Source organism: Halomonas sp. LMYGS-3 (assembly GCF_059509875.1).
On record NZ_JCAKFQ010000012.1, the window covers coordinates 57,148 to 114,818 of the forward strand.

A 57,671-nucleotide genomic window follows, 5' to 3' on the forward strand; every position below is an offset into this window, starting at 1 on the left:
CCATCGACCAGGCCGAGGCCGACGCCCTCGCCGAGCAGCAGGCCACCGAGCAGGCCGAAGCCGACGCCCTCGCCGAGCAGCAGGCCATCGACCAGGCCGAGGCCGACGCCCTCGCCGAGCAGCAGGCCATCGAGCAGGCCGAGGCTGATGCCCTGGCCGAGCAGCAGGCCATCGACCAGGCCGAGGCCGACGCCCTCGCCGAGCAGCAGGCCATCGAGCAGGCCGAAGTCGACGCCCTCGCCGAGCAGCAGGCCACCGAGCAGGCCGAGGCAGACGCCCTCGCCGAGCAGCAGGCCACCGAGCTGGCCGAAGCCGACGCCCTCGCCGAGCAGGAAGCCGCTGAGCAGGCCGAGGCCGACGCCCTCGCCGAGCAGCAGGCCACCGAGCAGGCCGAAGCTGACGCCCTGGCTGAGCAGGAAGCCGCTGAGCAGGCCGAGGCAAACACCGTCGCCGAGCAGGAAGCCATCGATCAGGCCGAGGCAGACGCCCTCGCCGAGCAGGAGGCCAGCGACAAGGCTGACGCGGAGGCCCTGGCCGAGGCCGAAGCAGACGCCCTGGCCGCTGTCGCCGCCCTTGAGACCCAGGAAGCCAGCACGACATCCGAAACGGTCGTGACCTCGGATACCACGCGTACCAGCGACCAGGAAGCCAAGGCCACGACGGCGTCAGAAGCAGATGATGACGACAACCAGATATGGAAATACTTGGGAGCCGCCGCGGTAGGTGCCGTCGCCGGCGCCTTGATCCCCCAACTCGGTGGACGGGTCGTCGAGAATCAAGGCGACCGTATGATCGTTGAGCGCGACGGCGAGTTGCATGTGCGCAAGGACGAGAATCTCCTGTTGCGTCGTCCTGGGGTAACCGAGACGACCGAATCCTTTGCCGATGGCATCACCCGCTCCACCGTCACTCGCGAGGATGGCAGCCGTATCGTGACCATTCGTGATTCCGGTGGCTTCGTTCTCAAGCGCACTCGCTATCTGCCCGATGACACCGCTATCGTGCTGATCGATGAAACGCGCAAGGTCGATAGCTGGGTGTCTTCCGTCGACCTTGAGGAATCCCTGCCTCCCCTGCGCCACGACCTGCCGGAAAATCGCTACGTGGTCGATTACCGCCGTGCAGATGAGGACATCCTGCGCCAGGCACTGCTAGCACCACCGGTACAGGAGTTCGATCGAGTCTTCACGCTCCGCCAGGTACGCGAAAGCTCTCGAGTCCGAGCCATCATGCCGCGTATCGATCTCGACGTTATCCAGTTCGCTACCGGCTCGTCGGCCATTCAGCCCTCCGAGGCCGAAGCGCTGCGTCTGATCGGGAACACCATGGCCGACATCATCGAGCAGCACCCGAATGAGATTTTCCTGGTCGAAGGCCATACCGATGCCGTTGGATCGGACTTGATGAACCTCGGGCTGTCCGACCGGCGAGCGGAAGCCGTCGCCCTGGCACTGACCGAATACTTCGCCATTCCCCCGGAAAACCTGATCGTACAGGGCTATGGTGAGCGCTATCTGAAACTGGATACGCAGGGACCCAGCCAGGAAAACCGACGCGCCAGCGTCCGGCGAATCACCCCGTTGATTGATGCAAGGCTGGCCAGTCTCTGAGAAGCCAGGCCTGTAGCCAAGGCACCGGAAAGGCCGACAGGCAATGTGTCTGTCGGCTTTTTCGATAGGAGTTCTTGGAAGCCATCGGGCCGTCGGATAGAGGCTGAGCTCAAGGGACGTTCCCACCGGGAGCACCTCGCTCGTTCAGTAACCACGCCCCCAGTCCGGCGACAGCGAGGCCCGGTCACTGATGGCTGCTGATCTGGGGCTGCTTGATGACAAGCTGCTCAGCCACTTCGCCATCACTCGCCTCGACGAGATGCGCGATATCGAGTGGGAGCATCGCGGGGCATGAACCTCGGATCGGATCTTCGGCGTGGTGGTGGCCTGCTTAATGCAGTTTGATGTCCATGACCATGGCGGCCTGGCGCTTGGCGGTCCAGCGTTTGACGGTGGATTCATTGTTCATTTCGTCCTGTTGATCGCTGCACTATAGCCTGTGCCGCTGTGGAGGGGGCACGGCAGACGCCCCCAGATGGGGGCATCGTAGGTTGGCGCAAGGCTTAGTATCAGGCCGCGCCCGCAAGCCCCAGGGCGCGATGTTCCTGGCGCAGGCTCTTGACCAGGCCCACGCACATCACCACCAGGACCAGGGAGAAAGGCAGGCCGGTGGCCACGGCGCCGGCCTGGAGGGCGCCGAGTGCGGCGTCGCCGCCGCCGTAGAGCAGGATCCCGGCGATTACCCCCTCCAGTGTGGCCCAGAAGACCCGTTGGCCGCGCGGGGCATCGGTCTTGCCACCGGCCGTGATGCTGTCGATCACCAGCGAGCCGGAATCCGAGGAGGTGACGAAGAAGATCAGCACCAGCAGGATCGCCAGGCTGGAGGTCAGGGTCGTCAGCGGCAGTTGCTCGAGCATCTGGAACATGGCCAGGGAGACGTCGCTGATGCCATTGGCGAGTTCGCCGACCCCGGCCGCGGACTGGGCGAGGGCGGTGCCGCCGAAGGCGCTCATCCAGACGATGGTGACCAGGGTTGGTACCAGCAGCACGGCGGTCAGGAACTCGCGAACCGTGCGACCTCGCGAGACCCGGGCGATGAACATGCCGACGAAGGGCGACCAGGAGATCCACCAGGCCCAGTAGAACACCGTCCAGCCGTGGTACCAGGTGGTGTCGTCGCGGCCGACCCAGCTGGAGAGCGGCACGAGCCCCTTCCGGGGTGCCGGCGGCGGCGTTGAGCGGTGTGCCGTACCAGTCGGTGTAGTAGGCCACGGGCTCGGCCACGCTCCAGAACATCAGGCCGATGCCCATGCCGGCGGCAAACAGCATGCTGAACCAGGAGACCAGCGAGTGCTCCGGCCGGGCGTTCTGGCCGCCCAGCCGGATGCGCCCCAGTGGCAGCACGATCAGCACCAGGCACAGCACCACGAAGAGGTTGCCGACGATCATGAACAGCCAGTCGAAGTGCTCGATGGACCAGCCCCGGGCAGCCGTCAACTGGGTATTGGCGGCATCAGGGTAGACCAGGGCATAGAGGATGAAGGCGATTATCGCCAGGGCGGAGAGGGGAAAGACGGGGTTGTGGAAGTCCAGGCCCAGCACCTGGGTGTTGCCATGGCCCGGGGCCATGGTGGGGTCGTCGTTGTGGTTCATGCGAGGTCCTCTGTTGTTGTTGTTGTCGCGTCGCCTTTGGGGCGATGCCGGACATTCCTGGCGTGTGTGGGGGAGAGCTGAAGGTCAGGCAAGCTGACGCCTTGCGGCACGTGTCGTATTCAACAGCAGGCAGGCGATCGTCATTGGACCCACGCCACCGGGTACCGGCGTGATTGCGCCAGCGACGCGGGCAACCGATTCGAAATCCACGTCACCCACGAGCTTTCGCTTGCCATCGACATCAATGGCGTTGATGCCGACATCGATGACCGTTGCACCCGGCTTGATCCAGTCAGCGTTGATGAATGCCGCCCGGCCGACCGCCGCTACCACGATATCGGCATCGCGGCACAGTGCTTCGATGTTCCTCGTTCGTGAATGGGCAATGGTGACCGTACAGTTTGCCTGCAAGAGCAGTGCCGCCATCGGCTTTCCCACGATATTGGAGCGCCCCACCACCACGACTCTCTTGCCACTAAGGTCCGGATGGATCTGGCGCAGCATGATCATGCAGCCTTGTGGCGTGCACGGCACAAGTGATGGACGCCCGGAAGCAAGTGCCCCGACGTTCAGTGGGTGAAAGCCATCAACATCCTTGGCCGGATGGATGGACGCTATCACCACATCCTCGTCGAGATGTGACGGTAGTGGCAGTTGCACCAGAATGCCGTGCACCTCAGGATCATTGTTCAGTTGATCGATCAGCTCATCCAGGGTGTCCTGGGAGGTTTCGGCATCGAGGCGGTGCTCGATAGAACCCATTCCCGCCTCTGTCGCCCGCTTCACCTTGTTTCTCACATACACCTGGCTAGCGGGATCCTCCCCCACAAGCACGACAGCCAGTGTCGGCACCATGTCATGTTCGCCCTTGAGTAGCGCGACTTCAGAGGCGACTTCCTGCAAGACCTGGTCCGAGAGCTGTTTTCCGTCTATTAAATGAGTCATCATGCCCTCTGCTTCTATTTGAAAATGACGGTCTTGTTGCCCGAAAGGAACACACGGCTCTCGGTATGCAGCTTGACGGCGCTTGCCAGTGCCTTCGTTTCGGTATCGCGGCCAAGGGCAACGAGTTCTTCCGGGTAGTAGGCATGATTGACGGGGAGCACGGACTGTTCGATGATCGGGCCTTCATCCAGATCTGCGGTCACGTAGTGCGCAGTGGCACCGATCAGCTTGACGCCACGCTCGAATGCCTGGTGATAGGGCTTGGCACCCTTGAATCCGGGCAGGAAGGAGTGGTGGATATTGATGGCCCGTCCGTGCAGCTGCTTGCATAGGCTATCAGACAGGACTTGCATGTAACGCGCCAGTACCACCAGCTCGGTTCCTGTTGCGTTGATGATATTGAGTAGCTCTGCTTCCTGTTCCAGTTTGGTTTCTGCTGTCACTGGCAGGTGGACAAAGCGAAAGCCTTCACGCTCGACAAGCGGTTGAAGATCCAGGTGGTTGGATACGACCGCGGTAATATCGATGTTCAGTTCGCCCTTGTGATAGCGATAAAGAAGGTCGACCAGGCAATGGTCAAACTTGGATACCATGATCATGACTTTGGTCGGGTGGCTGACCTCATGCATCGCCCAGGCTATGCCGTGCTTGTCTGCCAGGGCATTGAATCCAGTGCGGATGTCTTCGAAGGTGTAGCGGGAATCCGGGGTGATGTTGAATAGCGTCCGCAAGAAGAACTGACCGCTGATCTTGTCATCGAATTGGGATAGTTCTGCGATATAGCCGCCGCGCTCTGTGATATAGGATGCGATTCCGGCAACGATTCCAGGCGCAGTCCTGCAGCTGACAGTGAGGATGTATTGGTTGGAGTAGTCCGTGACGTGTCTCATGGCAGAAAACCTTTATATATTGATGTTTGTTGGTTGATTCGCTGACAGCAACTTGATGTCTTTGAAATTCTTTATTCAGGCATCAGGATGGATTGCCTGGCGGGTTGTTCATTATTGCGATCAAGGTTCATGTCATTAAAAGCTCACTTCGAAGCCTTGTTAGGGTCTTCTGCCAGGTTCGACGCGTTACGTGCGACACGCAGCCAGGATGAGCTTCCCTTCTGACGATGATCAACTGGCAGTTGCACCACCTGGATCTTGTCACCGCCTTTCATCTTCTGACTTCCATCCCAGGCTTCGACCCAGACACATCGCATCTCCGGACTGACCTCACAGTTGCCGTTGGCGCGTACCCCGCCACAAGGACCGTTGCGCAAGGACTTAGGGCAGTTCATGGGGCAGGACATTCCGGTAGAGCTGAGGATGCACTGACCACACATCTTGCAGTCGAACAGTAATCCCTTGCTGATCTTTTCCAGCTTGCTTACCGGCTTTTCTGCGCGCTGGTAGCCAACTGAATTCCAAAGCGGCTGCAACTTGACGACTACCGGTTCGAATATTCGGTATACACCCTCAAGGAATCTTGCGTGCCGCACGGCCCAAAGACGAATGGAATACATGTGTCTCTCCTTTAACGGCAACGCCACTGTGAAGCTGATCAAGGATCCCTGGATCCCTGGATCCCTGGATCCGTGAGACGCCTGCTTGATCCTTTATAACCAACAAGAAACTTCTCGCCTTGCCAGGTAAATACTTTCCTGGCGAAGAGGTTGGTATTACAAGGTTTCATGGCACTCACGGATGCAGGGGCTTTTCAAGTCAACCGCTAGACCGGCTTTTCAAGCGGATGTGGCGATCTTCTTCTTGGGGTCGAAGAAGGGCTTTTCGACCACAACGGCCTGCACGGGTCCGGAGGCGGTTGGAATTTCCAGTTCAGTCCCGAGGGCGGCATGTTCAGCGGCCACCATGGCCAGCGCAATGTTCTGCTCAAGGCGCGGGGAGTAGACCGCAGACGTCACCTTTCCGACGGTCTCGCCATCCTTGCTGAGTGGCCAGTACCTGGTGTTGGGTCTCTTGAGGGGCGCCATATCGATACGCAGCCCGACCTGCTTGCGACTCACGCCATTGTCACGGATGCGCTGCAACGCGGCCTTGCCGATAAACTCCGCCTCCATGTCCGGGTTTACCAGGCGGTCCATCCCGAGTTCGTAAGGATTGGTGGTGCTGTCCGCGTCAGCGTGATAGGAGAGCATCCCACCTTCGATGCGGCGAATCGTGGAGGTATGACCAGGCTTCAGCCCAAAGGGCGCACCTGCGGCCATGATCTTTTCCCAGAGTTCGTCCCCTCGCGTGCCGTCACGCAGGTAAAGTTCATAGCCCAGTTCACTCGACCAGCCGGTGCGCGAGACAATCAGCGGGATGCCATCAAGCTCGATCTCGCGCAACCAGTAGTAGCGCAGGTCCATGATGCTCTCGCCAAAGAGCTTCTTCATCACCTCGCCGGAGTTCGGGCCCTGTAATTGCAGGGGAGAAACATCGGGTTCGCGGATGCTGACATCCAGCCCGGCATGAACCGCAACACCCTGCGCCCACAACAGGATGTCGCTGTCAGCCAGAGAGATCCAGAAGTGATTCTCTGCCAGCCGTAGCAGGATCGGGTCGTTCAGAATGCCACCGTCCGCATTGGTGATGAGTATATACTTGCACTGACCGACAGCCATCTCCGACAGATCGCGCGGGGTCAGGCTCTGCACGAATTTCGCCGCATCTGGCCCCGTGATTTCTACCTGCCGCTCGCCGGCAACATCGCAAAGAATCGCCTCGTTCACGAGGTTCCAGAAATTCTGTTCCGGATCCCCGAAGTCACGCGGGATATACATGTGGTTGTATACGGAAAAACCCTTTGCCCCCCAGCGGACCGTGGCGTCAAAGTAGGGAGACTTTCGGATCTGTGTTCCGAACCCGAAGTCATCTGCGTTTTCTATGTTGGCTGACGTAAGATTTGTCATTGTAGTTACCTTTTGTGATGTAAGGTTCAATGGGCAGCGCGAACTGGCTGATTCGACACAGCTCACTATAGGCTCACATGGCACTGTCAAGCGGCCTAAAATCACGGCGAATCAGAACTGAACAGACCAGTTTTACAAGGAGGGCAGTCCATTTGGTCCGGTGTATCCGCACCAGGCCCCTTCGTCGCTGGGCGTGGGGTTTACCCCCTGCCCCCAGCTGTCGGGCGATCCGTCGTTGGCTCATCCCGAAGTCAAGGCAGGGGAGAGTCTGATACCGTTGGGGCTGGGGCAGCTGGCGGTATTCCGGGCTCTGCTTCACCTTCGTCGCAGAGCCGAGCAGGGACGGCGCTGGGGCTCCCGCCCTTGCCTGCTGCGCGAGGGTTGGGCGGTCAATCCATGAAACCAGGATGAGAGGGATGCATGGTGATCAAGGGAAAGCGTGATATCGAGCATCAACGGGGAGGCATCCCGCGCCAGGGGGAGCGTCTGGCACCGGCTTGGGCCGGAAGCGTCGATACCTGTCTTGCGGAGGCACCATGAAGACGCTATCGAGCACAGGGTTTGCGATCTTTGGCGCAGCGCTGGTCGCGATCAGTTACGGGCTCGCGCGCTTCGCTTTCGGGCTTTTCGTGCCCCCTATTCGGGACGAGCTGGGACTCACGCCGTACGTGATCGGCATCATCGGCGCGCTGCCGCTCATCAGTTTCCTGCTGGCCACGGCGATCGCCCCGTTAATCACCGCTTATCTCGGGGCCCGCAACACGGCGATGCTCTCCGGGACGTTCGGCGTCGGCGGCCTGGCGCTGATCAGCCAGGCCACCGACGCGCTGATGCTGGGCGTGGGGGTGTTCGCCTGCGGCATCTGCACCGGCCTGATGATGCCGGCGCTCACGGCCGCCATGCAGGCGCTGGTGAAACGCTCGATGCACGGCCGCGTCAGCTCGGTCATGAACGCGGGGACCAGCATCGGCGTGATCGTGGCCGTGCCGACGGTGCTGTTCCTGGCCGGCGCCTGGCGTTTCGCCTACCTCTCCTTTGCCGTCCTGGCCGGTATCGGCGTCATTGCCGCGTGGCTCTTCCTGCCCTCGGTATCGCGGATCACGCCGGCGAACGCCGCGCCGCCGCCCCCGATCAGTGAACTGCCCTGGTCACGCCTTGTCAGGCTCTCGCTGTTTGCCTTCCTGATGGGCTTCATCTCCTCCGCGTACTGGATCTTCGCGCCTGACCTGGTGGTCACCCTCGGCGGCCTGCCGCCCGGCGCCACCGGATGGCTCTGGCTCTCGGTGGGCATCGCCGGCCTCGGCGGGGCGGTGGTGGCCGACCTGGCCGATCGCAACAACCCACCCATCACGCAGGCCCTGATGCTGATGATGCTGGCCGCGAGCCTGGCACTGCTTGCCGCCAGCCCCGGTCAGTCATGGCTGGCGGCCTTCTCTGCACTGGTCTTCGGCCTGGCCTACATGAGCCTGACGGGGCTCTACCTCATGACCGGCATCCGCCTGTTGCCGGGCCGACTGTCGGTGGGGCCGGTACTGCCCTTCATGGCGGTATCGCTGGGGCAGGCGTCGGGTTCGCCTGTCGTCGGCGGGCTGGTGGACTCCTTCGGCTACGCCGATGCCTTTGCCATGTTCGCCGCGCTCGGCATCCTGGTGGCGATCCTGTCGCCCTTCTACCCGGGCCACATCGCCCAGGCCGAGGAGGACGAGGAGGACTCCGGCCTCCAGGCGGCGTACGATCACCAGCTCCAGAACGAGGAGGGCGAGCCACTGGAGCCTGTTGTGGATGAATCTGACAAGCCCGCCGTCAATCCATGATGGCGGGCCGGGGGTATCCGGCCACCGGAGTAGTTCCCCAGGTATACCTGGGCGGTGACCGATATCCGGCTCATGTCCGTGGTCGATCACACAGCGTCTCGGCGACCGCTCGGACCTCGTATCGGCGATCTGCCAGAGGTCGGTCCCCGTAGGGGCGTAGTGCCGAACGGATATCGGAGCCTGTTGCCGAACTCCTGCGCTTCCGATTCAATTTTCTGATTCAGCCATCAAGCAGGAAAGTTTGGGGTGAGCCGATTTGATGTCTCGGGTTGCGATGTAGGTCATGTAGCGTTCGATCCCCAACTCCTCTGAAAGAAGCTTATCCATTACCTGCTGAAAGGCGGAAAGGCTTGGGGCGACGACTTTCAAGACGTAGTCCATGCCGCCACCCGTCGCTATGCATTCGACGATCTCGTCCACCTGGCGGATATAGGCCTCGAAGCGCTCGAAAGCCGATTTTTGATGCCCCTTCAGCGAAACGGTCACGATGACTTTCGAGACATCCACGATCTTTTCCAGCGAGATGTCCGCATGATACCCACGTATCAGGCCAGCTTCCTTCAATCGGTTGAAACGAATCCAGCACGGCGTCGGGGAAAGATTGACCAGCTCTGACAGTCTGGCCTTGCTGAGCTGCCCGTGCTGCTGCACGGCGGACAGGATGCGCATGTCGGCAGCATCAAGAGTAACTTTCCTCATGTGCTCTCAGCCTCTGTTTGATTGCCGCAGGCGGGGCCGTCGTCGTTTCATGTGGATCTGGCCTGAGTTCACAGTCTAGATCGTCGCGATGACATTGGCCCCGTTACGGAAGACACATGGACTGATCGAGATGCTGCGTATTCCACGCCACCATGAATGAGCCGGGTCAATGGCTCATGCTTTCGGCGGCGTAGCGCCTGCACTTGTCCCGAGCGTTGATCAAGACGTCGCGCAACAGCTCTTCGGCGCTGGGATGGTAGACCGGCATCGCCAGGACCTGCTCTGCCGTCATGCCGTGCGTGATGGCCAGGGCAAGCAGGTGCGCCAGGTGTTCCGCCTTGTACCCAAGCAGCTCGGCGCCCAGTATCACACCGGTTTTCGCGTCCAGGTAGACCTGGATGCGCCCTTCGACCTTGTTCCAGACCACATGGCGAGGACTGGTAAACGGCAGGTCGCCAATGACGATCTCCTGGCCCTCGAGTTGTCGGAAGCCCTGGCCGATGGTGGCGATCTGCGGATCGGTGAAGGCCACCATCAGCGGCGGTCTACGCTGTGCAGGCACCGGGTTCGGGTAGTTCAAGGCATTATCGGCGGCGATACGCCCCTCATCGAAGGCTTCGTGCCACAACGGCAGGTGGTCGGTCACGTCTCCGGCGATAAAGATAGGAAGGTCCGAGCAGCGCATCGTCTTCGGGTTGAATGTCACTGCGCCCGCTTCGGTGACTTCCACGCCCGTATGCTCCATGCCCAACCGGTCCACGTTGGGGATCCTCCCCGTGGCCACCAGTACCTTGTCGAACACCTTGGTGATCCGCTGTCCGTTCGCTTGCTCGTACTCGAGCCAGGCGCCTTCCGCGTCCTCCCGGGTGCTCACCACCTGGCCGACGGGGTAGATATCCAGTTCGGTGCCGAGCAGCTCGAGCGCTTGCTGCTGCATGGCCGGATGGGTGAGGGCGTTGATCCTTCCGGAGCGGCCGTAGATGGTCGTCTCGACGCCCAGTCGATGGAGTGCCTGCCCCAGTTCCAGCGCAATCACGCCCGTACCGATCACGGCGATCGAGCGGGGCAGGTCCTCCAGCTCGAAGACCGTATCGCTGGTGAGCACGCGGGCCATGACGGGCTCGAACACCTTGCCGACCGCGGGCCTGGAGCCGCAGGCGAGGATGAACTTCTTCGCAGTGACCTCGACCGATTCACCCACCCTGAGGCGACTCGGTCCGATAAACCGGGCGCGCCCCTCAAGCTTGTGGTGGGCCGGAATCTTGTCGACGTAGCGGAGATTGTTGGCGACGAAGCGATTATCTCTCTCCCGGCGCAACCGTTCGAAGACCTTGCGGCCATCCACGCGACCCGTCGCTGTCACCCCGAAAAACTCGCTGGTGTTCAAGTGGTGCGCGTAATCGGCAGCGGTGATCATCAGCTTGCTGGGCATGCAGCCGACTCGTGCACAGGTGGTGCCGTAGGGACCGTCCTGGATCATCACCAGGCTGTCGGTCTTGCGGCTGATCCTCGAGTAGGCGCCCAGCCCGGCGGTGCCGGCGCCGATGATCGCGTATTCAACATTCATGGTCTTCATGGCAGGTTCGCTCATCTGGCGCCTCATCGTACAAGCTGTCTTATTGTTCAAGGCGTAACTGGTGGTTGAGGGGGGCGAGATCGACTTCAGCCCCGGCTGAATGACCCAAGGCAGGCTATCCGCGGCCTTTCAGGCGGTAAAGCGAGAGATTCTCACTGTTTGGGTTATTTTTGCTAACCCATGGGTGGTGGGCTGGAGGGTCGGGTCCGCCCTTGGTGCGGAATGATGGCGCACCTGGATCCCCTCTTCAGGGCTTGCAAGGCCTCACATTAGCAAGGCTAATCCAACTGCTTAGGAATCGTCGCTTTCCGAGCGTTTCCTGGATCGCATAGGATTCGCAGAGATTCGCAGACAGGGAACCTAACCATGTCAGTCCATCAGTCCGCCATCCGTTGGCAGCGAAACCCACACGAAGCCGATGTCAGTACGTACTCGCGCAACCATCAGGTTACATTGAATGGTGGCCAGCAGGTCAATGCTTCCGCTTCGGTCGAATTCAAGGGTGATTCAAGCTGCACCGACCCGGAACAAATGTTGATCAGCGCGGTGTCCAGCTGTCATATGTTGTTTTTCCTGGCCATCGCCGATTTTCAGGGGTATCAGGTAGAATCCTATGAGGACGATCCGGTTGGCTATCTGGAGCGCAACGATAAAAAGGGGATGGAGGTGACGCGTATCGAATTGTCACCGCGCATCACCTTCGGCGGCGATAACATGCCTGACCAGAAAGCGATATCCAGAATCCACGCCGGCGCCCATCGTAACTGTTTTATCCGTAACTCGATCACCGCCGAAGTGACGATCAATCATAGTTAATCAGCCATTCCTGGCGGGAGTCATATATGAATAACAGCCAAGCTTCGGAAAGTATCCTGCTCAGAGAGGATAAGGACGGGGCTGTCTATCTCACGTTGAATCGGCCGGACAAGTTCAACACCCTTTCCGAGGCGATGCTGACCGCGTTGCAGGGGGAGTTGGACGCGATCGCCGTCGACCCTGCCGTTCGCTGTGTGGTGATCGGTGCCGAGGGACGGGGGTTTTGCGCCGGTCACGACCTGCGGGAGATGCGTGCCAACCCTGATCAATCCTATTACCAGGCGCTGTTTCGTCGCTGCAGCCGAGTGATGCAGAGTATCGTCGCGCTGCCGGTGCCGGTCATCGCCAACGTCCAGGGCATGGCCACGGCGGCGGGGTGCCAGCTGGTGGCCAGCTGCGACCTGGCCATCGCCGCCCGGTCGGCCAGCTTCGCGGTATCGGGCATCAACGTGGGCCTGTTCTGCTCGACCCCCGCCGTGGCGCTGTCACGCAACATAGCCCCCAAGCGGGCGTTCGACATGCTGGTATCAGGCCACTTCATCGATGCGGAGACGGCACTGGAGTGGGGGCTGTTGAGTGGCGTCACCGATGATGCCGACCTGGACGCTGCCGTTGACGACAAGGTGGCACAGATCCTGAGCAAGAGCCCTGCAGCGGTGCGCTTTGGAAAGTCCATGTTCCACCACCAGCGTCAGATGGCCCTGGAAGACGCCTACGACTTTGCCGGCGATGTGATGGCGGAGAACATGTTGAGCCCTGACGCAGGCGAGGGGATCGATGCCTTTCTCGCCAAGCGTAAACCCGTCTGGGAGCAGCCAGGCCGCTAGCGCCGCTGTATGCCAGAAAACCCTGATGCCGATCAGGCCGCGAATTCGAGAGTGGCATGGCCGGTGAAACGCCGTTTCATGAACCCTCCCTTACAATAACAGGGGTTACACCATGAGTGATATCTGCCAGTTCAATGATGCTCTCGAGAAAACGGCGGCGAATCATGTACCGCTGTCCCCCTTGAGCTTCATCAAGCGGGCTGCTGCCGTTTATCCTGACAGGACAGCGCTGATCTACAACGAGACGCGTTATAGCTGGCAGCAGACCTATGACCGCTGTTGTCGACTGGCATCCCTGTTGAAACAGTTCGGCATCGAAAGGGGCGATACGGTGGCCGTCATGTTGCCGAATGTCCCGGCCATGTATGAAGCCCACTTCGGGGTTCCCATGGTGGGCGCGGTGTTGAATGCGATCAACATTCGCCTGGATCCTGAGGCGGTGGCCTTTATCCTCGAACATAGCCGCTCGCGCCTGCTGCTCGTTGACCCCGAATACGTGGACGTGGTCGAGAAGGCCCTGGCCCGCCTGGAAGGGCCGGCGCCCAGGGTGATCAACGTGTCTGACCCGAGTCAAGGCGAAGAGCGCCTGATCGGCGACCTGGAGTACGAGGCGCTGCTGGCCGAGCAGCCGGCGCGGGACGACTGGCCGCTGCCGGACGACGAGTGGGATGCGATAGCCTTGGGGTACACCTCCGGTACCACCGGCAATCCCAAGGGGGTCGTCACCCATCATCGGGGCGCCTACCTGAATGCGGTCAGCAACGTGCTCTCCTGGACCCTGCCCTCCAGCGTGGTCTACCTGTGGACCCTGCCGATGTTTCACTGCAACGGTTGGTGCTTCCCTTGGACGCTGGCGGCGATCGGCGGGACCAGCGTCTGCCTGCGCCGGGTCGACCCTCAGGAGATCCTGCGCCTGATCAGGCAGCATCGGGTCAGCCACTACTGCGGTGCGCCCATCGTCCACTCGATGATCGCCGATGCTGCCGGTGCCGAGCAGGAAGCGATCGACCACAAGGTGTCGGGGCTGATCGCCGGTGCGGCACCGCCGGCGTCGGTGCTGGAGCGGATGGAGAAGCTCGGTGTCGAGCTCACCCACGTCTACGGGCTCACCGAGACCTATGGCCCCGCCTCGGTGTGCGCCAAGCAGGATGGCTGGGACCAGCGCCCCCTGGAGGAGCGGGTCCGGCTCAATGGACGTCAGGGGGTCACCTATCCCCTGCAGGAGGGTATCGCGGTACTCGACCCGGCCACGATGGAGCCGGTCCCCGCCGACGGCGAGACGGTGGGCGAGATCATGTTCCGGGGCAATATCGTCATGAAGGGGTATCTGCGTAACGAGGCCGCGACCAGCGAAGCCTTCGCCGGCGGCTGGTTTCACTCCGGTGACCTGGGTGTGGTGGAATCGGATGGCTACATCAAGATTCGCGACCGACTGAAGGACGTGATCATCTCGGGCGGGGAAAACATCTCCTCGATGGAGGTGGAGGAGATCATCCAGCGGCATGAAGAGGTCGAACTCGCGGCGGTCGTGGCGATGGCGGATGCCAAGTGGGGCGAAGTCCCCGCGGCCTTCGTCCAGTTGCGCCCCGGTAGCGTGCTCAGCGAAGACGCGTTGATCAGCTTCTGCAAGGAGAATATCAGTCGCTTCAAGGCTCCCAAGAAGTTGATCTTCGGGCCGTTGCCGACCACCCCCACGGGGAAAATCCAGAAGTTCCTGTTGCGCAAGCAGCTTGAGACCAGCCTTTCCGCCTGAGTCGCGGGACGGTACCTCCTCATCAACCGCCAGCAGAGAGACAACAAAATGAAGTTCGATGACGAGCCCGTTCCGGGCTACTCACTGCCGATCCTGCCCGGCCATGTCTCCCCCGGGCGACTGGAGCGGGTGCTGCGGGCGGGCAAGTTCGCCATCACCAGCGAGATCGACCCGCCGGACTCTGCCGACCCGGCAGAGGTACTCAAGCGGGCGGCAATCTTCGATGGCTATGTCGATGCCATCAACGCGACGGATGGCTCCGGCGCCAACTGCCATATGTCCAGCGTCGGGGTCTGCTCGCTGCTGACCCGGGTCGGCTATGCCACCATCCTGCAGATATCGTGCCGCGACCGTAACCGCATCGCCATGCAGGGCGAGATCCTCGGTGGGGCGGCCATGGGCGCCTGTAACCTGCTGTGTCTGACCGGTGACGGTGTACAGGCCGGTGACCATCCCCAGGCCAAGCCGGTATTCGATCTCGACTCCATGTCGCTGCTGCAGATCGCCCGCAACATGCGCGACGAGCACCGCTTCGAGAGCGGGCGGCGCATCGAGACGCCCCCACGGATCTTTCTCGGTGCGGCCGAGAATCCCTTCGTGCCACCACTGGACTGGCGACCGCATCGCCTGGCCAAGAAGGTGGCGGCCGGTGCCCAGTTCATCCAGACTCAGTACTGCTTCGATATCGAGCGGTTGCGCGACTTCATGCTCAAGGTGAACGACCTCGGTCTGCTGGAAGGTCCCGACCGCGTCTTCATCCTGCCCGGGATCGGACCCCTGGCTTCGGCACGCAGCGCCCGCTGGATCCGCGAAAATGTCCCCGGGGTGCATATCCCTGACGCGGTGATCACTCGGCTCGAGGGGGCCGAGAACCAGAAGGAGGAAGGCAAGCGACTTTGCATGGACCTGCTTCACGAGATCCGCGAGATTCCGGGAGTCAGCGGCGCGCACATCATGGCCTACCGCCAGGAGCACAGTGTGGCGGAGATCATCGAGACCACGGGGGTGCTCGACGGCCGCGTGCCCTGGTACCCGGGGCGCGATGACCCGAAAGCGCTCAACCCCGAATCCCCAGATGCCATGCTGCTCTAGCACGATGAACCTCGATACCGGTACCGGGACGGTGCCTGACTACCGCCTCTACTATTCGCCGGACAGCGCCAACCTGGCCGTGCGCATGGTGCTCGAGAGCGAAGGCATCCCTTATCGAGAGGTGCGGATCGACCGGGCCGCTGGTGGACTGGATGACCCGGCCTTCCGTCGGCTCAACCCCCAGGGCCTGTTGCCGGTACTGGTGGATGAGCGCCATGGAACGGCGCTCTTCGAGACCGGTGCCATTCTCTTGCACCTTGCCGAGCGCTGCCACGGCGCACGCTTTACAGAACCGGCAGGCCGCGGCCGCCTGCTGGCCTGGCTATTCTTTCTCTCCAACACCGTCCACGCTGAGCTTCGACTCTGCTTCTACACGCCACGCTATGCGCCTCGAGCGGAGGATGCCCAGCGGCTTCGCGATGCACTGCGGCCACGTATGGTGGCTCATCTCATGCAGTTGGAATCTCTCTCCGAACATGACCGGGAGCCCTGGCTGCTCGAGGAAGGGCCCAGCGTGCTCGATCCTTACCTGGCCTGTCTGGTGCGCTGGATGCAGCTCTACCCCGTCGATGACCCCTGTCGTGCGCTTCCCTGGGAGCGCTTGCCGAGACTGGTCGGCTTGCTGGAGGCGCTGGCCGAGCGGCCGGGCATACGTCGTGCGGCTTACGCCGAAGGCATCGTAGGGCGTCTGTTCATCGCGCCCGACTACCCGACCCTAGACCTGCGCGGCGTGACCGGCTAGTCCGGATGAGGACATATTGGCTTCATCCAACAACCATTCACGAAACTGTCCGGCGATGGGTCGCTCCAGGCCCTCGCCCGCGCTAACCACGTAGTAAGCCTGATCACAGTTCAGAGGATGGTCGGCCAACACCACCAGCTTTCCGGCGCACAGCTCCGCCTGGTGGAGATCCCGACTGCCGAGCAGGGCGCCCTGGCCGGCGAGGGCCGCCTCCAGCGCCAGCAGCCCATTGCCAAATCGCAGCTCCCGTAGCGTTCCGGTTTCACATCCCTGTTGCATGAACCATTCTTTCCAACCGTAGGGCTCGTTGATGCGGGTGAGGGTGCTGTCACACAACAACGGCAGTCCGCGCAGTGTGTCGACACCATCCACGGTGGCGGCCAGTTCCGGTGCACAGATTGGCACCAGATCCAGACTCATCAGCCGCTGGGGCTCCAGGTCCGCGTAGTTGCCGTAGCCAAGTCGCACGGAAACGTCGATGCCTGCGCGCTTGAGATCGGCCAGGCAGAAGACGCTATCACGGAGGCGATCCACCGTATGCAGGCTCGCCTGCAGCCGGACTTCGGCGTCCGGGCAACGGGCGTAGAAACGTTGCAGGCGTGGCACGATCCACTTGGTGGCAAACAGGGGTTCGGCACACACGGTGACGATCAGGCGCTCTTCGCCATAGGCGCGGATCTTGTCCACCGCACGACCCAGTGTATGAAACCCCTCATGCAGCTCCGGCAGGGCCACACGCGCGGCCGGGGTCAGGCTGACCCGACGGTGGTGGCGGACGAACAGATCGACGCCGAGATATTCCTCAAGCGACTTGATCTGGTGGCTGATCGCCGCCGGCGTGACATTGAGCTCCTTGGCGGCCGCGGCGAAACTCTTGGTTCGCGCGGCGACCTCGAAATAGGAGAGTGCGATCAGGGGTGGGAGTCGTAACATGACGAATTCTCACGAGAATGGCGGTGGGGCACTGCACGATCAAGTGTCCCGTTAAGGGTCACTATAATCGCTGCTGGTAGCTAATCAATCAGAAGGCCGCCAAGGTCAGCAAGGCCACCGCGACCCGTCATCTCGGACCTGCTGACCAAGGGCTGCCAGGAGCCTGTCGGACTTAACGCTGATCTGCTACGAAACCCGGGCTTTCGGCCAATTTCATTCGATCTGATTCGTTAAATAGCGCGCTATTCGCCTCATCAGATCGATCAACTTGTCTCGAAATCCGTGTTCCTCGCGACGATCGGTCAAATCCGACAGGCTCCTAGAGCCTGTCGGACTTAACGCTGATCTGCTACGAAACCCGGGCTTTCGGCCAATTTCATTCGATCTGATTCGTTAAATAGCGGGCTATTCGCCTTATCAGATCGATCAACTTGTCTCGAAATCCGTGCTTCTCGCGACGATCGGTCAAATCCGACAGACTCCTGGAGGAACTGCACGGGGGGCGCAGCACGCGCTACCGAGTGGTGGAGTCTGGCCCGCTGCCGCCGCGCGGCTGAGTATTTTCAACAACCACGACCCCAACCAGGCGACGGCGAGTCCCGACACGGCAAGAAGGAGGAGGTCCTTGGCTTTGCTTTCATCCCGGCGCCTCCATATCCTCGTGAATGCCACTCTCCCCGGAGCCCTGCGATGACCGATTCACTGCATCTGGCCTGCCCCCACTGTCTGGCCATCAACCGCGTGGCCGCGGCGCGTCTGGCCGACGCCTCGCGCTGCGGCAAGTGCAAGCAGCCACTGTTCACCGGCGCGCCACTGGAACTCACCACCGCCAACTACGCGGCCCTGATCGAGCGCAGCGAGCTGCCGGTGGTGGTGGACTTCTGGGCCGGCTGGTGCGGACCCTGCAAGATGATGGCGCCGCTCTTCGCCCAGGCCGCCGCCGAGCTGGAGCCGCGGATCCGCTTCGCCAAGCTCGACACCGAGGCGGAACCGACCCTGGCCGGGCGTTTCGGTATTCGCAGCATTCCCACGCTGATCGTCTTCCGCGAGGGACGTGAGATCGCCCGCCAGGCCGGGCTGATGCAAGGGGTGCAGCTAAGACGCTGGCTCGAGCCGTACCTGGTCTAAGGACCTGCCCCGAAAACGGGGCCCCTCTGCGATCGCCTTGCCGAGGCGATCGACGGCGGCGGCCAGCTTCCGCCCTCCACGCGACCCATGGCCTCAGGCATCGCTCGCGTTGCCGACCGTCTGGATGACCTCGAACCCTTCGAAGTTCGGCGGGCCCAGGTAGAGCCCCTCGCGGCGGCTCTGGCCGGCATTGGCGTGCGCCTTGCGGAACGCCTCGGAGTGCGTCCAGGCCTCGAAGTCCTCGCGCGAGCGCCAGACGGTGTGAGAGGCGTAGAGCACGTGGTCCTCCTTCTCGGGGCCGCGCAGCATGTGGAACTCGACGAACCCGGGCAGGCCCTGCAGGTGCGTCTCCCGCTCCAGCCAGATCTGCTCGAACTCTTCCACTCTTTCGGGATTGACCCGGAAACGGTTCATGGCGATGAACACGGTGCTCGCTCCTTGTCGTCAGGCGGGGAATGGTTTCCGGGTGACGATGACACCTTCACCGGTGGTGGGCAAGGCCACCGCAAGCCGCCGCGCTGCGCTCTGCCCCGCACTGGCAACAGGCCTGCAACGATCTGACGCATCAGAGCTCCAACAGGCCTGCGGCGAGCGCCTCGCCGAGGCGGTCGACGGCCAAGGCCAGCCTTTCGTCGATGACATGGAGAGTTTCCGTCCAGTCGTCGACGTGGCGCAGTTCCGCCTTGCCGTCCGAAATGCCGCGCAGCACGACCAGCGGCACCTCGAAGCGCATGCAGGCGCGCAGGCAGGCATAGCTTTCCATGTCCACCATGTCGGCGGCGATGGCGTCATAGGCCGGGCCCGAGACGATATTGGCGCCGGTCGAAAGCGTAGCCTCGCGAATGCCGGGAATGCGCAAGGGCAGCGGGACGGTCGCCGGCAGGTCGAGAAAGGGCGTGGCCCCCTTTTCGAAGCCCAACGGGGAGGCGTCCATGTCGCGGTAGGCGACGGAGGTCGCCTGATAGATCTCGGTCTGTTCGAGAATCCGGCTGCCGGCCGAGCCCAGCGACACCACGAGATGCGGCAGGCGCTCGCGCGCCTCGAGGGCGGCAAGGGCAGCGGTGAGCTCGACGGCCGCCTCGACGGGGCCGACGCCGGTCATGAACGGGGTAAAACGCCTCCTGAGGTGCGGGCCGTATTCGGCCTCGGCCGCCATCACGAAGAGGATGTCGCGGCCGCCCAGAGCCGTCAGCTGGGCCTCGCCGAATGCATCGGCTCGGGAGTCACGGTGAGGGGGCTTCTTCATCGACGCTGCCTGCCTTGCCAAGGGGTATTTCGTCCCAGTGTACCGCCTTGACGGGGAGTCCACCGGTCCTAGGCTGAAGGGAGGTTCCCACGCCGCCGCCAGGAGTACGCCAGGGCAGGGAGCCAGACACGCGTGGCAGCCACGGTAGGAGGTTCCCCATGCCTTCCAGAGCACGCTATTCCCTTGGCGGTTGGCTGGGTGCCATCCTGGGGCTTTGCCTGACGGCCCCCCTGGCCGTGGCCGAGGTTCGGGAAGCCGCCGGTGAGTGGCGCCGGATGGCACCGCTACCCGAGGCGCGCACCGAAGTCAGCGTGGCCACCGACGGCGAGCGCATCTTCCTCGCCGGCGGCTTCCTGCAGGCCGGCGAGCGCGACGCCACCGCGCCGCGCACGCTCTTCGTCTATGACCCCGGCGGCGACCGCTGGGAAGCCCTCACGGAGCTGCCGCGTGGCGTCAATCACGCCGGCTTCGAGTATCACGACGGCCGGCTCTACGTGATCGCCGGTTTCGATGAAGCCAGCTTCACCCCCACCGACGCTTTCCACATCTACGACATCGACGCGGATAAATGGCGCCAGGGCCCGGTGGTCCCCACCCCGCGGGGCGCCTTGGCCACGGCCGTGCTCGACGGGCGCATCCACGCCATCGGCGGCACCACCCACGGCCGGGAGAATGTCAGCGTCCACGAGGTCTACGACCCGCAACGCGACGCGTGGAGCCAGCTCGCGGCCATGCCCACCCCGCGCAACCATCACCGTGCCGCCGCGATCGACGGTCGCATCGTCGTGCTCGCCGGCCGTGACGCCACCACCTTCCGCCTGACCACCAACGAGATCTATCACCCCGACGACGATCGTTGGGAGGAGGGCGCCCCGGTGCCCACCGGGCGCAGCGGGGTCGCCGTGACGGCGCTCGACGCCTGGGTCTACTTGTTCGGCGGCGAGACCTTCACGCCCGAGCGACGCACCTTCGACGAGGCCGAACGCTACCACCTGGAGGAGGATCGCTGGGAGCGCCTGCCGCCCATGCCCACAGCCCGCCACGGCTTGGATGCGGCGGCGGTGGAGGGAGCCATCTACGTCATCGCCGGCGGCCCGGAGGCCGGCTTCGCCTTCTCCGACCTCAACGAGCGGCTGACGCCCGAGGAGTGATCCTCGCGAGGTTCGTCTGAAAGGTGACACACCGCGGCTGGGCAAGAGCGACATGGCGCTGGAAACGTTGGGCTGACACGAGCCGCTGCCCTTTCGATGCGGCGTGAGGCGTTGCGTGTCAGAGTCTCGTTTCAAGCGCGAGTGGCGTTTCGCTATCGATGACATGGTCGGCTGCGCCGAGGAGTGCCAAATATCTTCCTGGCGAGACGGCGACCGCCGCTACAGCACGCCCTGGGCTCTGGATTTTGGTGGCCGGAAGCAATGACCTCATACTCAGTCATGGATCTGCTCGGCTTCTCCAACAACCCAGGCTCGAAAGATCTCGGCATGGGGGTGCAGATACTGGTGCTCGGGATAGGTCAGGAAAAAGGCTTCCTGCGTCTCGACTCGATGGGAAAAGGGCGCCATCAGACGCCCGCTGGCAAGCATGTCCGATACCAGGGAGGTTCGTCCCAGTGCGATGCCATGTCCCAGCGCCGCCATTTCCAGCGCCGAAATCAGGGTATCGAACTGCAGGCCCGGCGACGTTTCGAGATGGGCCAAACCGGTTTGGCCCAGCCAGTAGCTCCAGCCTTCCTTGTAACCTATCACATGGAGCAGCGTCTGATCGGACAGCTCCTCGGGTGATGCCGGCGGCCGGCGCCCCCCGACAAGTGTCGGGCTGCAGACGGGTACCAGCTTGTCCCGGGTCAGGCGCTCCGCCGTCAGGCCCGGCCAGGTGCCCAGCCCGTAACGGATCTCGAGATCGGCATCCCATTTGCGTTCGTCGACCCAGATATTGCTGGTAAAGTGCAGCCCCACTTCGGGGTGCAGGGCACGGAACCTCTCCAGGCGAGGTGCCAGCCAATGAGTGAAAAATACCAGGTTGACCTTGATGGTCAGCGCCTTGACGAATCCCTGGCCGAAGAGCTCATCGGTCACCGCCGCCAGATTTGCGATGGCATCGCGCACCGGCGGCAGGTAGGCCTGACCGGCATCGGTCAGTTCAAGCCCTCGCGGCAGGCGTTTGAAAAGCGGGGTGCCCAACTGGGCTTCCAGCCCCTTGACCTGCTGGCTGATCGCGGCTTGCGTCAGATTGAGCTCGGCCGCGGCCTGGGTGAAATTGAGATGACGGGCGGAGGCTTCGAATGACCTCAGCCAGTTAAGGGGGGGCAATCGCTTCTTGTTCATGGGCGCGGCATTGCTCCGACGTACAGTTGCAGCGAGTGTCACCGATCGACGCCCCGCACACCAGCAGGCATTCATCAGGCAAACGCGAACGGGAGCCGGTGCTTACGGCGGCAGGCGTCCTTCTCCTGGACGGACGCCTGCCTGGACAGGAGGTGTTATTTCATCGTCGGCATCGAAAACTCGACGCCTTCCCGTACCCCGGCACTCGGCCAGCGCTGGGTGATGGTCTTGCGCCTGGTATAGAAACGTACCGCATCCGGCCCGTAGGCGTGCAGGTCGCCGAACAGCGAACGCTTCCAGCCGCCGAAGCTGTGGTAGGCCACCGGCACCGGCAGCGGTACGTTGATTCCGACCATGCCGACCCGGATATGGTCGCTGAAATACCGCGCCGCCTCGCCATCCCGGGTAAAGATGCAGGTCCCGTTGCCATACTCGTGGGCGTCGATCAGCTCCATCGCCTGCTGCATGCTATGGACACGGACCACCTGCAGCACCGGACCGAAGATCTCCTCCTGGTAGCTGAGCATATCCGCAGTGACATGATCGATCAGGGTACCCCCGACGAAGAAGCCACTTTCGTAGCCGGGCACCTCGACCGTTCGACCGTCGACCACGACCTGGGCACCCTGCGCCTCGGCACTGTCGATGTAGCCGATCACCTTCTGCTGGTGCTGGCGGGTGATCAGCGGCCCGAAGTCGTTGCTGCCGTCGCTACAGACGCCCACCTTGAGGCCGGCCATGGCGTCACGCATCTTGCCGACCAGCGCATCGGCGGCGGCATCGCCCACCGCGACGGCCACCGACAGCGCCATGCAGCGTTCACCGGACGAGCCGAAGGCGGCGCCGAGCAACTGGTTGACGGCATTGTCCATGTCGGCGTCGGGCATCACGATGGCGTGGTTCTTGGCCCCGCCGAGGGCCTGACAGCGCTTGCCATTGGCGGTAGCGGTCGAGTAGATGTACTCGGCGATCGGCGTCGAGCCGACGAAGCTGACGGCCTGGATACGCTCATCGTGCAGCAGGGTATCGACCGCCTCCTTGTCACCGTTGACCACGTTCATGACGCCATCCGGCAGGCCCGCCTCCTGCAGAAGCTGGGCGATAAAGAGCGTCGACGTCGGGTCGCGCTCCGATGGCTTGAGTACGAAGCAGTTGCCGCATACCAGCGCCATCGGGAACATCCACAGCGGCACCATCGCCGGGAAGTTGAACGGCGTGATGCCGGCCACCACACCCAGCGGCTGGAACTCGCTCCAGGCATCGATGCCGGGCCCGACGTTCCGGCTGTGCTCACCCTTGAGCAGCTCCGGTGCGCCACAGGCATACTCGACGTTTTCGATGCCGCGCTGCAGCTCGCCGAGCGCATCGTGAACGATCTTGCCGTGCTCCTCGCCGATCAGGGCGGCGATCTTGTCGGCATTGCTCTCGAGCAACTCCTTGAAGCGGAACATGATGCGTGCCCGCTTGATCGGCGGCGTGTCGCGCCAGGCCGGAAAGGCCTCGTGGGCCGCCGCGATCGCCTGCTCGACCGTGTCCCGCGATGCCAGTGCCAGCCGTTTGCTGATCGCGCCTGTGGCGGGATTGAAGATGTCCTGATGGCGCTCGCCGGCCGTCACTATCTCGCCATTGATCAGATGTCCCAGTGTCTGCATCGTTGTGCTCCTTGAGGTTGGTTCGGCTCGCCTGTCGGCGCTCCGCAGTGGGTTCGAGTTACCGACGGATTCGCTGCTTCCCTCACCAGAGCCGCCGATACAGCTCGATGATTTCGTCCGCCTCAGGCACACGCGGATTGTTGCCCGGCGAGCCCGAAGCCAGCGCCTGTTCCGCCATCAGCGGCAGCAGTTCGAAGAAGCGCTGGCGCTCGATACCGAACATCTCGAGGCTGGGCACCTGCAATTCGTCGTTGAGCGCCTCGAGTTCCGCAATCAGTTTGCGGTTGGCCGTGTCGGTAGCGTCCCGTTCATTGGCGAGGCCCATGGCCCGGGCGCAGTCGGCATAGCGCTCGGGTGCCGCCGGTATCGACCAGGCGGTCACGGCCGGCAGCAGCATGGCATTGGACAGGCCGTGCGGGACATGGAAGAAGGCGCCGATCGGGCGACTCATGCCATGCACCAGCGCCACCGACGCGCTGGAAAAGGCCACGCCGGCCAGGGTCGAGCCGAGCATCATGGCCTTGCGGGCCTCTTCGTCGGCGCCGTCGTGATAGGCCCGGCGCAGATTCGGCGCGATCAAGCGCATGGCGGCCAACGCCTGTGCGTCGCTGTACGGGTTGGCCTTTTGGCTGACATAAGCCTCGATCGCATGGGTCAACGCATCGATACCGGTGTCGGCGGTAATGCGCGGCGGCAGGCTCAGGGTCAGCTCGTAGTCGACCAGCGCCGCCAACGGCATGAAGCCGATGCCCACACAGAGCATTTTCTCGTCGCAGGCTTCATCGGTAATGATGGTGAAGCGGGTCACTTCGGAGCCGGTGCCGGCCGTGGTCGGCACGGCGATCACCGGCAGTCCGCCCTCCAGCACGATGCGGGGGAACTTGTAGTCGCGCATCTGGCCGCCGTGCTTGGCGAGTACCGCAATCGCCTTGGCGCTGTCGATGGGACTACCGCCACCCAGGGCGATGATGCAGTCGTAGTCGCCCGCACGAGCCTGCTCGACACCGGCCTGAATCGAGCCGACGGTCGGCTCCGGTACGGTGGCGTCGAAAACGTCGGGGAAGACCCTATGCTGCTGCAGGTGCTGCTGAATCCGCGCGGCATGGCCCAGTTCCACCATCACCTTGTCGGTGACGATCAAGGGGCGTTTGCAGCCCAGGCTGGCCAGTACGTTGGGGATTTCCTGACTGGCACCAGCGCCCACCTGCATCACGCGGGGCAGAACGATCTGTGTCGACATAATGACTCCGGAATTTCTGGTTGTGGACGCCGCGGCATGCCCCTTGACGAGGCAGCGCGGCCTCCCGTTAGTGGGATGGTTTCGCGGGAATCTCGGGCACCGGAGCCTGCTCGATCGAGTCGCCACCCGCTATGGCCCCACGGTGCTCGACCGATGCCGCTGACATCTCGGCACTCAGCGATTTCAACAGGCCGTATATCGCCAGTATCAAGACGATCGAGAAGGGCAGCGCGGCGACGATCGAGGCGGTCTGCAGCGCCTTGAGGCCGCCGGCGAACAGCAGTACCGCGGCGACGGCACCGATGGCCATGCCCCAGAACACGCGATAGCGGGCAGGCGGATGCTCATTGCCCATGCACACCAGGGTGCAGATCACGAGGGTTGCCGAGTCGGCCGAGGTGACGAAGTAGGTGACCAGCATGATGGTGCAGATCGCCGCCATCAGCAGGGTCACAGCGTGTCCCACGTTCATCAGCTCGAGTGTCTTGAACAGCGACATCGTGACATCCTCATTGACGGCGGCGATCAGCCCCCCATTGCCGAACAGCTCGATATACATGGCGGTATTGCCGAAAATCGTGATCCAGAATGTCGCCAGCAGCGTCGGGGCGATCAGTACGCCCAACACGAACTCCCGCAGCGTCCGCCCCTTGGAGATGCGGGCAATGAAAACGCCGCAGAACGGTGCCCAGGCGACCCACCATCCCCAGTAGAAGATCGTCCACCAGCCCTGCCATTGTCCCTGCGGTTCCGGATCCACCCAGAGGCCCAGCTGCACCGCATGCACCAGGTAATCACCCAGGTTGGTGACGAAGGCACCCAAGAGGTAGGCCGTGGGGCCGAAGACGATGAACAGTCCCAGAATCAGGATGGTCAGGTGCATGTTCCATTCGCTGAGGATACGAATGCCGCGATTGACGCCGGACAGCACCGATGCGGTGGCAATCACCGAGATCACGACAATCAATAACACCTGATGGGTCGTGGAGACCTCGAAACCGAGCAGATACGCCAGCCCCGCATTCATCTGCTGAGCGCCGAGACCCAGCGAGGTGGCAATGCCAAATACCGTGCCGAACACCGCCAGCAGGTCGGCGGCATGGCCGATGGGGCCATAGATGCGGTCGCCGAAGATGGGATAGAGGCTCGAGCGTATCGACAGCGGCAACCCCTTGCGATAGGCGAAGTAGGCCAAGGCCAGGCCTGCCAGGGCGAAGACTCCCCAGCCATGCAGTCCCCAATGGAAGATGGCCACCCGCATCGCGACCTGGGCCGCCTCGACGCTGCCCTTCTGCTCCTCGCCGATGAAGGGTGTCCCCTGCAGGTGATAGATCGGCTCGGCAATACTCCAGAACAGGATACCGATGCCGATACCGGCGCCGAACAGCATCGAAAACCAGGAGAAATTACTGAACTCCGGGCGGTCACTGTCCTTGCCCAGGCGGATATTGCCGTAGCGGCTGAAACTCAGCCAGATCACCAGTAACAGACAGAAGCTCACCAGGCCGATGTAGTACCAGCTCAGGCTGCTTGCGATATAGGTTTTCGCCGCTTCATACAGGGAGTTCGCATACTCGGTATTCAGGATGGTGAAGAGTACGAAGGCCGTCACCAGCAGGCCCGAGCCTAGCACCATCATTGGATTGCCTGCGACAGCCGCATCGCTTCGGCGGATTGCCTTGGGCGTCGACAGGTTCGGATTGTTGTCAGGCACCTGCCTGGTCTTGTGGTTATTATCCATCGTGAAGTCCGTTGTTATACTTGCTCAAGAAAGGATCGGGATGTGTTTGTGTATGGCATCCTGGGCAGGATGCTCTGTCGAACGACCGTCACCACCGGCAAGGATTGGATTCTCGTGACGAAAGCGCAGCTTGGGAAGCAATAAAAAAAAGGCCTTAGACCCGAATTTATTTATGCCTGGCCTCCCGCGTCGATCCACCGCCGCCTCGCATGCCAGGCTTGGCGTGGTCTTATGCATCGACGCGTGATTGAGCGGCGCACCCGCTCGGTTCGCCATAAGAAAAATGGGGTCTCAGGGCGATTTTTTATTGCTGGTGCCGTCTGGTCGGCGCTCTTAGTATCGCCCCGAGTCTCATGACAGAGCTCGGCGATAACCTCGAGTTACTAAATCCCAGAGTCATGGCGCACATACCGTTTCGTTCAAGGCGGCGCCTTGATTACTGTCATGCAAAACGGTTTTCAAAGCCTTGGGTCGCAGCTAACTGCGTCGACAGCGAGAAGGAAAAATTGAAATGCAGAACAACAGTCAATTGCCTTTGACAGGTATCCGTGTCGTTGACCTCGGCCAGCAAATTGCAGGGCCGGCGGTTGCCATGGTGCTGGCGGATCTCGGCGCGACGGTCGTCCATATCGATCCGCCGGCTGGCCCGCAGTGGGATCACCCGGCCAACGCCATTCTGCATCGCAACAAGAGCTGCCTGAGGCTGGACCTCAAGACGGACGCCGGCCTGCAACAGGCGCTGGAGCTGATCGATCAGGCCGACGTGGTCATCGAGAGCTTCCGTCCGGGCGTGATGCAGCGCTTGGGTCTCGACTTTGTCCGGCTGCGCGAGACGCGCCCGGAGCTGATCACCCTGTCGGTGCCAGGTTTCGCCAGCAACGACGAGCTGCGGCGTGAATGGAAGGCGACCGAGGCCGTCGTCGCCGCGACGTCGGGCGCCTTTACGGACATGGGCTTCAACAGAGTGCTGATGGGGCTCAACCCCAGTTTCTCGCCGCTCCCCCTGGGCTCCTCCTATGCCGTCTCGCTCGCCGCCAGTGCCGTGGTCATGGCGCTCCTGGCGCGGGAGAAGAGTGGTCGCGGCGACAACATCGAAGTGCCCGTCGCCGCCGCCTTGATGGAGGGCCTGTCCTACAACTCCATCGTCATTGCTGGCCTGCCGGAGCGCTACAAGACCATGCGCGAGCAGGAGATCGAATACCGACGGGCGAACCATATCGAGATGGACCTCAGCTACGAAGCGCTGCAGGAGTATCTCGATCCCTTCTATCGCACCTACGAGTGCGCGGACGGCCGCATGTTCTACGTCGTCTGCCCGTCGCACCGCAACCATGCCAAACGCTGCCTGCAGGTGCTGGGCATCTACGACGAGCTGCTGGCCGAGGGCCTGCCCGAGGTCAAGGACCTGCACCTCCCGATCAGCGAGTGGGATGGCGAAACCTCGATCGGTGTCTACCCGCTGCCGAAGAAGTGGGCCGATATCATCTCGGCCAAGATGAAAAAGGCCTTCCTGACCCGGACCTCCGAGGAATGGGGGCGCATCTTCGGCGAAGGCCAGATTCCCGGCGCACCGCATCGCACGACCCAGGAGTGGGTCAACAGCGAGCACACCCATGCCGCCGGCCTGATCATCGAAGTCGACGACCCCGAATATGGCGTGATGCAGCAACCGGGGCCACTCGCCTGGCTCGAGGGTCTGGCAGAGCCCATGCTGCGCCCGCGTCCGCGCCGCAACGTCGGCTTCGACGAGGCGCTGTCGCTCCTGCAGGCACCGGCGGCGCACCCCGATTATGCCGCGCTGCGGGACAAGGCGCCCGCCGCCAAGGCCGGCTGGCTCGACGGCCTGCGCGTGCTCGACCTGACCAACGTGATCGCTGGTCCCCATTCCGGCGCCTTCCTGACCCGCTTCGGCGCCCAGGTCACCAAGCTGGATCCGGTGACGCCGCTGTACGATCCGCTGATCGGTACCCTCTTCACCTTCCAGTGCGGCATGGGCAAGCAGAGCGCCCTGGTCGATATCACGACCGATGAGGGACGGGAGGTGTTCAACCGTCTGGTGCGTTCCGTCGATCTGGTGCTGATAAACGCCCCCGAACGTCAGATGAAGCCCCTGGGCCTCGACCATGATAGTCTGCAGGCCATCAACCCGGGTGTGCTGTTCTGCCGCCTGGACTGTCTGGGCGGTCCACGTATCGGGCCGAAGAGCAACTACATCGGCTACGACGATATCGTCCAGGCCAATAGTGGCATCATGAGCCGTTTCGGCGGGCCCGCCACGCCGGAGGAGCACGCCCACCTGGGCACCCTGGACGTCAACTGTGGCTTCGCCGCCGGTCTCGGCATGGCGGTCGCCCTCTATCACAAGCTGAAGACCGGTGAGGTGACCCGGGCCCGTACCTCACTGTCCGCCGTTACCAACTTCGCCCAGTTGCCGTTCGCCTTCGACTACGAGGGGCGTGCGCCCTTCGACGAAGCCTCCGGCCGTGGGGCATTGGGCAACCACGCGCTGTCGCACTTCTACCGGACCGAGGACGGCTGGATCTTCCTCGATGCCAGCCCGGCCGAACTCGACCAGCTGGAAGCGATCGAGGGGCTGTACGGTATCCGCCAGGTACAGGACACCGTAGCCTTCCTTCGCGAGGCCTTTGCAAAGGCCCCCTCGGCCTACTGGATCGAAGTGCTGCACGAGGCAGACATCGCCGCTGCCGAGCCACTGTCCATCGAGACGCTGCGCGAGCTGTATAGCCGGGAAGCCGACGGCACAGTGGGGATCGACGGGGGCAGCTATGCCTTCTCGATCTACCGCGATCACCCCAGCGGCCACTGCATCACACAGATCGACCACTATGCGATCCGCCCCCGGGAAGCCACCGTCAAGGCGGTCAGCCCGACGGAGCGCTTCGGGTACTCGACGCGCCGGATACTGAGTCAGGTCGGATACGACGAGTCGCAAATCGACTCGATGATCAAACGCGGTGTCGCCGGCCTGGGCTGGGGCAAGGAGTTCCTGCCCAGTTGAACCGTCCCCAAGAAAAGGACACCCACTTTCTTGCTGATCATATCGGCTACTGGGCGACCCCTTGTGGGACTAGCCGGCCAACCGATCATCGGCAGGGGTCAAGACACTGGATGTCCTTTATTGCTTCCGGTCGCTCCCTGTAGGCAGGCAGTCAGGCAGGCGAGCGCGACGCCACGGCGCCGCGCTCGCTCTTCGTCTATGACCCTGGCGACGACCGCTGGGAAGCCTTCACTGAGCTGCCACTTGGCGTCAACCACGCCGGCTTCGAGTATCACGATGGCCGGCCCTACGTCATCGCCGGCGGCCCGGAGGCCGGCTTCGCCTTCTCCGACCTCAACGAGCGGCTGATTCCCGACGACTGAGGCTCGCCTCTCCGATGATCCATGCATGGGACGGATCATCCTTTGGTGCTAGGCTGAATCTCAGAACCATAACGACATTGCCCATACGCAGGGATGGCACACATGGCAACCGCTTCCACCGAGCCCCGTATCACCCTGTACCCGCATGACCGCCGGGTGCCGGTGTAAGGAGGATAACCGAATCGTTGATCCAGGCGTGGGTTATGCCACGCCAGAGTCGCTGGCGTTATCGCTGTCCATATCTTGACGTTAAGGTGGCCCATGGGAGCTGGAGCATCCAAGGCAACAGACGAGCATCCGCTGGTGGATATTTCCCTGGGGCTGGATGAGTTCTCCGAAGCGGCGACCGAACGCGCGCTGCTCGAGATCCTGCATGCCATCCGCACCCATCTCGGTATGGAAGCCGCCTTCATCTCGGAGTTTGAAGACGAAAGGCGGATCTTGCGTTTTGTGGACGAAGCGCAGGCAGCACCACACCTGGAAGTCGGGGCGTCGGATCCTCTTGAGGAAAGCTACTGCCAGCGGGTCGTGGATGGCAGGCTGCCGGAAGTGATCCAGGATGCGCAACAGGAGCCGGCGGCGCTGGACCTGGCGGCCACCCGGGAGATACCGATAGGCGCCCACCTCAGCGTGCCCATACGCCTGCAGGATGGCAGTGTTTACGGCACGCTGTGCTGCTTCGATCGCCAATCCGACGCCACCTTGAATGAGCGTGACCTGGCCATGATGCGGGTCTTTGCCGACTTTGCGGCGCGGCAGCTCGAGCGTCAGCGCGAGCGCAAGCAACGGCAGAAGGGCGCTGAGGCAAGAATACGCGATGTGCTCGACCAGCGTCGCTTCCACATCGTCTTCCAGCCCATGCACGATCTCGTCGACCAGCGCATCGCCGGTTATGAAGCGCTGTCGCGCTTCGTCGCCGAGCCGAACCGAGGTCCCGACAAGTGGTTCGAGGAGGCCGCCACGGTGGGGCTGCGCGTGGAACTGGAGCTGGCGGCCATCGAGTTGGCGCTGGAGGCGCTGCCCGAGATTCCCGACTCGGCCTATCTGTCGCTCAACGCCTCTCCGGTCACCATCCTGTCCGGCCGGCTGGCCGATCTGTTCGCGCCCTATCCCCTCGACCGCCTGATGCTCGAGGTCACCGAACACGATGTCGTTGACGACTACGCCGGCCTCTTCGAGGCGCTGGTCGCGATGCGCAGGCAAGGGCTCAGGCTGGCGATCGATGATGCGGGCGCCGGCTATGCCAGCTTTCGCCACATCCTCCGCCTGGCGCCGGATGTCATCAAGCTGGATCGATCCCTGACCCACGGCATAGACCACCGCCGCGACAGCCGAGCGCTGGCCGCGGCACTGGTGGGCTTCACGGCCGAAACGGGCAGCCGGCTGCTCGCCGAGGGCGTCGAGACGCAGGCCGAGTTGCAGGCACTGCGAGAGATCGGGGTGCGCAAGGCACAGGGCTACCTGCTGGGGCGGCCGGGCCCCTTGCCTGCCCCCCGGGAGCTTGCCGGGTCCGATCAGGAAAGTCCCTGAACAACACTCGGGTGAGGATGGGGCTGGCCGCCCGTGATTCTCCGAGCGTTTCCACCCAGCCACGTCTGATAGCTGCCACCGCTACTTCTTGCAGCGGCAGCTCTTCCTATAATTGCCTCAATCCACTCACCCGCATCACTTCCCTGGTCACCGCCTCATCCAGCATCCCACGTCCCGTCTCCACCAATGTGAGCCAGTGGCGGGCACGGGTGATGCCGGTGTAGACCAGCTCCCGGGTGAGGATGGGGTTGGGGGCGTCGGGGAGCAGCAGGGCGGTGTGGGTGAATTCCGAGCCCTGGGACTTGTGCACCGTCATGGCGAAGACGGTTTCCACCGCCTGCAGGCGGCTGGGGAGCACCCACTTGATCTGGCCGCTGCCATCGCTGGCGGGGAAGGCGACGCGCAGCAGCTTTCTTCCTGGCTCGCGGGCGTCGGGCAGCGCCAGGGTGATGCCGATATCGCCGTTCATCAGCCCCAGGCCGTAGTCGTTGCGGGTGACCAGTACCGGGCGGCCCTCGAACCAGCCGCTCTCCAGTTCGTGATCGGAGGCCGCGATCAGCCTGGCACGGCGCAGGGCCTGGCCGATGCGTGGGTTGAGGCCTTCGATGCCCCAGGGGCCGCGGCGCAGGGCGCAAAGCAGCTGGAAGCGGCCGTGGGCGTCGAGCACCGCCCGGGCCCAGGCGTCGAAGGGGGTGCGTTCCTCGCCTTCGCCGAAGCTGGTCTCAGTGGGGCGCTGGTCGCGTAGCACCTCCAGGTAGTGGCGGTAGCCGGTGGGCGGCGCCAAGGGCTCGCCGCGGCGGTCGTGGCGGCCCTGGCCGCTGTTCGGGAAGCCGGCCGGGGCGCCGTCCACCACCAGCTTGTCCAGCGCCGGGTCGTCGGCGCCCGCCAGGCGCAGGCGGGCCAGGTCGGTGTAGGCCTGCTCGAACACCTGGCGCACGGCGCGGCGCTTCTCCTTGGCCGTATGGCCAGCCTCCAGCGGCCGGTTGACCGCCTCGGCGAGTCGGCCGATGCCGCTGGCGGCGTCGAAGCGGTGGCTGACCCGCAGCATGGCGATGGCCTGGTCCAGCGGTTGGCCTGGGGTGCCATGATAGTGCTCGGGCAGCGGGGCGCCGGTCATCGCCTCCAGCCACGCGGCGGTCTGCCGGGTGTAGTGGCCGCCTTCGGCGCGTTGGCAGAGGTCGCCGAGCACGGCGCCGGCCTCCACCGAGGCGAGCTGGTCCTTGTCGCCGAGCAGCACCAGCCGGGCGCGGGGCGGCAGGGCGGTGAGCACCGCCGCCATCATCTCGATATCCACCATCGAGGCCTCGTCGATCACCAGCAGGTCCAGGGCCAGCGGGTTGCCGGCGTGGTGGCGGAAGTGGCGGGTGTCCGGTCGCGAGCCGAGCAACCGGTGCAGGGTGGTGACCTCGGTGGGAATGCTGTCGCGCAGGGTCGAGATATCCACACCCTGTTGGCCCACGGCGCTGGCCAGCTCCACCAGCGAGAGGCCCTTGACCTGCTTGGCGATGGAGTCGTTGAGGCGCGCCGCGGCCTTGCCGGTGGGCGCGGCCAGGCGAATGCGCAGGGCGTGGCGCTCTTCCCGGCCGAGTTGCAGGGCCTGGAGCAGGGCGAGCAGCTTGACCACGGTGGTGGTCTTGCCGGTGCCGGGGCCGCCGGTGATCACCGCGAAGGGCGAGCGGGCGGCCAGGGCGCAGGCGGCCTGTTGCCAGTCGAGTTCGGCGCCGGCCGGAAAGAGGGCGTCGAGGGCGGCGGCGAGGGTGGTGGTGTCGGTGGTGTCATCCAGGCGCCTGTCGGCGCCATCGCGCGGCAGAGCCGTGCTCCCACAGGTGTCGTCGCTTGTGCCCAGTCTTGCCGAGATCTGCTGGCGGATATCCTGCTCGTACTGCCAGTAGCGGCGCAGGTAGAGCCGGGGGCCTTGGTGTTGATGACCAGGCGCGGTGGCGCCGCGCACCAGCGGGGTGTGGCCGGGAGCGCCTTGGTCGCCGTCGGCGACCAGGCCGGGGTGAGCGAGGGCTTGCTCCCATTCGCCGAGCGTCAGGCCGTCGAGCACCTGGCTGGGCAGCGGCGGCGGGTCGCTGAGGTCGTCGCCCTCCGGCGGCAGCGACAGGGCCAGGTCCGGCGCGGCCAGGGTGGCGGCGAGGTCGAGGCACACATGGCCACGACCGAGCTGGTGGCTGGCCAGCGCCGCGGCGAGCAGCAGCGGGGCGGACGCATCGGGGACCTCGCGCTGCAGGAACACCACCAGGGCGCGGTCCAGGGCGCGCAGCCAGCCGCGTGCCACCCAGCGCTCGAGCAGGGCCAGCAGCGCGGCGGTATCGCTCAGCGCCGGGTGGGGCCGATCCGGCCGAGACGGCGGCTCGGGGGCGTCGTTGAGGTCGTCGAACAGGTCTTTCATTGTGGCGCCTCCGCCCGCGAAGAGTGAGGGGTCGATGCCGGGTCCTGGCCCTGGAAGAGGGCGTCCAGGGTCTCGATCAGGGCCCGCGGCGGGCGTTCGGCGTGGACGCCGCGGCCGTCAGTGGCGGTGGCGGGGCCGACCCCGCGCAGGAAGACGGTCAGCGAGCCGCCGAGATGGCGGTCGTAGTCGTAGTCCGGCAGGCGCGCCTTGAGCAGCCGGTGCAGCGCCAGCAGGTAGAGCGCGGCCTGCAGGTCGTAGCGCTTGTCGAGCATGGCGTCACGCATGGCCGCCGGGGTGTAGGCGTCGTCGTCGGGCCCCAGGTGGTTGGATTTCCAGTCGAGCACGTAGTAGCGCCCCCGGTGTTCGAACACCAGGTCGATGAAGCCCTTGAGCATGCCGTTGAGGGTGTCGGCGTCGAGCGCCGGGCGTGGAGCACCACCGAGTGTGTGAGCGCTTACCGGGGCGTCCAGGACGCGGGTGTCGACGCGGCTGGCGGCGAACCAGAACTCCATCTCCACCTGGTAGACGCCGAGCTCGCCGAGCCGCACCTGGCCCGCCTCGGGCAGCGGCAGCGGGGTCTCCAGCAGGGCGGCCAGCCAGCCGTTCAGGGTGGCGAGCCAGGGCGTCCAGCCGCGCAGCTGGGTGCGCCGGGCGAGCATGTCCTCGCGCTGGGCGGCGTCCCGGCTGGCCCGGGCGAAGTCGTGCTGGCCGGCCCACTCCAGCAAACCATGCAGAAACGTCCCCGGGCCGGGGCCGCGCGGGAAGCGGTGCAGGCTGGGCGTCAGCGGCTCGGCGGCGCCGTCGCGGGGCTCGTCGAGCACCTCGAAGGCGGTGGCCTCCAGCGGCGTGGTGGGCTCCGGCAGCGAGGGCGATGATGCGCCATCCCGGGGGCTCTCTGTCGCCGTGGGCGCTGGGGCCGGGGCGCTGTGGAGAGCGGCGCTGTGGAGTGGGTAAGTACTTACCGGGGCGGTGTCGGGCGTGGCGGGCGGCGTGGTGATCAAGCCGGAAGTGTGCAGCGCCGAGTAGCTGGCGATCCACCACTGCTCCCGGGCCGGGCGCCGCGGGCTCAACGCCTCGCCCAGGGCGGCCTGCCGCTCGTCCGGGCGGAACAGCGTGGCGGTGGCGGGCGGGGCCGGTTCGATGGCGATGGCCGCCTCCTCGCCCTTGAGCGCCTCCAGGGCGGGGGCAAAGTCAGCCGGTTCCAGCGGTTCGCCATTCGCCAGCAGCTGGCCGATGGCGCTGCCCTCGTCGCCCTTGAGCGGCGCCATGCCCAGCCAGGTGGCGTGGCGGGCGCGGGTCAGCGCCACGTAGAGCTTGCGCAGGTCCTCGCCGAGGCGTTCGCGGTCGGCCAGCGCCAGGGTCGTCTCGTCGGCCGCGAGGCTGATGCGCAGCCGGCCCTCGGCGTCGTGCCAGCGCAGCGGCGAGTCGTCGGCCCGGGTGGCGCGGTGCCCGCAGATGAAGGGCAGGAACACCAGCGGGTACTCCAGGCCCTTGGACTTGTGGATGGTGATCACCTGCACCAGGTCGGCGTCGCTCTCCAGGCGCAGCTTGTGAGCGTCGCCCTGGTCGTCGGGGTCGGCGATGGACTCGGCGAGAAAGCGGATCAGGGCGTGTTCGCCGTCGAGCTCCTGGCTGGCGTGCTGCAGCAGCTCGCCGAGGTGGAGCAGATCGGTCAAATACCTTTCTCCATCGCTGGCCGGGCCACCGCCCAGCAGCCGGCCAGGGACCTCGAAGTCGTTCATCAGCCGCCGCACCAGCGGCAGCACGCCCTGGCGCTGCCACAGCCGGTGGTAGTCGCGGAACTGCAGTACCCGGGTTTCCCAGGCCAGTTCGTCCTGGTTCAAGCGGTCAAGCTCGGCCAGGCCGAGCCCCAGGGTGGGGGTGGCCAGGGCCGCGCGCAGCCGGCGCTCGTGCTCACTCGAGGACGAGGGGGACTCGGCGCAGGCGCGCAGCCAGGCGTCGAGCTCGCCGGCCATGGGCGAGGCGAAGACCTTGTCCTTGTCCGAGAGGTAGACGCTCTTCACCCCGCGCCGGGCCAGGGCCTGGCGGATGGCACGGGCCTCGCCCAGGCCGTTGACCAGCACCGCCATATCCGAGGGCGCCAGGGGCCTCAGCGCGTCGCCGTCGTGGAAGCCCGCCGCGCCGCGGCGGCCACTCTCCAGCAGCGCGACCATCTGCGAGGCGCAGCGCTCGGCCATCTCGCCGTGGTAGGCGGTCTTGGAGAGCGGCTCGTCGGCCTCCAGTTGCCAGAGGGTCAGCGCCGGCTGGGGCTGGCCGTCGATGGTGAGCCTATCCTTGCGGCCCTTGGCCTTCACCGGCTGGAACGGCACCGGATTGCCGCCGTCCGCCTGCTTGAACAGGAAGGCCCCGGGCGGGTGCGCCTCGGCGTAGGCGAAGCAGCGGTTGACCGCGGCGACCATGGCCGCACTCGAGCGGTAGTTGGTGCCCAGGGTGACGTGGCGGCCGGCGGTGTCGCGGCGGGCCTGCAGGTAGGTGTGGATATCCGCGCCGCGAAAGGCGTAGATCGCCTGCTTGGGGTCGCCGATCAGGAAGACGCCCGTGCGGTGGGGATCACCATGGGGATCGCCGTGGGAAGTGTCGCGGGCGTTCTCGGCCAGGCGGTAGACCCGGTCGAAGATGCGGTACTGCACCGGGTCGGTGTCCTGGAACTCGTCGACCAGCGCCACCGGGAACTGGCGGCGGATCTGCTCGGCCAGGGCCTCGCCGCTGGGGCCAGCCAGGGCGCGATCGAGGTGGGTCAGCAGGTCGTTGGGGCCCATCTCGGCGCGACGCTGCTGCTCGCGCTCGAGGCGCGTGCGGCACCACTGCACGGCGTGGATCAGCAGGTCGGCGCGCGGGTCGGGCAGCGCCTCCAGGGCCGCGGGCAGTTCGGCCAGGGCGTTCCAGGCCGCCGGCAGGGGCGGTTCCCCGTCCTGCCAGATCTCGGCCATGCCCTCGGGCGTCAGGCGCTTCCAGGCGGCGGGGGTCAGCGCCGGGCGCAGGGCGTCGCCCTGGCTCCACTCGCGCAGCGCACCCAGCCAGTTGCTGCGGCTCCTGGCATTGAAGCTCTGGCCCTTGAAGGCCTTGCGCCTGGCGGCCTCCTCCAGCGCCGGTGCCAGCTCGTCGAGCCAGGCCGGCCAGGGCGCCTTGAGCTCGGCCAGGCGGGCGTCGCGCTCGGCCCGGGTGGTGGCCAGGGTCTCGGTCGGCGGCGGGGCGTCGGGCGGCAGGGCATCGCATTCGGGCAGCAGGCGGCGCACCGCGCCGTGCAGCGCGGCGCGGGTGCTGGTCGGCGCGTCCCAGTACTGGGTGATCTCGGCCAGCGCCTCGGCGCCCAGCGGGTAGTAGAAGCTGCGCCAGTAGTCGCGCACCACCTCCTGCTCCAGCTCGCTCTGGTCGGTCTCCAGCTCCAGCGAGAACAGGCTGCCGCTGTCGAAGGCGTGCTCGCGCAGCATGCGGTAGCACCAGCTGTGGATGGTCGAGACCGCGGCCTCGTCCATCCACTCGGCGGCCAGCTGCAGGCGCCGGGCGCAGGCCGGCCAGCCGGCCGGGTCGTACTGGTCGCGCAGGGCGACCAATAGCGGATCGAGCTTGGGGTCAGACCCCTCAGCGGACTTTGGGGTCTGACCCCAATGTTGACTTAGGCCAGGCGCGGCTTCGGGCGCCTGTAGAAACACCTCGGCGGCTTCGACCAGTCGGGCGCGGATGCGCTCGCGCAGTTCCTGGGTGGCGGCGTTGGTGAAGGTCACCACCAGGATCTCCGGCGGGGTGAGCGGGCGCGAGAAGGCCGCGTCGTCCTGCTCGTTTCTCGCGCCGAGCACCAGGCGCACATAGAGCAGGGCGATGGTGAAGGTCTTGCCGGTACCGGCGCTGGCCTCGATCAGGCGGCTGCCGTGCAGCGGAAACGTCAGCGGATCGAGCTGGGTGATGTCACTCATTTGCCGTCTCCCCCGTTGTTATCCCCTTTAACGGCCAGGTAGAGCGGGGCCAGCAGCCGCTCGGTGAGGCTCGCAAAGTGCAACTCGTCGCCCGGCGCAGCGGCCATCAGCGATTCGAAGTCGGGCCAGCGGTGGGCCAGGTAGGGGTTGCGGTCCACCTCGCCGGCGGTGAAGTCGTCGCCCTGGTAAGCCTTGCGGGCGGCGTGCCAGGCGTCGCTGCCGGGGCCGTTGTCGTCGGCAGCGCTGGCCTGCTTGTCGACCTTGCCCAGCCAGGCGAAGGCGGCCTCGCAGGCCAGTGGCAGCGGCGCCTGCATGCCGGCCTGCCAGGTGGCGATCAGCTCGCGCAGCCGGCGCCGCGCGGTCTCGGGCTCCAGCGGCGGCAGGGTGACGTGGCCCGCCTTGGAGAGCAGCCGGGTGGTCATCGGCCGCTCGAGGTTGCCGGCCAGGTGCGCCACCCAGGGCCGTACCAGCTGGGCCCAGCGGTACTGGCCGCGGCCACGCCCCTGGCTGATCAGGCTGCTGCTGGAGAGCAAGAGCCGGCAGCGCTCGCCCGCCTCGTCGAGGCGCAGGGCGTCGAGCCAGTCCTCCAGCGGCGGGGCGTCGGCGGCGCCCGCGTCGAACAGCGCCAGGTGCACCGGCTCGGGGGCCGCCACGGCATGGGGCCATTGGTCGAGGGCCTGCTGGTAGGCCTCGAACAGCGCCTCCATGGGCTCGGCGAGCTGCTCGCGCATGCGCTCACCGAAGGCGCCCATGGCCAGCACGCCCTGGCCTGCCAGGCGCTCGAGGGTGGCGTGCAGGGCCTCGACGCGGGGCTCCCCGGCGTCGATGGCGCGGCGCTGGGCCTGGATCAGGATGTCCTGCAGTTGCCAGTGGGTCAGGCCGTCGAGGGTGAAGGGCTCGTGGTCGAGGCTGGTGACGTCCTCGCGCTCGAGAAACACCCGCAGCCGGGTGGTGAAGAAGGCCTTGGTAGGATCGCGCAGGAAATTGCCGAGCTGGACTATTGTTAACGGCGTTTCCTGCCGGAAGGCCCCGAGTTCGGTTTCCGGGGCGGCCGGCGTCGGCGCGTCGTGGATGTCGTGCCACTCATGGGCATAGGTGAAGAGCCGCTTGTCGGCGACGCTGCGCGCATCCCGCTCCCGGGGGGCGGGGAAATAGGCGCGGCTGAACGGCTGCAGCGGATGCTCGGTGGTCAGAGCGGCGAGCAGGTCGCTCCCGTCTTCTGCCTGCCAACCCGCGGCCAGATGGTCGCGCAGCTGGCCGACCAGCACCGAGGGCGGCTTCTCGGCGTTGTCGACGATGCTGCGGCCGACCCAGCTGATATACAGCTGCTCGCGGGCCGAGAGCAGCGCCTCGAGGAACAGGTAGCGGTCGTCCTCGCGGCGCGAGCGGTCGCCGGGGCGGTAGTCGCCGTGCATCAGGTCGAAGTCCAGCGGTGGGTGGTGGCGCGGGTAGTCGCCGTCGTTCATGCCCAGCAGGCAGACGCGCTTGAAGGGGATGGCGCGCATCGGCATCAGGGTGGCGAAGTTGACCGCGCCGGCCAGGAAGCGCTGGGACAGGCTGTGCTCGTCGATCTGGCCCAGCCAGTGCTCGCGGACGATGGTCAGCGGCAGCTCGCGTGCCAGCCCGGCCTCGCGGGTGCTCTCCTGGAAGTCCTGCAGGGCCTGTTCGAGGCGTGAAAGCATCAGGCTGTCGCTGGCCTCCTCGTCCAGGAAGCAGGCCTCGAGCAGCTCGCGCAGGCGGGTCACCCAGCCGTCGGCGTCGGTGGGCCGGCGCAGCCGCTGCCACTGGCTCTCCAGGGTCTCCAGCAGGTGGGCCAGGGGGCCGGCCAGGGCCGCCTCCAGGCCGCCGATGTCGTCGAAGGGCTCGATGCCCTGCCAGGCGCCGGCGGCGCTGCCCACGGTATAGCCGAGCAGCAACCGACGCAGGCCGAAGGCCCAGGTGTTCTGCTCCAGGCCGTCGGGCAGGTCGAGGCTGCCGCGCTGGCGGCCGTGCAGGCCCCAGCGGATGCCGGCGCCCTCGATCCAGCGCGCCAGTGTCGGCAGGTCCTCCTCGGTGAGCCCGAAGCGCCCACGCAGCGCCGGCACCTCGAGCAGGTCGAGCAGGTCGCTGACCGAGAAGCGCAGCTCCGGCAGGCGCAGCAGCTTCTCCAGGGCGATCAGCAGTGGCAGGCGGTGGCGGCTCGCCTGGTCGGAGAGGGTGTAGGGAATGTATCTGGGGTCGTCGGGAGGGACTTGACCGAATACGGCCTGGATATGCGGGGCGTAGTGGTCGATGTCCGGGACCATGACGATGATGTCCCGCGGACGCAGCGTCGGGTCGGCGCTGAAGGCGGCGAGCAGCTGGTCGTGGAGGATCTCCACCTCGCGCTGGGGGCCGTGGGCGACGTGGAAGACGATGGAGTCGTCGCGCTCCACGTCCACCGCCGGCCAGGTGTCGCGGGTCTCGGCCAGCGGACGCAGCTCGCGGATATCGTCCTGCAGCTGCTGCAGTAAAAACCCAGGTTGGGAGTCGGGCACACAGGACTCGAACAGGTCGATGCGCAGTGCCTCGCGCGCGAACAGCCCTTCGTACTGCTGGCTGTCGTCGTGTTCGTCGAGCAGGCGCAGGTAGTCGCGGCCCTGCTTGCCCCAGGCGGCGAGCAGCGGCTGGGCGTGGAGGTGCAGGGCCGCCTCGCCGTCGCCATCGCCGAGCACGTCGAGGCGCTCGGGCATGCCGGCCTTGCGCTGCTGGCGCCGTCTCTCCGCGCGAAGGAGCTCCTTGTGCTCGATGATATCGGCCCAGTAGTGCTGGCAGGGGTTGTGCACGCACAGCACCACCTGGCTGACCCGGGCGATGGCGGCCAGGGCCTCGAGCGCCTGGCGGGGCAGCGAGGAGATGCCGAACACCAGCACCCGGCGCGGCAGATCCCGGGGCCGATTCTCCAAGGTGAGCGATTCGGCGGCGGCGAGGAAGCGCCGGTGGACCCGGGCGCGGCTCGAGTCGATGCCGGCCTGGCCGTGGGCCGCGGCGACGTCGTCGCACAGCGCCCGCCACAGCTCGGGCTGCCAGCGCTGGGTGGCCTCCAGCTCGCGGCGCTGGCCGCGGGCATCGATCCGCACGTCCTCGCCGGCGGCCCAGGCCTCGAGCCAGTCGGCGCGGTAGACCTGGTACTGGTCGAACAGGTCGGCCAGGCGCTCGGCGAGCTGGTGGTGCTTGCGCAGGTCGTCGTCGCCGGCCAGGAAGCGCGCCAGGGGGGCGAAGTCGTCGCGTTCGAGCAGGCCGGGCAGCAGGCGCAGCAGCCGCCACACCAGCCGCGACTTGTCGAACGGCGAGGTGGCCGGCACCGCATCAACGTCGCCCTCGGCGCGCCCTTCATGGTGAGTGAGCACCGCCCGATAGGCCTGCCACAGGAAGCGCGCCGGCAGGGTCACGTCGAGCGCGGCGGCGATGCCGGCGCCGCCGTTGGCCGGGTCTTCGGCCAGCGCCAGCTTGAGCCACTGGCCGATGCCGTTGCTCTGCACCAGGATCGTCTCGTTCTCGAGTGGCTCGAGTGGGTGGCGGCACATCCACTCCACCGCCAGGCCGCGCAGATCCTCCAGGCGGTTGCCGTGGATCACCATGAAGCCGGGCGGGAGCGTGGCGGCGTTATTGGCCAGGGGCATGGCGGTTCCTTCGCATGGTCCGTCTGGGTGTCATGGTGCCATAAATGCGGTTTTGCGGTTTTGCGGTTTTGCGGTTTTGCGGTTTTGCGGTTTTGCGGTTTTGCGGTTTTGCGGTTTTGCGGTTTTGCGGTTTTGCGGTTTTGCGGTTTTGCGGTTTTGCGGTTATCGGGTTCGGCCTGTCGGTGGCATGAGGTGGCCACCGCGGAGCCTTGGCCTACGCTGTGAGAGACGGCCGTCGACCCGGTGGCATGGAGCGGGATGACTGGGCGGCCATCACCCCACCGATGACGAGAGGGCCCGATCTTGCAGGATTCCCCGGTACGGCGGCGGCTGGTCGAGGACAACCTCATGCATCGCAAGCTGATCCAGACGCTGCTTTCCCCTAGGCGAGACGGCAGGAGAACGCGAGATGAGCGTCGATTCGGGGCGTAGCGAGGGCACGATGGGGGAGCTGAAGGATCCCGCCGTCTTCCTGCGGCTGATCCAGGCCATCACCCGGGCCGCCAACGAGGCGACCCGCGTCGACGACGCGATCCGCATCGCCCTTGGGGAGGTGTGCCGCGCCACCGAGTGGAGCATCGGGCACGCCTGGTACCTCGCCGACCCCTCGACGGGCGAGCTGGTCTCGACCCGGATCTGGTACCCCGAAGAGGCGTCGACATTCGCGGTCTTCCGACGCCTCACCGAGGAGACCCTCTGGCATTCCACCACCAGGGGGCTGATCGAACGCGTCCAGGCGCTCGGCGAGCCGGCCTGGATACCCGACGTCTTTCAGGATCCCGACTTCTGGCGCTCCCACCAGGAGGCGGATATCGAGGTCCGGGCCGGGGCTGCCTTCCCGGTCCTGATCGGTGCCGAGGTCGTCGCCGTCCTGGAGTTCTTCTCGGACCGGGTCATGGAGCGCGATGAGGCCCTGATGGAGGTGATGGCCCAGACCGGAACCCAACTGGGGCGGGTGGTCGAACGGGAACGGGCCGACCGGGCCCTGAGCGAGAGCGAACGCCGTCTGGCCACCCTGATGGCCAACCTGCCCGGCATGGCCTATCGAGGAGGGAACGAGCCCGACTGGCCCATGGAGTTCCTCAGCGAGGGCTGTCGGGCACTGACCGGCTACGCGCCGGAGGCGTTGATTCGTGGCCATCCCCACTTTGCGGAGCTGGTGCATCCGGAGGATCGCGACCCTCTCTGGCAGGATGTCCAGGCGGCCCTCACCGCTCGCCGGCCCTTCCGGGTCGAGTATCGCCTCCATACCCGGGAGGGCGAGGAGAAGTGGGTCTGTGAACAGGGCTGCGGCGTGTTCGACGAGGCCGGAGAGCTCCAGGCCATCGAGGGTTTCATCAGCGATATCACCGAACAGCGCCGAAACCGCGATGCGATGGCCGCCCAGATGGAGGAAACCAGCGCCGAAAGAGCCCGGGCGGATGCCGCGCATCACCGACTCACCGAGGCCCTGGAGGCGATCCCCGAGGGCTTCACCCTCTACGACGCCGAGGATCGCCTGGTGATGTTCAACCGCAAGTTCCGGGATGTCTTCGTGGGCCTCCCTGGCGTGGTACGACTGGGCATGTCCTACAAGGACCTGGTGCGCAAGGCGGTGGAGCTCGGCATTGTCGATACCGGCGACATGACGGTGGACGAGTGGGTGGCCTGGCGGCTCGAGCGCCATCGCAACCCGGGGGCACCGCTGAGGGTCCGACGCCACGACAACCTCCGCCAGCTGATCAGCGAGCATCGCACCCGGGAAGGGGGCGTGGTCTGCATCTACATCGATATCACCGAGCTCGAGCGGCGGCAGGAGAGCCTCGAGGAGCAGATCAAGCTCACCGAGCAGGCCCAGGCCCGGGCCGAGGCGGCTCATGTCCAGCTCACCGAGGCCCTGGAGTCCCTCGCCGAGGGCTTCGCCCTCTTCGACGCCGAGGACCGGCTGGTGTTGTTCAACACTCGGTTCCAGGAGGACTTCGTCACCGTGCCGGACGTGGTCAGGCCTGGCCTGCACTTCGAGGACCTGCTGCATACCGTGGTCGAACGCGGCCAGACCCCCCCGGGGTATGCGTCCCCGGAGGCCTGGATCGCCGAGCGCCTCGAGCGCCACCGCCATCCGGCAGGCCCCTTCCAGTTCCTGCGCAGCGACGGCCGCCATATCCAGATCAGCGAGCACCTCACCCGGGACGGCGATCACGTCGGCGTCTACTCCGACATCACCGAACTCCAGCAGCATCGCCATCACCTGGAGGAGCTGGTCGAGGAGCGTACCGCCGAGCTCCAGGCCGCCACCGAACAGCTCGAGCGCTCCCAGGACGCGCTGCGTCGGGCCCGGGACCAGGCGGAGCAGGCCAGCCAGGCCAAGGGTGAGTTCCTGGCCAACATGAGCCACGAGATCCGTACGCCCATGAACGGGGTGATCGGCGTGGCCGAGCTGCTGGAGCGCACCGAGCTCAGCGAGCAGCAGGCGGAGTACGTGGAGCTGATCCAGAAGTCCGCCGACACGCTCCTGGGGTTGATCAACAACATCCTCGATTTCTCGAAGATCGAGGCGGGGCGGCTGGAGCTGGAGTCCATCCCCTTCCAGCTGCGCGATACCCTGAGCGATACCCTCCAGACCCTGTCGCTGCATGCCGCCGACAAGGGGCTGGAGCTCGCCGTGCACATCCCGCCGGAGGTCCCCGACCGGGTGCTCGGCGACCCGGTCCGTCTACGCCAGGTGGTGGTCAACCTGGTCGGCAACGCCATCAAGTTCACCGAGCAGGGCGAGGTGGTCGTCGACCTCCAACTGGTCTCCCTCGACGAGGAAGGCGTGCGGCTGGCCGTCGAGATACGGGACACCGGGATCGGCATTCCCGAGGACAAGCGCCAGCGGATCTTCGAGGCCTTCGGCCAGGCCGACACCTCCACGACCCGCCAGAGCGGGGGGACGGGGCTGGGGCTGTCCATCGCCGCCCAACTGGTGGAGATGATGGGCGGACGTATCGATGTCGGTGCCGGTCCCGGCGGCCAGGGCAGCCGCTTCGCCTTCACCATCACCCTGGGGGTGCCCGAGGACGGGGTCGAGGCCCCGGCCTCGCCCCCAGGGCTGCAGGGGCTGCCGGTGCTGGTGGTGGATGACAACGCCACCAACCGGCGGATCCTCGATGAGATTCTCACCAGCTGGGGCATGCACCCGGTGTGCGTCCCCGGGGGCCGCGAGGCCCTGGCGGCGATCGACCGGGCAGAAGAGGAGGGCGAGCACTTTCCGCTGGCCCTGCTCGACATGATGATGCCGCGGATGGACGGCCTCGAGTTGGCCGAGCGTATCCGGGCGCATCCGACCCATGCCGCCATGCCCATCCTGATGCTGTCCTCGGGCGGACGTTCCGGGGACCTGGCCCGCCGCCGGCGCCTGGGTGTCTCGCGGCTGCTGCTCAAGCCCCTCAAGCAGTCGGCCCTGCTCGATGCCATCGGTGAGGCCCTGGGCGGTGGCGCCGTGGGAAGTGAGGACGAGGCGGCCGCCTCGCCGAGTACCGTGACGCCGCGGCGCGTGCTGCTGGTCGAGGACGGGCTCACCAACCAGAAGGTCGCCTCCGACCTGCTGCGTCAGCGTGGTCACGAGGTGGTCCTGGCAGAGAACGGCCGCGTAGCCATCGAGGCGGTGGAACGCCGGGGGTTCGATGTGGTGCTGATGGATATCCACATGCCGGTGATGGATGGCCTGGAAGCCTCCCGGATCATCCGTGAGCGTGAGCAGGGCACGCAGCGGCATCTGCCGATCATCGCCATGACCGCCAGTGCCACCAAGGAGGACCGGGAGCAATGTCTCGATGCCGGCATGGACGACTTCGTTTCCAAGCCGTTCCGGGCCGCCGAGCTCTATGCGGCCGTCGAGCGCGCCGGGGAGGGAAGCCCTTCGGGCGGGGCCCCGACGACCCCCGTCGAAGGGGCTCGTCCGCCGGTCGAGCCGGAGGACACCACCGAGCGCCCCGCACCGGCCGAGTCGACGGGCGACGTAGAGGAGGAGCCCCCTTGCCTGGACTGGCAGGACGCCCTGGACGCCCTGGACGGCAATCGCGAGCTGCTCGTCGAGATGGTCGAGATGTTCCTCGAGGAGGGGCCACGGCTGATGGCGGAGATCGACGCCGCCCTGGTCGCCGGGGAGGCCCGCGACCTGCGCCGCGCCGCCCATACCCTCAAGGGATCGGCCCTGGTGGTGGGCGGCCTGGCGGCGGGCGAGGCCGCCCAGCATCTCGAGGCCCTGGCCAAGGCCGGCGATCTGGATGGGGCCGGCGAGGCCAGGGATGCGCTGGCGCAGCGCCTGGCCGAGCTGACGCCGGCGCTGGAGGCGGCCCGCGACGACGACAGCGCCTGAGACGGGGGCTGTTGGCCGACCGCCCGTCCCTGTCAGGTAGGTCGGCTCGGTCACAGGAGGGCGCCATGTTCCTCTCCTTCACTGCCCGAAGGCGAGCGTTACCTGGCCCCGGTCGAGCTGTTCGAGCAACCGGATACCATCGAGGCTTGGCTGACCCGCTGGCTCAGCGCTGGCCGGTCAGGGCCTTTTCGACCAGCTCGAGGCGATCCTGGCCCCAGAAGGGCTCGCCATCGACGACATACCAGGGGGCACCGAAGCAGCCATCGTTCAGCGCGGCCTGGCAAGCGTCGTCGAGGCGCTGCTGCCCCTGGTCGCTGTCCGACTCGCTCAGTAGCCGCTGGCCATCCAGGCCGCAGGCATCGGCGACCTCGCGCAGGGTCTCCGGCTCGGCGATGTCGCGCTCCTCGACCCAGCAGGCCTGCATCAGGGCCAGCGACAGGCCGGCGATATCATGCCCATGCGCCTTCGCCGTCAGCGCCAGGCGAGCCGCCGGGCGGTCATCCGTCGGGAAGTGTTTCGGTTCCCTGTTGAGGGGGATGCCGAGCTGCTGCGGCCAGCGCTTCAGTTCGACCATGCGATAGTCCTGCCGCTCCGGGGCGCGCTTGGGCAGGGGCAGGCCGCCTGTCTTGGGGAAGATCGCGCTGAGCGTGATCGGCACGTAGTCGATGGTGGCGCCGTGGCGCGCGGCAAGCTCGCCGAGCCGTGCATGCCCCAGGTAGCTCCAGGGCGAGATGTGGGTGTAGTAGTAGGTGACGACCTTTGTCATGACGCTGTCTCCTGCCGGGTGGTTCAATGACACTGCGGACATGGCTCGACGCCCCGGTAGCGCCGGGCATTCGTCGCGGGACGTCTTCGTGTCGAGTCGTGACGCCCTCGCCGAAGTCCGGGTGGGACAAGAGGCCGTCGGCTCATGGCGGGCCGGTGGCATGCAGGCGGCCAGGCGTACGGCCATGCCAGGACCACCGACCTGTGCGAGGTCGAGCGGCCTGACTCGGGCAGCGCCCTGAGCCGCCAGGCGGGATAGCTGAAGCGCTGGTTCAGCCCGCCAGGTTGGTGACCGGCCTGCCGTCGACGAAGGCCTGCAGGTTGTCGAAGGCGTCACCGAAGTAGAGCTCGTAACTGTCCTTTTCTACATAGCCCAGGTGGGGCGTGGCCAGCAGGTTGGGCAGTTCGAGCAGGGGGTGGGTGGTCACCGGTTCCTCGTCGAAGACATCCACCGCCGCCTGGCCGGGGCGTCCCCGGCGCAGGGCGGTCTCCAGGGCGCCGGCCTCGATCAGCGGCGCGCGGCTGGTATTGACCAGCAGCGCGGTCGGCTTCATCCGTGCCAGATGGTCGGCGGTGACGATGCCGCGGGTCTCGTCGTTGAGGCGCAGGTGCAGGCTCAGCACATCGGAACGCTCGAACAGCTCGTGCTGGCTGGCGGCCACCGCCAGGCCCGCCTCGGCGGCGCGGCCCCGGGTCCCCTCGCGGCCCCATGCCAGGACGTTCATCTCGAAGGCCTGGCCGTAGCGGGCCACCAGCCGGCCGATCTTGCCGTAGCCGAAGATGCCCAGGGTACGTCCCTTGAGCCCGGTGCCCAGGGTGCGTTGCCAGCGGCCGGCCCGGAGGTTGGCGGCCTCCTCGGGGATATGGCGCATGGCGGCCAGCACCAGGCCCCAGGTGAGTTCGGCGGCGGCATGGGGCGAGCCGGTGCCGGCCATCACGGTGATGCCCCGCTCGCGGCAGGCGGCCACGTCGACATGAGCGGCACCGCCCCCGGTCTGGCTGATCACCCGGAGTCTCGGCAACCGTGCCAGGAGCTCGGCGGTGATCGGCGTGCGCTCGCGGATCAGCACCAGGGCCTCGGCGTCCCGGAAACGCTCCACCAGCGCGTCCAGGTCGCTGACGGTGTCGTTGTAGACCCTGACCTCGTGTCCTTCCAGCTTGGCGAAGGCGTCCAGATGACGCACGCAGTCCTGGTAATCGTCGGGTATCACGATCTTCATCGTGCAGCCTCCTTGTCGGTGTCGGGGTGGCTGTCGGCACTCGCCGCTTTCCAGGACCTCAGGGATTGCCAGACGAACAGGCCGCCGATCAGGGCGCTACCCGCCACGTCGGTGACCCCCTGGCCACCGTCAGCAACAGGCCGCGCTCCAGCCAGGAACAAGGGCGCCGGAAGTCACCGATGGTGGAGGCGGCCAGGGCGGTGATGCCGAGTACCCCGATGCCCACCGCCAGGGTGATCTCCAGCGCCGCGCCGTTGCCCAGCAGGAGCAGATGATAGACGAACATGTAGGGACTCAGGAAGCCGCCCAGCGAGATCCTGGTGGCGGCGAGCACCGTGCGGAACCCGTGGGAGCCGGCGATGGTGCCACCGATGCAGGTGGCCAGGGCCGCGGTGGTGGGGAAGCGGGGCGGAACCCATCGCTGAAACCATTGCCTGGCGATCTGTCTGCGACCTTGGTCTACCCCGGGTCCTGGGCCTCGAGCAGATGGTCGACCAGGTGGCGCGCCACCACCGGCAGGGTGTCGTAGTGGCGCATGCCGAGGACGAGCTCCCGGCGCGCCCAGTCGTCGGCCAGGGGGATGTGTCTCAGGTTCAGGTCACGCAGGTCGCGGTAGAGAGTGTGTTCGGGTAGCACCCCGACGCCCATGCCGTGGTGGATCATGCGACAGATGGCGTCGAAGCTGCGCACCTGGATGCGCATGCGCAGGGTGCGCCCCGCCTGGTTGGCCTGTTCGTGGAGCAGCGACTGCAGAGAGGTGTCCTGCTGCAGGCCGACGAAGTCGTATTCAGTGGCCTCGTGGAGGAAGAGGCGCTCCCGCTTCGACAGCGGATGGTCGCGGGGCGTGACCAGCACCAGCTGGTCGCTGCGGTAGGGTCGCACCTCGAGCCCGTCGGCGGCCACATGGCTGGCGAAGATGCCGATGTCGGCGATGCCGTCGCGCACCGCACCGATGGCCTCGCCGCTGGTGCGCTCCTGGAGGTCGAGCTTGATCTGCGGATACTCCCGGGAGAAGGTGCTGAGATCCCGGGGCAGGAAGGCGATGATCGCCGAGGTGTTGGAGTGGATGCGCACATGGCCGCGCACCCCCTCGCCATACTCGCTGAGCTCCGCCTCCAGGCGCGAGATGGCCTCGAGGATACGCCGGGCGTGGTGCAGGAAGGCCTGGCCGGCCGGGGTCAGCTCGACCCCGCGCGAGCGTCGGTAGAGCAGTTCGGTCCCTATCAACGATTCCAGGTCGCTGATGCGCTTGCTCACCGCGGCCAGCGCCAGGTGTTCGCGCTCCGCGGCGGCGGTCAGCCGTCCCACGTCGGCGATGGTCACGAACAGCTTCAGGGTGACGAGATCGAAGCGGCGCACGCCATCCGGCCTCCGGTAGGGGAACCCTTCTCATGCTAGCCCAGGCTTCGTGTACAGCGAAACCTTGGTTCCCGATTGCCTAATTGTGATCGAGCGCCGGGGTGGCACATGCTCAATGACATCGACCAGGACATTCCCAGGAGATCCCCATGACCTCCCCGACCTCACGCCAGCTGCCGCTGGCAGGCCTCAAGGTCCTCGAGCTCGGCCAGCTGATCGCCGGCCCCTTCGCCACCAAGCTGCTGGGCGAGTTCGGCGCCGACGTGATCAAGGTAGAGCCCCCGGGGACCGGTGACCCCCTTCGCAAGTGGCGAATCATCGAGGACGACACCTCGCTGTGGTGGCACGTGCAGAGCCGCACCAAGCGCTCCGTCACCCTTGACCTGCGCAGCGAGGAGGGCCAGGCGATGGCCCGGCGGCTGGCCGCCGAGGCCGACGTACTGGTGGAGAACTTCCGCCCCGGCACCCTGGAGGGCTGGGGGCTGGGCTATGAGGCGCTGGCCGAGCAAAATCCCGGACTGATCATGGTGCGGGTCTCCGGCTTCGGTCAGACCGGCCCCTATCGTGACAAGCCGGGCTTCGGGGTGATCGGCGAGGCCATGGGTGGCCTGCGCTACCTCACCGGCCAGCCCGGTGAGCCCTCGGTGCGGGTCGGCGTCAGCATCGGCGACTCGCTCTCCGCGCTCTATGCGGTGATCGGCACCCTGCTGGCGCTGCAGGAACGTGCCCTCAGCGGCCTGGGCCAGGAGATCGACGTCGCCCTCTACGAGTCGGTATTCGCCATGATGGAGAGCCTGCTGCCCGAGTACGACGCCACCGGCCATGTCCGACAGCCCAGCGGCAGCGCCCTGCCCGGCATCACGCCGTCGAATGCCTACCGCACCCGCGATGACGACTTCGTGCTGATCGCCGGTAACGGCGACAGCATCTTCAAGCGCTTGATGGTGCTGATCGATCGCCAGGACCTGGCCGAGGACCCGGAGTTGGCCCACAACGACGGCCGAACCCGTCGTGCCGAGGAGATCGACGGCGCCATCGAGGACTGGACGCGGACCCGGGGGCGCGAGGAGATCCTCGCCGCTCTGGACGGCGCCCGGGTGCCCGCCGGCTACCCCTACACCGCCGCCGACATCGCCGCCGACCCCCACTACCTGGCCCGGGAGATGATCCAGACCATCACCCGGCCCGACGGCAAGCCGCTCAAGGTGCCCGGCGTGCTGCCGCGGCTCAGTGCCACGCCGGGCCGGCTGGGCAGCGGCGGTCCGGCGCTGGGCCAGCATACCGACGAGGTGCTCGACGAGCTGGACATCGACGAGGCGACCCGCACCAAGCTTCGCGACGCCGGCATCATCTGATCCCCGTGACCCATCCAGGAGCTGCCATGACCCCGCTCGAGATCAACGAGGTCGCACCGCGCGACGGTTTCCAGATCGAGTCGACCTTCGTGCCCACCGCGGACAAGATTCGCCTGATCGACGCCCTATCCGCCACCGGGCTCGCCCGCATCGAGGCCACCTCCTTCGTGTCGCCGAAGGCGATCCCCAACCTGCGCGATGCCGCCGAGGTGGTGGAAGGCATCCAGCGTCGCCCCGGTGTGGGCATCACCGTGCTGGTGCCCAACGTGAAGGGCGCGGAGCGGGCCCTGGTCAGCGGCGTCGACGAGATCAACCTGGTGATGTCGGCAAGCGACTCTCACGGCCTGGCCAACCTGCGCATGACGCCGGAACAGTCGCTCGAGCAATTTGCCGGCATCCTCGAGGTCGTCCGCGCGCATCGCCAGGGTCGCGACGTCTTCGTCAATGCCTCGTTGTCCACCAGCTTCGGCTGCCCCTTCGAAGGTGAGGTGCCCCGGGAGCGGGTGCTCGACCTGATGGAGCGCCAGCTGGCGCTGGGCGTGCAGGGCATGACCCTGTGCGACACCACTGGCGTGGCCAACCCCGCCCAGGTTGCGCGGCTCTGCGAGGCGGCCCTGTCACGCTTCCCTGATACCCCGCTCACCCTGCACTTCCACAACACCCGCGGCATGGGCCTGGCCAACGCCCTGACTGCCTGGCAGGTGGGCATCACCCGTTTCGATGCCTCCCTGGGGGGCCTGGGCGGCTGCCCCTACGCGCCGGGCGCCACCGGTAATGTCTGCACCGAGGACCTGGTGCACATGTTCGAGCAGATGGGCGTGCCCACCGGTGTCGACCTGGACGCCCTGCTGGCGGCCTCGGCCCTGCTGCCCGAACTGGTGGGCCACGACACGCCCGGCCAGGTGGTGAAGGCCGGCAAGGCGGACCGGCGCTATGCCATGCCGGCCCGGTGATCCCGGCCCTGGCCGCCCGTTTCTCCACCGTGACGACTGATGAGATGCACAACGATGACCGCGACCACTCCCTCTACTCCCCTCAATCTGGCCCAGCAGCTGATCCGTGACCATCTGGTCAGTGGCGAGATGACACCCGGCAGCGAGATCGCCCTGCGCATGGATCAGGCACTGCTGCAGGATATGCTTGCCACCCTGATTCGAGACGGCTATCTGGCCGACCTGGTGACCTGTGGCGCGCGCCTGCACCAGGCCGGCTGCAACGGCTGCATCGGCATGGGCCAGGCCCCGGCGGTAGGACCCAACAGCCTGCGCACGGTACCGCGCAACTTCCCCGGCCGTTCGGGTACCCATGAGGACAGCATCTTCCTGTCCAGCCCCGAAACCGCCGCCTCCCGCTCCCGGTCGCATTAGGGGACAGGGCGGCCCCAGGCGCGGCGGAAGAGAGCGGAATCGGACCCGTGGGGCGATGTGATCCACGCAAAATGGGATGTTTGGTATACCATTGGCATCCCTCTCCAAAGGAGGGGGAATAGCCTGTCGATCTTCTTCCAACTGTTATACATTGATTTGAAAGGATAGTGCAGGGATGTCAAAAATCGATTTCTCTATTGACGGCCGATGATTTCTTGGCTAGCCTGATTCTTGCGCTCTGATAGTATACCAGGCGCAAGATTTTCGAGCCCGATAGCCGAGCAGAGTTGAGCCGGACATGACAACCCTGGGGGAGTTCAAGCAGGAGCTGATCAAGGACTACAACGAGGTCAACCATCGAATCTTCGGTATCGGCGTCGTACGCCAGAAGGTGGATGTCCAGGGCGACAAGATTCTCATCATCGCCCTGCACAAGCGGGTCCCCTCGCTGGCTTACCTTAACAAGCTCAACAGCAACGTCAGCGAACTGGCCGATCATTATCTGATCAAGGGATTCAAGAACGAATTCAAGCAGCTGCTGGTAGAGAAGTATGGCTTTGAGGTCCTGTCCATCTTCAAGGACTACGATGCTGAAGCCGAGCTGTCCGCTACCGTGGTGGTGTTGCAACGAGATGTGCGTGACTACCTCTGACACGATGCCGTGCAGGGCATAGTCCGCAAATCTTCGACGAGAAATCGTTGACTGGTGATGTGAACTCGCCCTGAGAAGGGCGAGTGCTCGATGACCGTCAGCCCAGCCTGAGGCAGAAGCCTCGGGGTGTGCTGGCGGTTTTTTTTGTAGTGCCGAGAGGAGGAAAGCCGATGGCCAGAGTGTCCGATATCGTCAATGCCCTGAGCGTGATAACGGGCGGCAGAACGGTCTCGTCCATGGACGAGGTCAAACGGGGGGAACACCCCTTCGTGATCATGAAATCCTCGGGAATCTATGGCAAGGAGGTGCTGGAGATTCCTGGGCTGATCTATGGTGACCCCGCCAAGGAAGTCAGGAAGGTCGCCGTATGCATGACCATGACGGAGCTGGTGATCGAGCTGGCGGGTGCCACCGGCGTCGACGCCGTGGTGGCGCATCATCCCATCGCGGATGCCGCCAGCTGTGGTGGCGTGACCCTGAAGAACTACCTGGACCTCTATGAGGTGGCCGGACTAGAGTGCCACGAGGCCTTCCATGGTCTGCATCCCGGCATTCCCTTCCTGCATGGCCACCGGGTGGTGAAAGGCAGCATCGCCTACGGTGGGGTGCATGGCAACATCATGTTCGTGGGCAAGGCGCTGCCCGGCGTCGTGACCCTCGGCGATATCCTCGATCGGCTGGATGCCTACATGGCACTCGACCAGGACAGGGCGTTACTGGCGGAGGAGCGGCTGGTGCGCGGCATCGAGGAGATCCGGGAAACCAGCGTCGAGACCCGGGGCTTCATCCACCTGGGAGATCGGCACAGTCGGGTGGAGAACATCCTGCATATCTTTCCCCATACCGGCTTCTCGCCCGAGAATCTGCGGCAGGCGGTGGCGGAGAACCCTGTTGTGGACACTGTGCTGGCTTCCATCAGCCGCGTCTATGACGGGCATGAACTGATCGCGACAGCGCAGGAGATGGGGCTCAACTTCCTGGTCGGCAACTGTCATGTGATGGAAATCCTCGAGAATGGTCTGCCCCTGGCCCATGCCCTGGACGAGCTGCTCGAGGGGGTGGAAGTGGTGCTGTTCCGTGACCGTGTCACCTCCACACCGGTCAAGCGGGTCGGCAACGCGGCGATGCAGGCCTATGCCAGGGAGATGTCGGCGAGCCACCTGTTGGGCAAGCATGCGCTGAGCGAGACGTAAGGTAGGCGCCAACCAATAACAATAGAGGCACTGTCATGAAAACCTCGGTTTCTACTCCTGAAGCGAAGGACCCCGGACTCCCCGCGAGCAAGCGGGCGTGGAAGCGGATCGAAGTGGTCGGCACTGTGCTGCTGTGCATCTGCCTGCTGCTGCTGATGCTCTCGCCCACCAGCCTGTCGGGGCTGTTCAACTCGATTCTCGACTCCGTACGCCCCGTCGTGGTCGACGTCTTCCTGACCGGGGTGGTCGGTACGGCCATCATCGTCAGCGTGATCATCGGTCGTCTACTGGAGCGGCTGGGTTTCACCGACGCACTGGTGCGCATCTTCGTCCCCGCCATGAAGCTGCTCGGGGTCAACCCCGCCGTGATCATTCCCAGCGTCTACAACATCTTCGGTGACATCAACGCGGCCGGTAAGATTTCCGGGCCGATCCTGAAGCGGGCGGGCGCCACCAAGGACGAACAGAAGCTGGCCGTGGCCACCATGGTGCAGTCGCAGCAGTCGTTCTCGACCTTCATGCTGGGGCTGATGGCGCTGACCTTCGCCGGGGTCAACGTCTTCGTCGTGGTGCTGCTGGCGGTATTCCTGCCGCTGGTCATCTCACCCCTCATCCTGTCGAAGCTGCTCTATCGTGACGTTAAACGCGTCGAGATCGGCCACCTGCCGACCTTCACGCCCGAGCGTGATTTCATGCCGACGCTGTTCAGCGCGGCGCGCGAGGGCGTGGAGTTGCTGCTGCTGATCCTGATCCCGGCGGTGGCACTGGTCTTCGCCGTCATCGGGGTGCTCGACTACGTCGGCGTCTGGGCGCCGATCGAAGCGGGGCTGGGCAAGGCCATGCTGCTGTTCAACATCCACCCGGAGACCGGCGTGCTCTCCTTCCTGGTCAGCCCGACGCTGGCCATGGGGCAGCTGCAGGGGATCGCCAGCGAACTCGATCCCTCCCTGGTGGTGGGGTCGTTCGTGCTGGCCTCGTCCGGCCTGCCCCTGTCGGCCGTGTTCGGCCAGGTGCCGGTGGTGTGGGCGGAGAGCTCCGACCTGACCGAGCGCGAGGCGATGGGTGCGGCCGTACTGGGGATCGTGATGCGCCTGGCGACGGCCTTCCTGATTGCCTTCTTCGTGACGCCGCTGGTGGTGTAACCAAGGAAGCACAAGGCAGGAAAGGGGATGACAAGGCCCGGCCGACGGCGCGCTGCAGTCGACCGGGCCTTGTCGTGGGTCATTGGCGGTAGGTGTCGTGATACTGCTGGCGCAACTGGTTCTTCTGCACCTTGCCCATGGTGTTGCGCGGCAGGCTGTCGGCGAAGAAGACCCGCTTGGGCTGCTTGTACTTCGCCAGCTTGCCCTGCAGGAAGGCGAGTACCTGCGCCTCGTCGAGGTCGGCACCCGGCTGCGGCACGACCACGGCGGTGACGCCTTCGCCGAAGTCGGGGTGGGGCAGACCGATCACCGCCGACTCCACCACGCCGTCGAGTTCGTCGATGACCTGCTCGACCTCCTTGGGATAGACATTGTAGCCGCCGGAGATCACCAGGTCCTTGTCGCGACCGACGATGTGCACGTAGCCGCGCTCGTCGACCCGGGCCAGGTCGCCGGTGACGAAGAAGCCGTCCTCGAGCAGCTCCTCGCGGGTCTTCTCCGGCATGCGCCAGTAGCCGATGAAGACGTTGGGGCCGCGGATCTCGAGCATGCCGATCTCGCCCCGGGCCACCGGCTCGTGGGTCTCGCGGTCGGTGATGCGGTACTCCACGCCGGGCAGCGGCATACCCACGGTGCCGGCGATGCGCTCGCCGTCGTAGGGGTTGGAGAGGTTCATGTTGGTCTCGGTCATGCCGTAGCGCTCGAGGATGGCATGGCCGGTCTTCTGCTCGAAGGCCTGGTGGGTCTCGGCGGTGAGCGGGGCCGAACCGGAGACGAACAGGCGCATGTTGGCGGTAATCTCCGGGGTCAGGCGCTCGTCGGCCACCAGGCGGGTGTAGAAGGTCGGCACCCCCATCATCACGCTGCCGCGGGGCAGTTCCTCGAAGATCACGTCGGCGTCGAACTTCGGCAGGAAGAGCATGCTCGAGCCGGCCATCAGGGTGACATTGCAGGCCACGAACAGCCCGTGGGTGTGGAAGATCGGCAGGGCGTGGATCAGCCGGTCCGCCTCGCTGAAGTGCCAGGCCTTTACCAGGGTGGCGGCGTTGGAGCCCAGGTTGTCATGGGTCAGCATGGCGCCCTTGGAGCGGCCGGTGGTGCCCGAGGTGTAGAGGATCGCCGCCAGGTCGCGCTCGCCCCGTTCGACGATGTCGTCGCGGGGGGCGGCGCGTTCGGCGGCTGTCATCAGGCTACCGTCGGCCGCGGTGCCCAGGGTCTCTACCGCCGGGCAGCCGCACTCGGCGGCGATGGCACGGGCCTCATCGGCATTGGCCGGACGACAGACAAACAGCGCCGGCTCGGCATCGGTGAGGAAGTAGCGGATCTCGTCGCCCGTGTAGCCGGTGTTGAGCGGCAGGTAGACGCCGCCGACACGCAGGCAGGCCAGGTAGAGCAGGATCGCCTCGGGGCTCTTGTCGACCTGGACGGCGACGCGGTCGCCCGGCGTCACGCCCAGGGCGGTCAAGGCCCCGGCCAGTCGGGCACTGGCCGCCAGTGCCTCGGCGTAGCGGTAACCGCGCCCCTCGCGGGTGGTGATGAAATCGGCGTCTCCGCGCTCGCGCATGCGCTCGGCGAAGGTGGCGAAGAGGTTGTGGTTCATTTGGCGGTCTCTCCCTTGGCCAGTTTCCTGGCCTTGCGGGCAAGGTCACGGACCTCGCCCGAGCGGGCCACGGTGGCGTTGGCGATGTAGTTCTCGTGGTTGCGCTCGATGTTGTCGAGCACGTAGAGGTAGTTGACCATCAGGCCCGCGGCCTGGTTGAGGCCCTTGTCCGAGGTGTCGCCGAGCCAGTTGATGCGGTGCAGTTCGGCGCCGTTGCCGAGGTGGAAGCGGGCCACCGGATTGAGCGGCAGGCCGTGGGCGTTCTTCGCCTCGACCAGGTAGCGAGCGGCCAGCGGCTTGATCGTGGCCTCGAGTCGCGCCGCCCGCTCGGGCTCCCGGTGCCATTCGGCTTCGTCGAGCCCGGCCAGGGTCTCGCGCAGCGCCTCGGGCAGGCTCGGGTCGGCACGGAGCTCTTCCAGCCACTGGCGGAAGCCGGGCACCGGCGACAGGGTCACGAAGTGCTTGAGCTGCGGGAGTTCCTGCTTCAGCTCCTGGACCACCTGCTTGATCAGGAAGTTGCCGAAGGAGATGCCGCGCAGGCCGGTCTGGCAGTTGCTGATGCCGAAGAAGGCCGCGCTGTCGGCCTCGTCGGGTTCCTCGACCCCGCTCTCCTCGCCGGCCAGGATCGGCTGGATGCGGTTCGGCAGGCCCTTGCACAGCGCCACTTCCACGAAGATCAGCGGTTCGTCGCCGATGGCCGGGTGGAAGAAGGCGAAGCAGCGACGGTCACGGGCGTCCAGCCGGCGGCGCAGATCGTCCCAGTCCTGGATCTCGTGCACCGCTTCGTAGCGGATGATCTTCTCCAGGATCGAGGCCGGGGTGTTCCAGTCGATGCGCTTGAGCACCAGGAAGCCGCGGTTGAACCAGGAGCCGAACAGGTGGGCAAAGTCGGCATCGATGGCGCCGAGCTCCTTCGTATTGGCCCGGGGTCGCGCCCGCAGCAGCCTCAGCAGATCCTCGCGCATGCGCACCAGCTCGTAGGTGCCGTTGCTGGCGAGGTTGAGCCGCCGGAACAGCTCCTGGCGGCGTGGCTCGCAGGCATCGAACAGGGCCTGCAGGCTGGGGTTGTCGCGAGCCTCGCGGTAGGCCGCATAGGCGGCATCGATGGCCGACGGCTCGGCGGCGAACTCCGTCGCCAGGCCCTCGAAGAAGCGTTGCTGCTCTGCCTCG

The 57,671-nt window shown here is 65.5% G+C and carries 40 protein-coding genes and 1 pseudogene (2 of these 41 only partly in view); 18 read left to right on the top strand and 23 right to left on the bottom strand.

Features of this window, described 5'->3' with window-relative positions:
• Positions 1-1,610 carry the 3' portion of an OmpA family protein gene (locus tag AC5W54_RS12925; RefSeq protein ID WP_495962506.1) on the top strand. Its footprint begins 601 nt before the window's first position, so only the last 1,610 of its 2,211 coding nucleotides appear in the window; its start codon lies off the left edge, out of view; its stop codon occupies positions 1,608-1,610.
• A gap of 509 nt (positions 1,611-2,119) precedes the next feature.
• Here the strand turns inward: AC5W54_RS12925 and AC5W54_RS12930 are convergent.
• The 5 genes and pseudogenes from AC5W54_RS12930 to AC5W54_RS12950 form a co-directional block, all read right to left on the bottom strand.
• Positions 2,120-3,203, bottom strand: a pseudogene (locus AC5W54_RS12930) (BCCT family transporter).
• Positions 3,204-3,287: 84 nt separating this feature from the next.
• Positions 3,288-4,148, bottom strand: coding sequence for a bifunctional methylenetetrahydrofolate dehydrogenase/methenyltetrahydrofolate cyclohydrolase FolD (gene folD / locus AC5W54_RS12935; RefSeq protein ID WP_495962563.1), 861 nt, complete (start codon positions 4,146-4,148; stop codon positions 3,288-3,290).
• A gap of 14 nt (positions 4,149-4,162) precedes the next feature.
• A complete protein-coding gene (gene purU, locus AC5W54_RS12940; RefSeq protein WP_495962507.1) occupies positions 4,163-5,038 on the bottom strand; it encodes a formyltetrahydrofolate deformylase in 876 nt (291 codons plus the stop codon).
• A gap of 143 nt (positions 5,039-5,181) precedes the next feature.
• The gene (locus AC5W54_RS12945) at positions 5,182-5,658 is read right to left on the bottom strand and encodes a methylenetetrahydrofolate reductase C-terminal domain-containing protein (protein WP_495962508.1); all 477 of its coding nucleotides are present in this window, start codon (positions 5,656-5,658) and stop codon (positions 5,182-5,184) included.
• A gap of 219 nt (positions 5,659-5,877) precedes the next feature.
• Positions 5,878-7,047 carry a glycine cleavage T C-terminal barrel domain-containing protein gene (locus tag AC5W54_RS12950; RefSeq protein ID WP_495962509.1) on the bottom strand — a complete coding sequence of 390 codons (1,170 nt, stop codon included), beginning with the start codon at positions 7,045-7,047 and terminating at the stop codon, positions 5,878-5,880.
• Between the two features lie 536 nt (positions 7,048-7,583).
• Here AC5W54_RS12950 and AC5W54_RS12955 point away from each other — a divergent pair.
• Positions 7,584-8,861, top strand: a complete 1,278-nt coding sequence (locus tag AC5W54_RS12955; protein ID WP_495962564.1) for an MFS transporter — start codon at positions 7,584-7,586, stop codon at positions 8,859-8,861.
• A 207-nt stretch (positions 8,862-9,068) separates the two neighbouring features.
• Here AC5W54_RS12955 and AC5W54_RS12960 read toward each other — a convergent pair whose 3' ends face one another.
• Both AC5W54_RS12960 and AC5W54_RS12965 read right to left on the bottom strand, forming a co-directional pair.
• Positions 9,069-9,560: an Lrp/AsnC family transcriptional regulator gene (locus AC5W54_RS12960; protein ID WP_495962510.1), complete on the bottom strand. Its 492-nt coding sequence runs from the start codon at positions 9,558-9,560 to the stop codon at positions 9,069-9,071.
• Between the two features lie 166 nt (positions 9,561-9,726).
• Complete coding sequence (locus AC5W54_RS12965; protein ID WP_495962511.1) at positions 9,727-11,151, bottom strand: dihydrolipoyl dehydrogenase; 1,425 nt, start codon at positions 11,149-11,151, stop codon at positions 9,727-9,729.
• A 351-nt stretch (positions 11,152-11,502) separates the two neighbouring features.
• On the opposite strand from AC5W54_RS12965, the gene AC5W54_RS12970 reads away from it, so the two are divergent.
• The 5 genes from AC5W54_RS12970 (at position 11,503) to AC5W54_RS12990 (ending at position 16,366) form a co-directional block, all read left to right on the top strand.
• On the top strand, positions 11,503-11,952 hold the full coding sequence (locus AC5W54_RS12970; RefSeq protein ID WP_495962512.1) for an OsmC family protein: 450 nt from the start codon (positions 11,503-11,505) through the stop codon (positions 11,950-11,952).
• A gap of 26 nt (positions 11,953-11,978) precedes the next feature.
• Complete coding sequence (locus AC5W54_RS12975; protein WP_495962513.1) at positions 11,979-12,779, top strand: enoyl-CoA hydratase; 801 nt, start codon at positions 11,979-11,981, stop codon at positions 12,777-12,779.
• 112 nt (positions 12,780-12,891) lie between these two features.
• Positions 12,892-14,532: an acyl-CoA synthetase gene (locus AC5W54_RS12980; protein WP_495962514.1), complete on the top strand. Its 1,641-nt coding sequence runs from the start codon at positions 12,892-12,894 to the stop codon at positions 14,530-14,532.
• Between the two features lie 48 nt (positions 14,533-14,580).
• Positions 14,581-15,624, top strand: coding sequence for a methylenetetrahydrofolate reductase (locus AC5W54_RS12985; protein ID WP_495962515.1), 1,044 nt, complete (start codon positions 14,581-14,583; stop codon positions 15,622-15,624).
• Between the two features lie 4 nt (positions 15,625-15,628).
• The gene (locus tag AC5W54_RS12990; RefSeq protein ID WP_495962516.1) at positions 15,629-16,366 is read left to right on the top strand and encodes a glutathione S-transferase family protein; all 738 of its coding nucleotides are present in this window, start codon (positions 15,629-15,631) and stop codon (positions 16,364-16,366) included.
• On the opposite strand, the gene AC5W54_RS12995 is transcribed toward AC5W54_RS12990, so the two are convergent.
• Entirely contained in the window at positions 16,340-17,299 is a 960-nt protein-coding gene (locus tag AC5W54_RS12995; protein WP_495962517.1) for a LysR family transcriptional regulator, read from the bottom strand. The two genes, AC5W54_RS12990 and AC5W54_RS12995, sit on opposite strands and share 27 nt — an antisense overlap.
• A gap of 690 nt (positions 17,300-17,989) precedes the next feature.
• On the opposite strand from AC5W54_RS12995, the gene trxC reads away from it, so the two are divergent.
• Positions 17,990-18,427: a thioredoxin TrxC gene (trxC, locus tag AC5W54_RS13000; RefSeq protein WP_495962518.1), complete on the top strand. Its 438-nt coding sequence runs from the start codon at positions 17,990-17,992 to the stop codon at positions 18,425-18,427.
• A gap of 93 nt (positions 18,428-18,520) precedes the next feature.
• On the opposite strand, the gene hmuQ is transcribed toward trxC, so the two are convergent.
• Positions 18,521-18,853, bottom strand: coding sequence for a heme-degrading protein HmuQ (hmuQ, locus tag AC5W54_RS13005; RefSeq protein WP_282737328.1), 333 nt, complete (start codon positions 18,851-18,853; stop codon positions 18,521-18,523).
• 139 nt (positions 18,854-18,992) lie between these two features.
• The gene (locus AC5W54_RS13010) at positions 18,993-19,673 is read right to left on the bottom strand and encodes a 5'-methylthioadenosine/S-adenosylhomocysteine nucleosidase (RefSeq protein WP_495962519.1); all 681 of its coding nucleotides are present in this window, start codon (positions 19,671-19,673) and stop codon (positions 18,993-18,995) included.
• A 158-nt stretch (positions 19,674-19,831) separates the two neighbouring features.
• On the opposite strand from AC5W54_RS13010, the gene AC5W54_RS13015 reads away from it, so the two are divergent.
• Positions 19,832-20,824, top strand: coding sequence for a Kelch repeat-containing protein (locus AC5W54_RS13015; protein WP_495962520.1), 993 nt, complete (start codon positions 19,832-19,834; stop codon positions 20,822-20,824).
• Positions 20,825-21,097: 273 nt separating this feature from the next.
• On the opposite strand, the gene gcvA is transcribed toward AC5W54_RS13015, so the two are convergent.
• The 4 genes from gcvA to AC5W54_RS13035 form a co-directional block, all read right to left on the bottom strand.
• Positions 21,098-21,994 carry a transcriptional regulator GcvA gene (gene gcvA, locus AC5W54_RS13020; RefSeq protein WP_495962521.1) on the bottom strand — a complete coding sequence of 299 codons (897 nt, stop codon included), beginning with the start codon at positions 21,992-21,994 and terminating at the stop codon, positions 21,098-21,100.
• A 155-nt stretch (positions 21,995-22,149) separates the two neighbouring features.
• Positions 22,150-23,646 (bottom strand): CoA-acylating methylmalonate-semialdehyde dehydrogenase, encoded by a 1,497-nt coding sequence (locus AC5W54_RS13025; RefSeq protein ID WP_495962522.1) that lies wholly within the window; start codon positions 23,644-23,646, stop codon positions 22,150-22,152.
• A gap of 82 nt (positions 23,647-23,728) precedes the next feature.
• Complete coding sequence (locus tag AC5W54_RS13030) at positions 23,729-24,886, bottom strand: iron-containing alcohol dehydrogenase (RefSeq protein WP_495962523.1); 1,158 nt, start codon at positions 24,884-24,886, stop codon at positions 23,729-23,731.
• A gap of 67 nt (positions 24,887-24,953) precedes the next feature.
• Positions 24,954-26,525, bottom strand: a complete 1,572-nt coding sequence (locus AC5W54_RS13035) for a BCCT family transporter (protein WP_495962524.1) — start codon at positions 26,523-26,525, stop codon at positions 24,954-24,956.
• Between the two features lie 613 nt (positions 26,526-27,138).
• On the opposite strand from AC5W54_RS13035, the gene AC5W54_RS13040 reads away from it, so the two are divergent.
• Together AC5W54_RS13040 and AC5W54_RS13045 are read left to right on the top strand one after the other, a co-directional pair.
• The gene (locus AC5W54_RS13040; protein ID WP_495962525.1) at positions 27,139-29,646 is read left to right on the top strand and encodes a CoA transferase; all 2,508 of its coding nucleotides are present in this window, start codon (positions 27,139-27,141) and stop codon (positions 29,644-29,646) included.
• A 665-nt stretch (positions 29,647-30,311) separates the two neighbouring features.
• Positions 30,312-31,538 (top strand): sensor domain-containing phosphodiesterase, encoded by a 1,227-nt coding sequence (locus AC5W54_RS13045; protein WP_495962526.1) that lies wholly within the window; start codon positions 30,312-30,314, stop codon positions 31,536-31,538.
• A gap of 106 nt (positions 31,539-31,644) precedes the next feature.
• Here AC5W54_RS13045 and recD read toward each other — a convergent pair whose 3' ends face one another.
• The 3 genes from recD to recC are packed head-to-tail and all read right to left on the bottom strand — an operon-like array spanning position 31,645 to position 41,509.
• Positions 31,645-33,933 (bottom strand): exodeoxyribonuclease V subunit alpha, encoded by a 2,289-nt coding sequence (gene recD, locus AC5W54_RS13050; protein WP_495962527.1) that lies wholly within the window; start codon positions 33,931-33,933, stop codon positions 31,645-31,647.
• A complete protein-coding gene (gene recB / locus AC5W54_RS13055; protein ID WP_495962528.1) occupies positions 33,930-37,868 on the bottom strand; it encodes an exodeoxyribonuclease V subunit beta in 3,939 nt (1,312 codons plus the stop codon). Before recB ends, recD begins: the two co-directional genes overlap by 4 nt.
• Positions 37,865-41,509: an exodeoxyribonuclease V subunit gamma gene (recC, locus tag AC5W54_RS13060; RefSeq protein WP_495962529.1), complete on the bottom strand. Its 3,645-nt coding sequence runs from the start codon at positions 41,507-41,509 to the stop codon at positions 37,865-37,867. Before recC ends, recB begins: the two co-directional genes overlap by 4 nt.
• 409 nt (positions 41,510-41,918) lie before the next feature.
• Between recC and AC5W54_RS13065 the strand changes: the two genes are divergently transcribed.
• Positions 41,919-45,848, top strand: a complete 3,930-nt coding sequence (locus AC5W54_RS13065) for a response regulator (protein WP_495962530.1) — start codon at positions 41,919-41,921, stop codon at positions 45,846-45,848.
• A 163-nt stretch (positions 45,849-46,011) separates the two neighbouring features.
• Here the strand turns inward: AC5W54_RS13065 and AC5W54_RS13070 are convergent, their stop codons facing one another.
• The 4 genes from AC5W54_RS13070 to AC5W54_RS13085 form a co-directional block, all read right to left on the bottom strand.
• Positions 46,012-46,614 (bottom strand): 2-hydroxychromene-2-carboxylate isomerase, encoded by a 603-nt coding sequence (locus AC5W54_RS13070; protein ID WP_495962531.1) that lies wholly within the window; start codon positions 46,612-46,614, stop codon positions 46,012-46,014.
• 271 nt (positions 46,615-46,885) lie between these two features.
• A complete protein-coding gene (locus AC5W54_RS13075; protein ID WP_495962532.1) occupies positions 46,886-47,833 on the bottom strand; it encodes a D-2-hydroxyacid dehydrogenase family protein in 948 nt (315 codons plus the stop codon).
• 88 nt (positions 47,834-47,921) lie between these two features.
• The gene (locus tag AC5W54_RS13080; RefSeq protein WP_495962533.1) at positions 47,922-48,167 is read right to left on the bottom strand and encodes a hypothetical protein; all 246 of its coding nucleotides are present in this window, start codon (positions 48,165-48,167) and stop codon (positions 47,922-47,924) included.
• 125 nt (positions 48,168-48,292) lie between these two features.
• Positions 48,293-49,192: a LysR substrate-binding domain-containing protein gene (locus AC5W54_RS13085; protein ID WP_495962534.1), complete on the bottom strand. Its 900-nt coding sequence runs from the start codon at positions 49,190-49,192 to the stop codon at positions 48,293-48,295.
• Between the two features lie 149 nt (positions 49,193-49,341).
• Here AC5W54_RS13085 and AC5W54_RS13090 point away from each other — a divergent pair, with 149 nt between their 5' ends.
• The 6 genes from AC5W54_RS13090 to AC5W54_RS13115 all read left to right on the top strand — a co-directional run bounded on the left by AC5W54_RS13090 (position 49,342) and on the right by AC5W54_RS13115 (position 54,901).
• On the top strand, positions 49,342-50,547 hold the full coding sequence (locus tag AC5W54_RS13090; RefSeq protein ID WP_495962535.1) for a CaiB/BaiF CoA transferase family protein: 1,206 nt from the start codon (positions 49,342-49,344) through the stop codon (positions 50,545-50,547).
• A gap of 26 nt (positions 50,548-50,573) precedes the next feature.
• Positions 50,574-51,500, top strand: coding sequence for a hydroxymethylglutaryl-CoA lyase (locus tag AC5W54_RS13095; protein WP_495962536.1), 927 nt, complete (start codon positions 50,574-50,576; stop codon positions 51,498-51,500).
• A 54-nt stretch (positions 51,501-51,554) separates the two neighbouring features.
• Positions 51,555-51,914, top strand: coding sequence for an aconitase family protein (locus AC5W54_RS13100; RefSeq protein ID WP_495962537.1), 360 nt, complete (start codon positions 51,555-51,557; stop codon positions 51,912-51,914).
• Between the two features lie 298 nt (positions 51,915-52,212).
• The gene (locus tag AC5W54_RS13105; protein ID WP_495962538.1) at positions 52,213-52,566 is read left to right on the top strand and encodes a Na-translocating system protein MpsC family protein; all 354 of its coding nucleotides are present in this window, start codon (positions 52,213-52,215) and stop codon (positions 52,564-52,566) included.
• A 170-nt stretch (positions 52,567-52,736) separates the two neighbouring features.
• Complete coding sequence (locus AC5W54_RS13110) at positions 52,737-53,759, top strand: Nif3-like dinuclear metal center hexameric protein (RefSeq protein ID WP_495962539.1); 1,023 nt, start codon at positions 52,737-52,739, stop codon at positions 53,757-53,759.
• A gap of 35 nt (positions 53,760-53,794) precedes the next feature.
• Positions 53,795-54,901 (top strand): hypothetical protein, encoded by a 1,107-nt coding sequence (locus AC5W54_RS13115; RefSeq protein ID WP_495962540.1) that lies wholly within the window; start codon positions 53,795-53,797, stop codon positions 54,899-54,901.
• Between the two features lie 79 nt (positions 54,902-54,980).
• On the opposite strand, the gene AC5W54_RS13120 is transcribed toward AC5W54_RS13115, so the two are convergent.
• Entirely contained in the window at positions 54,981-56,501 is a 1,521-nt protein-coding gene (locus AC5W54_RS13120; RefSeq protein WP_495962541.1) for a malonate--CoA ligase, read from the bottom strand.
• Positions 56,498-57,671, bottom strand: partial view of a malonyl-CoA decarboxylase domain-containing protein gene (locus AC5W54_RS13125; protein WP_495962542.1) — the 3' portion only. It continues 197 nt past the right edge of the window; only the last 1,174 of its 1,371 coding nucleotides appear in the window; its start codon lies off the right edge, out of view; it ends in the stop codon at positions 56,498-56,500. The genes AC5W54_RS13120 and AC5W54_RS13125 overlap by 4 nt, the downstream gene beginning before the upstream one ends.

What these genes read in the sequence shown, in the direction of transcription:
- folD (WP_495962563.1), bottom strand. Translation starts at nt 4,148, where the DNA reads ATGACTCATTTAATAGACGGAAAACAGCTCTCGGACCAGGTCTTGCAG.
- purU (WP_495962507.1), bottom strand. Translation starts at nt 5,038, where the DNA reads ATGAGACACGTCACGGACTACTCCAACCAATACATCCTCACTGTCAGC.
- AC5W54_RS12945 (WP_495962508.1), bottom strand. Translation starts at nt 5,658, where the DNA reads ATGTATTCCATTCGTCTTTGGGCCGTGCGGCACGCAAGATTCCTTGAG.
- AC5W54_RS12950 (WP_495962509.1), bottom strand. Translation starts at nt 7,047, where the DNA reads ATGACAAATCTTACGTCAGCCAACATAGAAAACGCAGATGACTTCGGG.
- AC5W54_RS12955 (WP_495962564.1), top strand. Translation starts at nt 7,584, where the DNA reads ATGAAGACGCTATCGAGCACAGGGTTTGCGATCTTTGGCGCAGCGCTG.
- AC5W54_RS12960 (WP_495962510.1), bottom strand. Translation starts at nt 9,560, where the DNA reads ATGAGGAAAGTTACTCTTGATGCTGCCGACATGCGCATCCTGTCCGCC.
- AC5W54_RS12965 (WP_495962511.1), bottom strand. Translation starts at nt 11,151, where the DNA reads ATGAGCGAACCTGCCATGAAGACCATGAATGTTGAATACGCGATCATC.
- AC5W54_RS12970 (WP_495962512.1), top strand. Translation starts at nt 11,503, where the DNA reads ATGTCAGTCCATCAGTCCGCCATCCGTTGGCAGCGAAACCCACACGAA.
- AC5W54_RS12975 (WP_495962513.1), top strand. Translation starts at nt 11,979, where the DNA reads ATGAATAACAGCCAAGCTTCGGAAAGTATCCTGCTCAGAGAGGATAAG.
- AC5W54_RS12980 (WP_495962514.1), top strand. Translation starts at nt 12,892, where the DNA reads ATGAGTGATATCTGCCAGTTCAATGATGCTCTCGAGAAAACGGCGGCG.
- AC5W54_RS12985 (WP_495962515.1), top strand. Translation starts at nt 14,581, where the DNA reads ATGAAGTTCGATGACGAGCCCGTTCCGGGCTACTCACTGCCGATCCTG.
- AC5W54_RS12990 (WP_495962516.1), top strand. Translation starts at nt 15,629, where the DNA reads ATGAACCTCGATACCGGTACCGGGACGGTGCCTGACTACCGCCTCTAC.
- AC5W54_RS12995 (WP_495962517.1), bottom strand. Translation starts at nt 17,299, where the DNA reads ATGTTACGACTCCCACCCCTGATCGCACTCTCCTATTTCGAGGTCGCC.
- trxC (WP_495962518.1), top strand. Translation starts at nt 17,990, where the DNA reads ATGACCGATTCACTGCATCTGGCCTGCCCCCACTGTCTGGCCATCAAC.
- AC5W54_RS13010 (WP_495962519.1), bottom strand. Translation starts at nt 19,673, where the DNA reads ATGAAGAAGCCCCCTCACCGTGACTCCCGAGCCGATGCATTCGGCGAG.
- AC5W54_RS13015 (WP_495962520.1), top strand. Translation starts at nt 19,832, where the DNA reads ATGCCTTCCAGAGCACGCTATTCCCTTGGCGGTTGGCTGGGTGCCATC.
- gcvA (WP_495962521.1), bottom strand. Translation starts at nt 21,994, where the DNA reads ATGAACAAGAAGCGATTGCCCCCCCTTAACTGGCTGAGGTCATTCGAA.
- AC5W54_RS13025 (WP_495962522.1), bottom strand. Translation starts at nt 23,646, where the DNA reads ATGCAGACACTGGGACATCTGATCAATGGCGAGATAGTGACGGCCGGC.
- AC5W54_RS13030 (WP_495962523.1), bottom strand. Translation starts at nt 24,886, where the DNA reads ATGTCGACACAGATCGTTCTGCCCCGCGTGATGCAGGTGGGCGCTGGT.
- AC5W54_RS13035 (WP_495962524.1), bottom strand. Translation starts at nt 26,525, where the DNA reads ATGATGGTGCTAGGCTCGGGCCTGCTGGTGACGGCCTTCGTACTCTTC.
- AC5W54_RS13040 (WP_495962525.1), top strand. Translation starts at nt 27,139, where the DNA reads ATGCAGAACAACAGTCAATTGCCTTTGACAGGTATCCGTGTCGTTGAC.
- recD (WP_495962527.1), bottom strand. Translation starts at nt 33,933, where the DNA reads ATGAAAGACCTGTTCGACGACCTCAACGACGCCCCCGAGCCGCCGTCT.
- recB (WP_495962528.1), bottom strand. Translation starts at nt 37,868, where the DNA reads ATGAGTGACATCACCCAGCTCGATCCGCTGACGTTTCCGCTGCACGGC.
- recC (WP_495962529.1), bottom strand. Translation starts at nt 41,509, where the DNA reads ATGCCCCTGGCCAATAACGCCGCCACGCTCCCGCCCGGCTTCATGGTG.
- AC5W54_RS13065 (WP_495962530.1), top strand. Translation starts at nt 41,919, where the DNA reads ATGAGCGTCGATTCGGGGCGTAGCGAGGGCACGATGGGGGAGCTGAAG.
- AC5W54_RS13070 (WP_495962531.1), bottom strand. Translation starts at nt 46,614, where the DNA reads ATGACAAAGGTCGTCACCTACTACTACACCCACATCTCGCCCTGGAGC.
- AC5W54_RS13075 (WP_495962532.1), bottom strand. Translation starts at nt 47,833, where the DNA reads ATGAAGATCGTGATACCCGACGATTACCAGGACTGCGTGCGTCATCTG.
- AC5W54_RS13090 (WP_495962535.1), top strand. Translation starts at nt 49,342, where the DNA reads ATGACCTCCCCGACCTCACGCCAGCTGCCGCTGGCAGGCCTCAAGGTC.
- AC5W54_RS13095 (WP_495962536.1), top strand. Translation starts at nt 50,574, where the DNA reads ATGACCCCGCTCGAGATCAACGAGGTCGCACCGCGCGACGGTTTCCAG.
- AC5W54_RS13100 (WP_495962537.1), top strand. Translation starts at nt 51,555, where the DNA reads ATGACCGCGACCACTCCCTCTACTCCCCTCAATCTGGCCCAGCAGCTG.
- AC5W54_RS13105 (WP_495962538.1), top strand. Translation starts at nt 52,213, where the DNA reads ATGACAACCCTGGGGGAGTTCAAGCAGGAGCTGATCAAGGACTACAAC.
- AC5W54_RS13110 (WP_495962539.1), top strand. Translation starts at nt 52,737, where the DNA reads ATGGCCAGAGTGTCCGATATCGTCAATGCCCTGAGCGTGATAACGGGC.
- AC5W54_RS13115 (WP_495962540.1), top strand. Translation starts at nt 53,795, where the DNA reads ATGAAAACCTCGGTTTCTACTCCTGAAGCGAAGGACCCCGGACTCCCC.
- AC5W54_RS13120 (WP_495962541.1), bottom strand. Translation starts at nt 56,501, where the DNA reads ATGAACCACAACCTCTTCGCCACCTTCGCCGAGCGCATGCGCGAGCGC.